The sequence below is a fragment of the Bacillus niameyensis genome (assembly GCF_001375535.1).
GTDB lineage: Bacteria > Bacillota > Bacilli > Bacillales > Bacillaceae_C > Lederbergia > Lederbergia niameyensis.
The window spans coordinates 477,385-535,055 of the sequence record NZ_LN831197.1 but is presented as its reverse complement, the minus strand read 5'-3'; the positions used below and the strand labels follow the sequence as shown (position 1 = coordinate 535,055).

Genomic DNA, 57,671 nt, shown 5'->3' with positions numbered 1-57,671 from the left:
TAAAGGCTAAAAGTTTTCCCGTTTTATGCTGATGTACATATTCTAATTCTTTTAAGCTAAGATCTTTTTTCTCAGCTTGGATATCAGCTACTTGACCAGCAACCATCCCCTCTGGTCCAGCATTCTGTGCAAATTGTTGAATTAACCATATTTTGTCTGAATCACTTAAATTTTTATCTTTTGTGATCATCTCGAAACTGTAGGTTAGTAAACCATCACCAGCTAAAATAGCGATAGCTTCACCATATACCTTATGATTCGTAGGTTTTCCTCTTCTTAAATCATCATCATCCATGCTTGGTAAATCATCGTGGATAAGTGAATATGTATGAACCATTTCTAGAGCGCAGGCCGTAGCTAATCCTAAATCTGGATTCCTCCCAAACGCGTTAATAGTTGCAAATAAAAGCAAGGGGCGAATCCTTTTTCCTCCAGCTGATAGGGAATAATCCATAGCCTCCTTTAAGACTAGCGGAGCATTCAATCTATCTATTGATTGCGCCAACTCATGTTCTAATACTTTTTTATATTTACTCAGAAATTCTTCATAATGATCCTTCAAACTTACTCCTCCTCTTGGAGATGAAAATCCTCCTCCCCATGATCCGTTAATACTTTTGTTAGTTGATTTTCAGCTGTTTTCAACTGATCATGGCAAAATTTGGAATACTCCATTCCTTTTTTATAAATTTCTAAAGCTTCTTCGAGGGGGATATCCCCTTCTTCAAGCCGCCCAACAATCTTTTCTAATTTTTCCATCGCCTGTTCAAATGTTAGTTTTTCCTCCATCTTCTTCCCCTTTTTCAATTTGATTGACTATGCAGTGTAATCGCCCATCTGTAACTTGAACGATCACTTTATCACCAATATTTGTTGTCTCCGTATTTTTCATAAGAGTTCCGTCTTCCATATAAGCTACACTAAAGCCTCGTTGCAATGTATTTAACGGACTATAAGCTTCTAGCTGTGCAACTTTATTTGTGAAATAATTTGTTTTATTTTTTAATACAAATTGCATGTGATGAATCAATTTCTGTTTAAGAAGACGATGTTTTTCCTTACTCAACTTAATTTTCATTAATGGATGGTGGGAATCAAGCGATTTTTGTACCATTTGAAGTTTATCCATTTTTTGTTGCAAATTTCTTTCGAAAGCTCTTCGCAATTTATCAACGTTCTTATCTACAGATTCCCATTTTTGTTCATAAATCTTATGTGGATTACGAAAGATATAAGCCTGTTCCAAATAGTTTAATTTGGATCGCTTCTCCCTTGTTTTTTCTGCCATCCCTCGAAATAATCTATTTTTTAAATTTAGCAGACGTTCCATTAGTTCTTCCAAATGCGGTACTGCAAGTTCTGCGGCTCCAGTCGGAGTAGGAGCACGAAGATCAGCCACAAAATCGGCAATAGTAAAGTCCGTTTCATGACCAACTGCAGAGATAATCGGTATTTGCGAATGAAAAATGGCTCGTGCAACTGGTTCTTCATTAAAAGCCCAAAGTTCTTCAATAGAACCTCCACCTCTTCCAACAATTAACACATCCGCTACAGATTGATCATTTGCTTTCACTATTGCTTCCGCAATTGAATGGGCTGCCTGCTTTCCTTGAACAAGCACAGGAATAATGATCATTTCTCCAATTGGGTACCTTCTCTTTACTGTAGTTATAATATCACGAATAGCGGCACCTGTAGGAGAAGTAATAATTCCAATTCTTTTTGGATATTTCGGGATAGTCTTTTTAATATCTGGTCGAAATAGACCTTCACTTTCAAGTCGCACCTTAAGTTGTTCAAACGCAAGAAATAACTCACCAATCCCATCTGGCAACATTTCTTGGACATAAATTTGATACTGACCACTTTGTTCATAAACAGATATATACCCTTTAATTAAAACCTTCATTCCATTTTCCGGGATAAATTTCATGGAAGCAGCTGCTTTTGAAAACATAACTGACATAATCCGCGCTTTCTCATCTTTTAACGTAAAATATAGATGTCCGCTTGTATGTCTCTTAAAATTTGATATTTCGCCTTTAACAAAAACGTTCATTAAATGTGAGTCAACATCGAACTTTCGTTTAATATATTTTGTTAACGCATGAACAGTTAAATATGACGGATTTGTCATCGCCTCACGTCCTTTAAAAGTAAAACTTACACAATTGGGAAATTCCCAGTTGATGGATCGTCGCACCAAGCGAACTCCCATTACTTTTGATCCCTATTGACAATTCTTGAGATCGAGATTGTACTCTCTGTTATGTAGGATAAAAGAAAAGCTGTATTCCACTTTGAATGACAGCTTCTTCCCTTATTTTACTCTATTTACTCTTAATTACGAAGTACTAATTTATCTCTCGCTGATTTAACCGTATTATGAAGAAGCATAGTAATCGTTGTTGGTCCAACTCCGCCCGGAACAGGTGTAATCCATCCAGCTTTATTCTTTACATCTTCAAAATCAACATCACCGCATAATTTTCCGTCCTCATCACGGTTCATACCGACATCAATAACAACTGCGTCTTCCTTTACATAATTAGCAGTAATCATTTTAGCCTTACCTACTGCAGCAATTAAAATATCAGCCTGCTTTGTATAGGAAGCCAGATCTGTTGTTTTAGAATGACAATATGTAACAGTAGCATTTTCATTCAATAATATTTGACCAGCTGGTTTCCCTACAATATTACTTCTTCCAACGATAACTACATGTTTTCCTTCAATTGGGATTTCTTCATGATGTAACATCTGTAAAATGCCATATGGTGTACAAGGTAAGAATGTATCTTGCCCAGTCATCATTTTTCCAATATTAATGGGATGGAATCCATCTACATCTTTTTCAGGAGAAATAGTCTCAATGACTTTTGTTTCTGAAATATGAGAGGGAAGTGGTAATTGAACTAATATTCCGTGGACAGTCTCATCTTTGTTTAAATCCTTTATTTGTTTTAACAATTGCTTTTCTTCAACATTTTCTGGGAGTTCAATTAAGGTAGATTCTACGCCTATGGCCTGGCAACTTTTTTGCTTGTTTGCCACGTATGTCCTCGAAGCAGGATTATTCCCAACTAAAATAACAGTAAGTCCGGGTTTCATTCCTGCTTCTGTTAATTCCTGTACTTCTTTTTGAAGATTTTTTCGTATATCTGCAGATATTTTCTTTCCATCAATCAACTTGGCTGGCATTTCATATCCTCCCATATGCTAGCTATTCTTTTTTTGTTCTTTCACTTTCGATAGAATTCCATTTACAAACTTACTTGAATGCTCATCACCAAACTTTTTGGCAATTTCAATCGCTTCATTTATCGCAACATTATCTGGTATCTCGTCGTTGTACAGCAGTTCGTTTATTCCTAATCGTAAAATAGTCAAATCTACTTTGGCTAATCTATTAATGGACCAGTTTTCTAGGTTGTTATTAATGATCTGGTCAATTTCCGACATATGTTCTAATGTTCCATCAACCAGCTTTAGTAAAAACTCGTCCATTTCCGCTCCATCTAATACGTTTTCAAGCGCTTCTCTAGGTTCAATATCGTTCACACCGTATTGAAATAACGTTTGTAATGCTTTTTCACGCGCAACTCTTCTTTTCATATTATGAAATTCTCCTTTAAGTAGATCTATACGATGATTGAATCCTCCAAGAAAGATACGAGTGAAAAAGCCAAAGGTCCCCCTCTGGCTTTACTTCTGATCTCACTCTACAAAATCTTCGTCGCCTTCCTTCTGGGTGTCAAATGTAACCCCAACAATATGAATATTTACTTCTTTTGCTTCAAGTGCTGTCATGTTATAAAGGGTTTGGCGAATATTATCTTGCACCTCTTGGGCAATGGTTGGAATGGATATACCAAATTTCATTAAGCAATAAACATCTACTTTGATGCCTTCTTCTGTTAATTCAACTCTAATCCCTTTTCCATGAGTTTTCTTGCCAAGCCTCTCTGCTACTCCAGTCGCAAAGTTTCCACGCATCTGAGCGACACCTTCTACTTCTGATGCAGCGATACCAGCAATAACTTCAATGACTTCTGGTGCAATTTCAATTTTTCCGTGACTTTGACCTTCATCTTGGATCATTTCTAGCATATTTAAACTTTCTTCCAATTGAAACACCTCCGCTTATTTTTGACCCATTACATCGTAGATTTCAAGAAACTTTGTATTAAAGTCTCCATTTACGAATGTTTCATGCTTAAGCAAATTCAAATGGAACGGTATGGTAGTTTTGACCCCTTCAATAACAAATTCTTCAAGAGCCCGTTTCATTTTTGCGATTGCTTCCTCACGTGTCGCCCCATATGAAATTACCTTTGCTACCATTGAATCATAGTATGGCGGGATTGTATAGCCAGGATAAACTCCAGAATCTATCCTTACGCCTAGACCACCTGGTGGTAAATACATGTCGATGCGTCCAGCAGATGGCATAAAATTTTTCTCTGGATTTTCGGCATTAATCCGACATTCTATCGCCCAACCATTGAACTCAACCTGATCTTGAGTGAGGCTTAACTGCTTTCCAGATGCAACGTAAATTTGCTCTTTTATGAGATCCACACCTGTAACCATTTCGGTGACAGGATGCTCAACTTGGATTCTTGTATTCATTTCCATAAAGTAAAACTCTCGACTTTTACGATCATAGATAAATTCTATTGTACCCGCACCTGTGTATTCAACAGCTTTTGCAGCTTGAATAGCGGCATGTCCCATTCTTTCACGGGTTTCTGAATCTATCGCAGGCGATGGAGTTTCCTCAAGTAATTTTTGTAGTCTTCTTTGAATAGAACAATCTCTTTCTCCAAGATGAATGACATTTCCAAATTGATCCGCCATCACTTGAATTTCAACATGGCGGAAGTCCTCAATAAATTTTTCTATGTAGACACCTGAATTGCCAAAAGCTGTCATAGCTTCTTGTCTCGTAATGTTAATCCCTTTGATTAATTCTTCTTCATTTCTAGCTACCCGGATTCCTCGGCCACCACCACCTGCAGTCGCTTTAATAATAACTGGATAACCAATTTCCTTTGCAAGCTCAATCGCTTCCTCAATCTCGTTAATAATTCCGCGCGAACCTGGAACAATAGGGACCCCAGCTGCTTTCATTGTCTCACGTGCTACATCCTTTGTTCCCATTTTTGATATGGCATCAGGGCTTGGGCCAACAAATATTATATTACAGACACGGCAAAGCTCAGCAAAATCAGCGTTTTCTGCTAAAAATCCGTAACCTGGATGTATAGCATCACAACCAGTTAATTTAGCAATGCCGATTACGTTTGCAGTATTTAAGTAACTGTCCTTCGAAGCATTCGGGCCAATACAATAGGCTTCATCTGCTAACTGAACATGCAGTGCTTCCTGATCAGCCTCCGAATAAACTGCAACAGTCTCTATATCTAATTCTTTGCAAGCTCGAATGATTCGAACAGCAATTTCTCCTCGATTTGCAATTAATAGTTTTTTAATCATCAACGACGCTCCTTACTTCTTCGGCTTAACTAAAAATAGTGGCTGTCCATATTCAACCAATTGGCCATTGTTAACGAGAACTTCCACAATTTCTCCTTCAACCTCGGCTTCAATTTCATTAAATAATTTCATTGCCTCTACAATACACACAATTGTATCTGGTTTCACTTTGGAACCAACTTCAACATATGCTGGCACATCTGGAGACGATGCATGATAAAATGTCCCGACCATTGGTGAGGTAATCTTCAAATATTCCTCTGAGGAAGAATCATTTGCTTGAGGCTGCGACATCGTTTCATGATTAGCTGTCACATTTTGCACATGAACTTCCGGTTGTGTAGGCTGTTGCACTACTACAGGTTGGACAGAAACTCCTTGTTGTACATCGTTACTAAATTGAACAGTAGAGCTTTTTTTTAATTTAATTTTGAAACCCTCATGCTCATAAACAAACTCATCGATAGAGGATTTATCAATCATTTTAATAATTTCATGTATATCTTGGATCTTTAACATAATGACACTCCTTAAAATTTATGAGTAGCTGCTAATATCATAATATAATACCTTATAAAAATTCAATGGCTGACTCATTTAGATTTTTTATCTTTTTATTTCATTCTACTAAATAACTGAAAATCTTTACAAAAAAAATGACGGATGGGTGAACCCACCGTCAAATTATTTTTTGTCATCAAACGTAATTTCAGGGATGTATTGAGTGCTTATATCATCTCTTACAGCTTGAATAATTGTAGTTGCTTCTGCCGCAGTATGCTCTTCTTCTTTTTGTTTAACCGTTATATTAACTACATTATCTTCAATTTTAACTAATGCATCACTATACCCCAAACCTTTAATTGTATTTTCAATCGTTCTTTCTTTCATACTAAGTTCATTGATTGTTTGCATCTCATCATAAAGTTTATTTTGTTCATCTGTAGATTCAGTAGCTGCCACTTTAGAAGTAAGTTCTTCTACCATTTTACCGCGTTTTTCTTCAATATCTAAGCGAATTGCTTCATACACTTCATCTCCGGAAGCTTCTGTTATGATTTTCATATCATCATCACTCATTTGCTTACCAGCGCTCTCTGTTTCTTCCTTTCCCCCTGTTGCTAAATCATTACTAGCTGGATCAAATGTAACATAATAAACAGAAAGTACAACAACTAGACTGAGCATCGTTAATAACCAAACTGTTTGCTTTTTTAAGAGCATTTATGAATCCCCCTTAGATTTTTTTGGAATAACGGCAACCCTATGGCTTGGCACATCTAACACCCTTGTGACTGCTTGGATAATCCATTTCTCAACTTGGATATTTTCTGCACCTCCCGCAACGACAAGTACACCTTTAATTTCCGGCTTTTTAGTTTCTAAAATAATAGGTTCTTCTTTATCGCCATTTTGAATAATAACGACTTCGTCTTCTTTCGATTGATCCTCAATTTGTCTTACTCCACCTTCTTGATCTTCTTCACGGGTAGTCTGACTTCTTAAAACTGCATTTTTTTCTAATACCTTTCGCTCTGTCGCTTCTACGTTGACGATCACAGACACGCTATGAACGCCGACTATTTGTTCCAGCGCATCCTTTAGTTGGTTTTCATATTGCTCTTCAAAAATCTTCATTTCACTATTCGTGTCTGTATTTTTTGTTCCAAATGTTTCGGAACTCTCATCAGAAGTGCTTGAAACTACAGTTGCATCTTTAGGTGGTTCCTTCCAAATACTCCCTAATATCATTAAGAATGCTCCTAATACGAGAAGGATTAGGAGGTAACTAGACTTTCCTCCTTTTTTATCGGGTGAAGGACTTGTTTTAAAAGCTGCGATTTTCTCCTTTATCCAATCAAAAGGATTATTTTGGTTCGACATTTTACTTCGGTTCCTCCCCGGAAACTATTTCAATTATTTTTTCAGGAATTTCCCACTGTGCAGACAACCATTTTTTAATTTCACCATATTCATTTTTTTGCTCTTCCAAAGGGAGATCGTCCTTAATGTTAATCGTGACTGGCTGAATTTTTTCTGTCTTTTCATCTGATGAAGAAATATGAACGATTACCTTTTTCAATTGGTCGTATGGTGGTTCAAGATTTGAATCAGCGGATATTTGTATAGTTTTAATCACAGCCTGATGATGGTCGATCAACTCCTTTTCTACTTGCTTTTTCATTTGGACAGCCATCTGCTCTAATGTATATGCATGCTGAGAGGCTTGTATCTCTCTTTTTTTTCTTTCAATTAAAATTCCTGTGGATTGTTCGCTTTTTTCAGCATTTGTCGTAATTGATGTAAGTAGTTTTTCAAAATCAAATGTAAAAATTTTAAATAAAGGTGTAACGATAATTGAGATCAGAAGCAGTCCTGTAACAAGCTTGGCATATTTCCGCATATCGCTTTCTGGTAAAATCATGTCAATAATCATTGCTAGAAGTAAAAAAATAATAATGTTGAAAATCCAGTTTGTAATATAATCCAAGTTTGCCCCTCCTCATCTAATCATCATCGTAATGTTTCCTGACGTGATGATAATCGTCAAACTAATAAAAAACATAAAAGAGACGATGGCGAGAGAGGCGAATATATAGATCATGCTGTTACTTATAATATTTAAACATGAAATTACAGGTCCATCGCCAAGCGGTTGCAAAAGTGCCGCTGATAACTTGTAAATAAATGAAATAACTAAAATTTTGATAGCTGGAAAAGCCGCAAGTAATAGGACAATAACTACTCCTGCAATCCCTAACGTGTTTTTCAATAGGACAGATGCTGATAAAACAGTATCTGCTGCATCTGTAAACATTTTCCCGACAACTGGTACAAAGTTACCTGTTACAAATTTTGCCGTTTTAATAGCCACACCATCTGCAACAGCTGTGGCTGTCCCTTGAACGGAGATAACCCCAAGCAAAATTGTTATAAACACGCCCAAAATGCCGATACTTGTTTTTTTCAATAATCCTGCTAGCTGAGAAACTTTTAATTCTGTATTTAGAGTATTAGCGACACTTAACAATGTGGATAGAAATAAAAAAGGGAGTACCGCATTTTTAATAATTAGGCTACTAATATTAACTAGGAATACAAGGACAGGATGAAAAAAGCCCGCAGATGTAATCCCTCCCGATGAAGCGATTAATGCAAGTAAAAGCGGGAGCAAAGCAAGTATAAATTGACTCATAGAATTAATTGCTTCAATCGCGTATTCACTTGCTACTCTAAAGCTATTAAGCGCAATGATTATTATAACCATGAAAATGATAGAATAGGCGACCTTGCTTACTGCCCCCTTTTCAAATGCATTGTGAAGGGTTTGAAGAAACATACTAAAGATCGTCAGCAACATTAAGGAGCCTAATAACTTCACATTCAAGGAAATTTCTTGCACGATAAAGGCAATGATTCCATTCAACCAACCTGTAATCGAAAACGACTTGTCCCCATTCATAAAATCAATGAGACTGCCCCGTTTACTTTCCGGTAAATAATTCCCATACTTGTCCATAATCATTTCCCAATGATCCGATAGTTCGTCCAACCCTAAATCATTCATGTAGCGACCTAATGTTCCCTCTAACTCATCACCCTCGGGCGATTGTTCCATTGCTTCAGCCTGTACCGTTGCAAACAAAAACAGGAAACATAATATTAGGATCCGATGCAAAATTTGCATGTACGCCACTCCGTTTCCTTTTATTGATCTAATTTCGACGTACAGACTTCGCGATTCCAGCCTGTATGGCGTTTACGCTTTTCTTTGTCCAGTTTCAACGCCCAACGACTAGCAAACTTTCAGCTTCTTCCTACGATAAGTCAACATCAGCTCGTCCCTCGCTGTGTTTCCTTTATCTCGGGCCAACACGACGTTGGTCAGAACGGCGTTGCGCCAGGACGGCGCGACTTTAGCCGTTCATCCTTATTATTAAAGTTTGTACGTCGCTAAACGGGCGTTTACGCTTTTCTTTGTCCAGCTTCAACGCCCAACGACTAGCAAACTTTCAGCTTCTTCCTACGATAAGTCAACATCAGCTCGTCCCTCGCTGTGTTTCCTTTATCTCGGGCCAACACGACGTTGGTCAGAACGGCGTTGCGCCAGGACGGCGCGACTTTAGCCGTTCATCCTTATTATTAAAGTTTGTACGTCGCTAAACGGGCGTTTACGCTTTTCTTTGTCCAGCTTCAACGCCCAACGACTAGCAAACTTTCAGCTTCTTCCTACGATAAGTCAACATCAGCTCGTCCCTCGCTGTGTTTCCTTTATCTCGGGCCAACACGACGTTGGTCAGAACGGCGTTGCGCCAGGACGGCGCGACTTTAGCCGTTCATCCTTATTATTAAAGTTTGTACGTCGCTAAACGGGCGTTTACGCTTTTCTTTGTCCAGCTTCAACGCCCAACGACTAGCAAACTTTCAGCTTCTTCCTACGATAAGTCAACATCAGCTCGTCCCTCGCTGTGTTTCCTTTATCTCGGGCCAACACGACGTTGGTCAGAACGGCGTTGCGCCAGGACGGCGCGACTTTAGCCGTTCATCCTTATTATTAAAGTTTGTACGTCGCTAAACGGGCGTTTACGCTTTTCTTTGTCCAGCTTCAACGCCCAACGACTAGCAAACTTTCAGCTTCTTCCTACGATAAGTCAACATCAGCTCGTCCCTCGCTGTGTTTCCTTTATCTCGGGCCAACACGACGTTGGTCAGAACGGCGTTGCGCCAGGACGGCGCGACTTTAGCCGTTCATCCTTATTATTAAAGTTTGTACGTCGCTAAACGGGCGTTTACGCTTTTCTTTGTCCAGCTTCAACGCCCAACGACTAGCAAACTTTCAGCTTCTTCCTACGATAAGTCAACATCAGCTCGTCCCTCGCTGTGTTTCCTTTATCTCGGGCCAACACGACGTTGGTCAGAACGGCGTTGCGCCAGGACGGCGCGACTTTAGCCGTTCATCCTTATTATTAAAGTTTGTACGTCGCTAAACGGGCGTTTACGCTTTTCTTTGTCCAGCTTCAACGCCCAACGACTAGCAAACTTTCAGCTTCTTCCTACGATAAGTCAACATCAGCTCGTCCCTCGCTGTGTTTCCTTTATCTCGGGCCAACACGACGTTGGTCAGAACGGCGTTGCGCCAGGACGGCGCGACTTTAGCCGTTCATCCTTATTATTAAAGTTTGTACGTCGCTAAACGGGCGTTTACGCTTTTCTTTGTCCAGCTTCAACGCCCAACGACTAGCAAACTTTCAGCTTCTTCCTACGATAAGTCAACATCAGCTCGTCCCTCGCTGTGTTTCCTTTATCTCGGGCCAACACGACGTTGGTCAGAACGGCGTTGCGCCAGGACGGCGCGACTTTAGCCGTTCATCCTTATTATTAAAGTTTGTACGTCGCTAAACGGGCGTTTACGCTTTTCTTTGTCCAGCTTCAACGCCCAACGACTAGCAAACTTTCAGCTTCTTCCTACGATAAGTCAACATCAGCTCGTCCCTCGCTGTGTTTCCTTTATCTCGGGCCAACACGACGTTGGTCAGAACGGCGTTGCGCCAGGACGGCGCGACTTTAGCCGTTCATCCTTATTATTAAAGTTTGTACGTCGCTAAACGGGCGTTTACGCTTTTCTTTGTCCAGCTTCAACGCCCAACGACTAGCAAACTTTCAGCTTCTTCCTACGATAAGTCAACATCAGCTCGTCCCTCGCTGTGTTTCCTTTATCTCGGGCCAACACGACGTTGGTCAGAACGGCGTTGCGCCAGGACGGCGCGACTTTAGCCGTTCATCCTTATTATTAAAGTTTGTACGTCGCTAAACGGGCGTTTACGCTTTTCTTTGTCCAGCTTCAACGCCCAGCGACTAGCAAACTTTCAGCTTCTTCCTACGATAAGTCAACATCAGCTCGTCCCTCGCTGTGTTTCCTTTATCTCGTCAGAAGCTTAAAAAGTTTGTACGTCGCTAAACGGGCGTTTACGCTTTTCTTTCTACACAGGCATCATTGCTAGAATTGTTTCAATTAATACGGTTAAAATTGGGACAGCCATTGCCAGTATTAATATTTTGCCGGCTAGTTCTACTTTTGCTGCAAGCGAACTCTGTCCCGCATCCTTGCTAATATGTGAAGTAAATTCTGCGATATATGCAATTCCAATGATCTTCAAGATCGTTCTGACATAGAGAGAATTTACATTTGCGCTTGCTGCAAGGTTTTCTATCATCTGAATTATTTTTTGAATTTGATCAACTAGAAAAAGAAAAATGCCTGTCCCAGTAAATAAAATCAATAAGAATGCAAATCCAGGTTTCTGCTCTTTAATCACTACAGCTAAAAAAGTTGTTATTAGGGCAATCCCTGCAATTTGTAAAATAACAATGATGGATTCCCCCTATCATTGAAATAAGAAGACAGATTTAATTTTTTGAAATAGGCCATCTACGATGGACACTACCATAAATAAAATATAAATGAAGCCGAAAAGCGTAACCCATTGGGCATATTCTTTCTTTCCTACCTGATCAAGGATTGTGTGTAAAAAAGCCACAACGATCCCAACACCAGCTATTTTAAAAATAACGTCGACTTCTATGCCCATACCAACAACCTCCTAATTAGAAAAGCGTAAGTGCCTGTTTAGCGCTGTACAAACTTCCTAGCTTCTGACGAGATAAAAGAAACACTGTGTGGAATGAGCAGTTGCTGACTTTCTGCAGATTGAATGCTGATTAGCTGCCAACCGACTGGTGCCTGAAGCTATACTCAGACTAGCGCATCGCTTACCCACACTTCGTAATTTTTATAAATATTTAGAGCAACAAGATAATGATTAGTAGCCCTGATAAAACACCGAAACTTTGCATCATTTTTTCATACCTTTTTTGTACTTCTCTCGCTTCTTCTTCTTCTCTTTCCAAATGAGTTAAAGTCAAAATGATCTGCTTTTGTTGTGAATCTCGGTCATGTTTCCCTAAATTAGCACCAAATTGTAAAAGTATTTCATACTCATTTTGTTTTAGAGCTGTATGTCTCCAAGTTTCTTTTAAGGCTTCTTCCCAAGCAATAATAACTGTCGTTTCATCTTTTTTAAGATAGTTAGCAAAGATTCGATAATGACTTGAAACTGGTTCAGGGAGCTGTTCAGAAATTTTAATCGCCGCTTCCCCAAGAGGTGTATGACCATACATAATCTCAGCTTCTAACGTTTCTAAAGAATTTTGAAATAATTTGAGATGCTTCGGTCTTCTACTCAAACGTTTAGCTGCTTCAAAGCCAATCATTGTAGTCGCTATCAATATGAATAGAGCACCAAAAAGTTTAAACATGAGCATGTAATCCTTTATAATAGATTGATTTCCCCTCAGAGTCTTTTATAGCTGCGACCGTGCCGGGGCCATTACTTCTTGATAATTCTATATATCGATCAAAAACCTGTTCATTCATAATTTGATTCAGCATCGGCCGTTTTCTTACCTCATCATATGAATAACCATGTGTTGTCATCATTAATGTAATTCCTGCATTCACTGCTTCCATAATAGCGATCCGGTCTTCTTCCCTGCCAATCTCATCCACAATCAGCACATCAGGACTCATTGATCGAATGAGCATCATCATGCCTTCCGCCTTTGGACAGGCATCCAGTACATCTACTCTTTGACCAAACTGTAATTGCGGAGTGCCATGAACACATCCTGCGATTTCTGAACGTTCATCAACGATTCCAACTTTAAGAGCAGGAATGCTATGTTCTTTAGATCCGCTCGATACTATTCTAGCTATATCCCTTAATAATGTTGTCTTCCCTGTTTGTGGAGGTCCGATAATCATTGTGTTTTTCCAATAATCTTTAAATAGTTGTGGAATAAACGTTTCAGCCACACCTATTTTTTCCCTTGCAACCCTGATATTGAAGGAAGCTAAATGGCGAATTGCCTTGACAGAGCCATTATCAAGAATAACTTTCCCTGCCAATCCAATACGATGTCCTCCTTCAATCGTGACGTATCCTTTCTTTAATTCTTCATCCAGTGTATAGAAAGAATGATTGGCGAGTTTCCCAATAAATTGTTCCACATCTTGATTCGTAAAAATATAAGGTAGAAAGCGGGGAATACCGTTAGAAGCTATTTCAATTTGACGGCCAACCCGTAATCTAATTTCCTCAATCTCTGTCAGCAGGGTGGAAGGAAGACGTTTAATTAAATCACTGATACGACTGGGCAACATTCGTAATATAACTTCCAAAATTATCCTCCCCTTCTATCATTCTCTATCTAATATGTATTCAGCTTGTCTTTAAATATGAAATTTCTAATAGAAAAAAGAAATAAAAAAAACGAGGATAAATTCCTCGCTTTAAAAGGTGTGCTTCTTTTTAATTAGAATGCATACATGTTATGCTCTTGACACATAAGTACTATCGCCTGTATTAATGATTAAGCGATCACCAGTATTAACAAAAAACGGAACTTGAACGGTTAGGCCTGTTTCCAGTTTAGCTGGTTTTGATCCACCTGAAGCTGTATCTCCTTTAATACCAGGTTCAGTTTCAACAACTTCCAATTCAACTGTATTTGGCAAATCTACACCAAGAGTTTCCCCTTGATACATAATTATATGAACTTCCATATTTTCTTTTAAGAATTGTAATTCATATTCAATTTGAGCACTAGGTAACTCAATTTGTTCGTAAGTCGCGTTATCCATAAATACATGCATATCTCCATTTGCATAAAGATATTGCATTGTTTTATTATCGATTTGTGCTCTTTCAACCTTTTCACCGGCTCTAAATGTTTTTTCTTGAACGGCTCCGGTACGAAGATTACGCAGTTTAGAGCGAACAAAAGCTGCGCCCTTTCCTGGCTTAACGTGTTGGAAATCCATTACACGCCAAATCCCTCCATCTGTTTCAATCGTTAAACCTGTTCGAAATTCGTTTACTGAAATCATTTGTGTTCCTCCAATTATAGTATGATTAAATCTTTAGTCGAATGCGTAAGTGCTTCATTACCAGTTTCGGTAATAAGTATGTCATCTTCGATCCGAACTCCCCCAAGTTTGGGTACATATATACCAGGTTCAACGGTGACAACCATCCCTGGCTCAAGCTTTTGTTCTGATCGGATCGAAAGTCCGGGACCTTCATGAACTTCCAAGCCAATTCCATGCCCTAATGAATGGCCAAAATTATCCCCGTATCCTTTGGCTGTTATATAGTCTCTAGCAATAGCATCTGCCTCAATGCCTGTCATTCCTGACTTAATCTGTTCCATTGCTCGAAGTTGAGCTTCCAGAGTGATATCATAAATTTCCTTCAATTGCTCAGATGGCTCTCCGACAGCGATTGTCCGCGTAATATCAGACACATACCCTTTATAAAGGGCACCATAATCTAAGGTCACAAAATCCCCTTTTTCAATGACTTTTTCACTGGCTACCCCGTGTGGAAGTGCAGATCTCCATCCTGAAGCTACAATAGTGTCAAATGAAGAAGAAGTTGCTCCGCATTTTCTCATAAAAAATTCAAGTTCATTAGCAACTTCTAATTCTGTTAACCCTGGCTTTATATAGTCAAGAATATGTTTGAAAGCTAAATCTGCAATATCAGCTGCTTCTTTAATAATGGCAACTTCCTGAGAAGTTTTTATGAGACGCATTTTTTCAACAAGATTTGAAACAGGAACTAATTCTGCAGCGATTGCTCCTTCATACGCTTTCCACGTGGAGTAAGAAAGGTGATCCTGTTCAAAACCTATTTTTTTGACTCCAAGCGCTTTTACTTGATCGGCTACTTCAGCAATCATTCCCTGGCTGTATTGAATAATTTCATATCCTTCAACCTGTTTCGCTGCTTGCTCAGTATAGCGAAAGTCAGTAATGAAAAAAGCCTTATTCTGAGTAATCAAGGCGATACCAGCTGTTCCCGTGAAATTTGTTAAATATCGCCGATTATAAGGGCTTGTAATGAGCAATCCGTCGATCCCAAATGCTCCAAATTCTTCTCTAATTTTTTGTAACTTGTCCATTCCCTTCTCTCCCCTCTATGTATTTCTTCATTGCATTCAAAGCCATTTCATAGCCATACATTCCAAATCCAGTTATTTGACCGATAGAAACCGGTGCAGTAACCGATATTTTTCTGAACTCTTCCCTGCTATGAACATTTGAAATATGTACTTCAATAACAGGCAAGTTTATGGAAGAAATTCCATCTCTTAGAGCGATGCTATAATGGGTAAACGCACCTGGGTTCATAATTATTCCCGAAAAACCATTAAACTCTGCATCGTGGATTTGGTCCAATAAAGCTCCTTCGTGATTAGATTGATAGCAAACAACTTCCATTTCTAGACTTTTACCAACAATTAGTAATTTTTTTTCTAATTGTTCAAGCGTTTCACTTCCGTAAATATCTGGCTCGCGAATTCCTAACCTGTTTAAATTTGGCCCATTTAACACAAGTACTTTCATACTATTTCACACCCTACACATGAATGTTTGCCAAGAACATTCTACCATAAAAAGCCAAAACAGGCCTACTGAAACTATTTTATCTAGATGAATTAATTTTCTTCCAATATTGCTGTTCATTATATTCATATGATATGGAAAAACCAATAAAAATACCGTACAAAATAAAACAGCAAATTTCAGTAATTATAGTTGTGAAATTATAAGCATCTATACGATCAAGGCGCGGGAAAATCGGATATAAAACTAAGAAAACTAATGCGAAAATAAGTAAACCATATACGGCTCCCCATACGATTGATTTTTTTTTCTTGAGTAATCCTAAATAAATGACGGCCGCTCCCATTGATATGAGACCGTATAATAAGCAAGCAATAAAGCCCCCTAGCCATCCATCTTTCCAGTTGCCCCTAAAAATATCTAAAATGAGAGATGGATTAACTTCCGTAAAATTTAAGTAATGGGCCGCATATCCTAATAAAGCCCCGAACAGACCAGCAACAAATCCTGTAACCATCGCTAACTTGGGCAAGGACATATAATATTGGCCACCATGTTTTTCTTTATCCACTACTTTTCACCTCTTTAAATTTATCATGCCCAGACGACCGTACTATTTTGCATGAAAATTAAAGTCTGGTGAAAAAAGCCATTTTTTAGTATGATTGATATAATAAGAAATTAGAAACCCATACAACAAAATAATGTCCAAGCGTTCGAGTGACTATGAATTAATAAAAACTCTTATTTTGTATAAAGAATCATTTTATGGTAATAATGTTGATTATTCCCAAGGAGGTGGCATTCTTGAATTTTCGGAATTGGCTAGTTGGTGGAATTATCGTTACATCTATAATCGGACTTGGATCTTTGCTATTTCGTAATCCATCAAGACTCCTCATGCAACTTCTGTTCATGGGATTGATTGCAGTTTTTATTTATCTTGTCTTTCGATTTACTATCGGAAAGAGGCAGAATCATAGTGAAAATCGTTCGTACATTAAAGCAGCAAAGTTTTCCCAAAAACGCTACCGACAATCCCCAAAGAGTGTCAGCACCAATAAAGCTGCTCTTAAAAAACCGCTAAGGAAAAGATCTACTGCCCATTTAACTGTTATTGAAGGCAAAAAAAACAAGAAAAAGGATCGTGCTATTTTTTAAAGGTGTTTCACTAGTACGTCCACTGTTTTAAAAATTGCTTTGCCCTTACACGTCCTTTTTCTATTAGGGCGTCCTTTTTTTCTTTAGGTAATGAAAACTCGGAAGTTAACCCTTCTTCCATAGGAATAAAAATTATATTTTTTTCATGTTTTCTTGAGACATATCTTGCATCATGCACATCTTTCATCGTTGCGAATAGGGCCTCGAATAAAGATAGTGCATTTTTTATTTCTCTTTTTGGTTGTTCCTCTAGGCTATGACTTAGTTTCACGCCGATAATTGGCCGCAACTTTTTATGATGCTCCGGGTCAAATAACCAAATAGGAAAATTACTTAAAACTCCACCGTCAATAATAATATTTTTTCCAGATAATGACTTTAATTTTACTGGTTCAAAGAAAAAAGGCAGACCAGCGCTCATCCTAATCGCCTTTGACACTGGGAAGGTTTCTTTGGGAATTCCATATTTATCTAAATCATCTGGTAAAACTAATAATCTTCCAGTTGTAAGATCAGATGCTATTAAGCGTAATTTATCTTTAGGAAGATCCGAAAACGTATATATCCCTCTTTGAGCTAACTTTTTTGCGACCCATTCTTCAAACACATGACCTTGATATAAACCCATTCTCCAATATAAAAGTAACCATTTCGATAAAGGAAATGGCAAAAAAGTCTTCCTCCTATCTAAGAATTCGGTCAGCTCTGTTTCTTCAAACAACCTTAAAATGTCTCGACTTGAATAGCCAGCAGCAATAAAAGCAGCCATTAGAGCACCAGCACTAGTTCCGGCTAATCGTTTAAAACTATACCCCTTCTCCTCTAGGGTTTCATAGACACCAATAAAGGCAAATCCCTTCATGCCTCCTCCAGAAAACACACCATCAATTTCCATATGCGACCCTCCCAAGAAGTCCTGTTATTATTGTAGAGGAAGTAATCATAATTAGAACATAATGCCACCTTTTTATCATGGGCATATTAAAAAACCCGAATGGATGACCATTCGGGTTGAATTAAGATGTTCTGATTAAATTATAGACCGCATTTTAACTGAGCGTTACAGTTGTCGCATGTATTACATCCACCAATTTCTTTAACCGTCCCTTTTCTACAAACTGGACAAGTATTGCCGATCTCAGAACCGACGGTGACACTAGTAGAACGGAGATCTTGAATAGTCTCAATTAGAACGACAGGTTCACTAAATTCCAATTGTTCACTCGTCTCCATTTTGTTATCTTCTGCTTTTAATGTTAGAACTTGAGAATCACGGCTTCCATCCACATAAACCGTTCCTCCTTTTGCTCCACCTCTGTATAGACGTTCATATACTTTCTCGACTTGTTCCACTGCATACCCTTTTGGTGCATTCACAGTTTTTGAAATCGAACTGTCAATCCAACGTTGAATCACACATTGAACATCAGCATGTGCTTCTGGAGAAAGCGTCATTGCTGTAACGAACCAATCTGGAAGGTCATCTGGGTTCGCATTTGGATTTTGATCGAGATATTCTTGGACAATATCAGCTTTCACCTCAATAAATTTACCAAGGCGACCGCTGCGATAGTATGTGAATGAGAAATAAGGTTCTAAACCTGTTGAAACGCCAACCATGGTTCCAGTGCTCCCCGTTGGAGCCACAGTTAAAAGATGTGAATTCCGAATTCCGAATTCCAAAATGGATTTTCGAACATCTTCTGGCATTTTCTTCATATAACCTGTGTTAATAAATGCTTCCCTTAACCGATTTGTTTCCTCTTCTGTATTACCTACGAGGAATGGGAAGCTTCCCTTTTCTTTAGAAATTTCTACTGATTCTTTATAAGCCGTAATAGCAATTGTTTCGAAAACTTGATCAACAAGTTCATTTCCTTCAGGTGATCCATATTCTTTCTCACAATAAATGAGTAAATCGGCTAGTCCCATAACTCCAAGCCCCACACGTCTTTCACCAAGAGCCTGTTTTTTATTATCTTCTAAGAAATATGGAGTCGCATTTATGACATTATCTTGCATTCTCACGCCAATTTTCACTGTTTGTTTTAGCTTATCAAAATCGACTGTTTTCTTTGTTTTGTCAGCCATATTGCCCAAATTGACAGCTGCTAAATTACATACTGAATATGGAGCGAGCGGCTGCTCCCCACATGGATTAGTCGCAACTACCTTTTGTCCATAGGCTTTTGCATTTGTCATGTCATTCGCATTATCAATAAAGAAAATACCTGGTTCAGCTGAATATGTCGCACAAATATTGATCAAATTCCAGAGTTCCTTCGCCTTGATCTTCCTGTATGTGCGAACCTTGTGTCCAAGCTTTTCCCATTCGCGAACATCACCAACTGTATGCCATTCTTCATTATATATTTTCATCGCTTCCTGATCATAATTCTCAACATCAGGAAAACGAAGTTCATAATCATCGTCACGATCAACTGCATCCATAAATTCTTTCGTCAAGCAGACCGAGATGTTAGCTCCAGTCAAAAATTCCGAATTATGGACGGAATAAGTTCCACCCTCAGATAATTTTTCTTCAGCCTCACGGAAGATCGTTTCATCAAACCCGCCATGACCAGGCATATTTCTATAATTAAGTACTCCTTGGTACATTGCTTCTTCTGTTGGATTGAGCGGGGTAAATTTCAATTTATCCTTCGCGTGTTTCTTAATGACAGGATCGGATGTATTTTCAATTAAAAATCTTAAAATCCTTGGATTTTGCATTTTTGAAATGATGAATTCTGCAATATCAGGATGCCAATCCGATAACATAATCATTTGCGCACCACGTCTTGAGCCACCTTGCTCCACGAGATGAGTTAGTTTCGCAATATCATCTAACCAAGATACAGACCCAGACGATTTTCCATTCACTCCACGTGCTAGCGTATTTCGTGGTCTTAACGTCGATCCGTTTGTCCCTACTCCACCACCGCGGCTCATGATTTCCATAACTTGTTTACGGTGTTCAGAAATCCCTTCCCGTGAATCAGGTACAAATGGCATGACGTAACAATTAAAATACGTTACATCTGTACCAGATCCAGCTCCATATAGAACACGACCAGCTGGAATAAAGTTAAGGCTTGATAGTTCCTGATAAAACTTTTCAAACCATTCTTGACGCTTTTCTTCTGTTGTCTCAACAGCAGCAAGCCCTGTCGCGTTTCGCTTGGCGATTTGCTCATAAAATACTTCCAATGGTTTTTCGATAATATCAAGCGGACGAACAATCAAGCCTGTTTTTCTTTCTTCCGCATCATCTAAAGCATTTCGATATTCTTCTTCTACTAATACTTCCGCAGTGTTAGCTTCCCAATCGATCGATTGAATAAAGCCTAGCCCTCTTGCCGGAAATTTCGGATCCTCTTTGATCGTAAGAACGACAAAATCACCAGCAGTCAAAGTAATCTTTTCTGTATCCTTGAAAGCATAGCGATCAATCATTACTAATCGGGAAACCCCTTTATGGGTAATTTTCATCTCAGATGTAATTGGATGTACTTGCGAAAATTGTCGAATATCTTTATTTAACCTTTCGACATTTAGCTTCGAATTCTCAGTAAAAACTGTAGCCATTGCCACAACTCCTCTCTACTCTCACAAATAAAGGTAACACATGTCCGTAGCTGAAATCAATCTTTAAACACAATATATTGTACTTGAATTGAACAACATCATACAACATCTTGTTTAACGAATTAACAAAAGATAGATTTGTCAAATTTGAAAATGGGAGAATACACGAGAAAAATATAATTTTCATATGAAAAAACAGCAGAATCCCCTGATTTTGGACAAAGTTTGCGCTTGCCTTTTTAATTTTTAAGATAATATGCCAAAAACTAGCTATCTTTTCTTTTTTAACCGTTTTGCAAATAAAAATTTTGATTCGGGCCACTTTGAATAATATAATAAAAAATAGGTTCAATTACCAGAAGGGGGAAGAAAAAAATTGCTAGCTTTGTACATCATACTTATTATCTTGGGAATCATTATTGTATTTTCCCTATATAATTACTTTCACCAAAAGAAAATCTTAAAAACTCTGACAGAAGACGAATTCAGAGTTGGTTACCGAAAAGCACAACTTATCGATGTTCGAGAGCCTAATGAGTTTGACGGCGGACATATTTTAGGAGCACGAAACATCCCGATGTCTCAGTTAAAAAATCGAATGAAGGAAATCCGTACAGATAAACCTGTATACCTTTACTGCCAAAGTGGAATGCGTAGCGGAAGAGCAGCACAAATGCTTTATAAAAAGGGCTGTCGTGAACTTTATCAGTTACAAGGTGGATTTAAAAAATGGACTGGGAAAATAAAATCTAAAAAGTAATAAGAGAAGTGGAAGACGCATGCTTATCAATGACAAAGAAAGGCGCAAATCCTTCTTTAAATTTCCACATGAATTTTATTACAGTCATTACTTTTAATTAACCCACAGAACTGATCTGTGGGTTATTTTCAAACTTGGGAGTGAGTCGACATTATTTTAACTTCTTTAACTTTCGATCAGCGGAATCTAAAAAGAGAGGCTTTTCCATTTATTCTTCCGGTTTTACAAACAATGGAATCAATTGAATTTAACAAACCTGTCACAATTTTCGTTGGCGAAAATGGAACTGGAAAATCAACGATTCTCGAAGGAATTGCAGCTTCTGCAAATCTACCGACTGCTGGGGCGATGGAAATTGCTAATGATCAAGACTTGATGCATGCACAAACATTATCAGGAATGATGAGACTCAATTGGAGAAAACGCCAATCACGTGGATTTTTTTTAAGAGCGGAAGATTTCATTTCTTTTGTGAAAAGAATTAAACAGATGAAACAAGATGCAGAAAAAGAGCTCAATTTAATTGAAATAGAGTATAAAAACAAATCATCCTATGCCAAAGGTCTAGCTTCTATGCCTCATTTAAGAACACTGGAAGATTTAAAACATTTTTATAACGAGGGCCTTGAAACTAGATCGCACGGGGAAAGTTTCTTAGATTTCTTTAAAATGAGAATACAGCCGAATGGACTTTATCTTATAGACGAGCCTGAAACTCCCTTATCTCCGATGCGACAATTAAGTTTAATAAGTATCATCATGGATGCAATTAAAGAAGGATGTCAATTTATTATTATTACTCATTCACCGATGATTATGGCCATCCCAGAAGCTGAAATTTTTAGTTTCGATCATCATCCGCCTGTATTAATTGATTATGAAGATATTGAACATGTCCAAGTAATGGAAAGCTTTTTAGCATCTCCCCAATCTTTTTTAAGACACTTTACATAAAAGTTGCTCCAAAAGGATGAAATATTCCCCTTTGGAGCAACTTTTATCCTGTAGCCAGAAGCGTTGATAGGTAATACGCTTGCTATTATTCTTAATCTGCTTCCTGATAACGCAATATTGGTTTTCGAGCAGCCAATGTTTCATCCAAACGTTTTACAAGCGTAGTATGTGGGGCTTCTTGAACAATCTCTGGGTTCTCCTCTACTTCTTGCGCAATTTGAATCATCGTGTCGATAAAGGCATCCAGCGTTTCTTTCGACTCTGTTTCAGTCGGTTCTAACATCATACACTCTTCAACAATGAGTGGAAAATAAACAGTCGGTGGATGAAAGCCAAAATCTAATAGTCGCTTTGCAATGTCTAAAGTACGGACACCTAGTGTCTTTTGTCGCTTGCCGCTCAAAACAAATTCATGTTTACAGTGGCGATCATAGGGAAGATCGAAATATGGAGCAAGCCTTCTCATCATATAATTGGCATTTAACACAGCATATTCAGTTACAGCCTTCAAACCATCTGGGCCCATTGAGCGAATATACGTGTAGGCCCTCACATTAATGCCAAAGTTTCCGTAAAATGGTTTCACGCGACCGATAGCTTGTGGACGGTCATAATCGATCAGATAGTTGTCACCATTCTTCGTGATCACGGGTTTCGGTAAAAATGGAACTAAATCTGCTTTTACCCCGACTGGTCCCGATCCAGGTCCGCCACCACCATGTGGACCAGTGAACGTTTTATGAAGATTTAAGTGGACGACGTCAAATCCCATATCACCAGGACGCGCCTTGGACATAACGGCATTTAGATTCGCCCCATCATAATAAAGCTTTCCACCAACCCCATGGACAATCTCAGCCAATTCCAAAATTCCCTCTTCAAATAAGCCAAGGGTATTAGGGTTTGTTAACATAAGGGCTGCTGTATCGGGACCAACGATTTCCTTCAAATGCTCAATATCGACAAGTCCATCTGGGCCTGATTTAACTGTGACTGTTTCAAACCCAGCAACAGAAGCAGAAGCTGGGTTCGTACCATGGGCAGAATCGGGAATAATTACCTTTGTCCTTGCTGTGTCCCCATTTGCCTCATGATATGCTCGAATTAGCATCAATCCGGCCCATTCACCATGGGCTCCCGCTGCTGGTTGTAGGGTAACTTCATCCATACCCGTTATCTCTTTCAAATGTTCTTGAAGATCATACATTAATTCAAGTGCACCTTGTACAGAGGATTCTGGTTGATAAGGGTGAATATGAGCAAAGCCCGGGAATCGAGCCACTTGTTCGTTGATCTTTGGATTATATTTCATCGTACAAGATCCAAGTGGATAAAAACCTGAATCTACACCATGGTTATGGGTAGATAGTTCGGTAAAATGACGCATTATGTCTAGTTCAGATACTTCTGGAAGATCTGGTTCTTCTTTTCGAATGTATTCTTCAGGTATACACTCACTTAAATCAGTTTCTGGAACATCCAGTTCAGGTAAACTATATCCAATTCGTCCCGGCTTAGATAGTTCAAAAATAAGCTTTAAGTTACTCATCGTTTTCCCCCATTTCCTGCACTAATGCATTTATTTCGTCTTTCGTTCTTAATTCAGTAACACAAATAAGTATGTGCCCTTCAAGTTCAGGGTAATCACGCCCAAGATCGTAACCACCAATAATTCCCTTATTTAAAAGTTTTTTATTTAAACCCTGTATTGATGTATTTAATCGTATAACAAATTCATTAAAATGGTGCCCAGTAAACGGGATGTCAAAGCCTTTTTCTTTAAAAAGTTTCATTGCATAATGAGTCTTCTGCATATTTTGAATAGCCATTTGACGAACCCCTTTTTTTCCAAGAGCTGTCATTGCTACTGAAGCAGCCAGAGCATTTAGTGCCTGATTGGAGCAAATGTTAGATGTTGCTTTATCGCGACGGATATGCTGTTCACGTGCTTGTAAAGTTAAAACAAACCCTCTTTTTCCATTCTCATCAACGGTTTGACCGACAAGGCGCCCAGGAACCTTTCTCATTAATTTTTCTGTAACAGCAAAATAACCGCAATGTGGTCCTCCAAAAGAAGCAGGAATGCCAAATACTTGTGCATCACCGACAACTATATCAGCCCCTAAGTCCCCAGGAGGAGTTAAAATCCCTAATGAAAGCGGATTACTAGAAACGATCATCAATCCTTTTTGTTCATGGATTAATCGTTCTATTTCCTTTAATGGCTCAATTTGACCAAAAAAATTCGGATATTGAACAATTAATCCAGCTACATCCTGACTAAGTTCATCTACAAGTGAATCTACATCCGTTACACCATTTTTATAAGGAATTTCTACAATTTCAATATTTTGGCCCATTGCATATGTTTTTAACACTTCTCTGGATTCGGGATGGACTGTTTTAGAAACTAAGATTTTTTTCCGTCTAGTTTGAGCAGCGCTTAGCATAGCTGCTTCTGCAAGCGCTGTGCCTCCGTCATACATCGATGAATTTGCCACAGCCATACCCGTAAGCTCACAAATCATTGTTTGAAATTGAAAGATTGCCTGAAGCTCTCCTTGGGAAATTTCTGGTTGATAAGGTGTATACGCTGTATAAAATTCTGACCTCGAAATTACATGATCAACAATTGTTGGGATGTAATGGTCATAAACACCCGCACCTAAAAACGATACATATTGTTTCATATCCGCATTTTTGGCTGCTAATCTAGTCAATTCTCTGAGCAATTCCGGTTCAGACTTTGCTTTTTTAATTTTATATTCGCCTTTAAATCTAACTTTTTCAGGTATATCGGAAAAAAGCTCATCAATCGTGTTGACACCAATTGCTTCGAGCATTTCTTTTTTATCTTGCTCAGTCATCGGCAGATAACGATGTTCTCCCATACTCTTAGCCCCCTATTTATTTTTTTGTCTTGCATAAAAAGGTTTGGATATAATTTTCGCTTTCAATCGTTTCCCACGGATATCCACAAAGACTTCACGACCAATTTCACACTGCTCTATATCAATTAATGCTAATCCAACATTCTTTTTCAATGTTGGTGATTGAGTTCCAGACGTTACTTCACCAATTTCATTATGATCGTCGTAAACTTTGTATCCTTGTCTTGGAATTCCCCGATCAATCATCTCAATCCCAACATTTTTTCGGGAGATCCCATCTTCTTTTTGCTTTTGGAGGGATTTTTGACCAATAAAACTGACGCTTTTATTTAATTTAACAGCAAAACCAATCCCAGCTTCTAGAGGAGTAATATTTTTACTTAGTTCTTGGCCATATAATGGTAAACATGCCTCAAAACGAAGAGTATCTCTTGCACCTAAACCACATGGAAGAAGACCTTGCTTTTCGCCAGTTTCTAGGAGGAGCTTCCAAAGCATTGTAGCGTCTTTTGGATTACAATAAATTTCAAAACCATCTTCACCCGTATATCCTGTCCGTGATAACAATGTATTCGCACCATTGATTTGTACATTTTGCCAAAAATTAAAAAATTTAAGCCCTTGCATATCTACATTTACAACACTTTGAAGAATATCGCAGGAGGCTGGTCCTTGGATGGCTAGTAAGGCATATTCATTCGAAACGTTCTCGATCGTGACTTCTCCCTCGATATGTTCCGTTAGCCACTCAAAATCCTTTTCTGTATTGGCTGCATTCACAACTAACAAGTATTCCATTTCTGCCAATTGATAAACTAGTAGGTCATCTACTGTACCACCGTCGTCATAACACATAGCCGTATAAAGAACTTCACCTGCTTTTAGTTTTGCTAGATCATTGGTTAGCATCTTTTGTAAAAATTTTAAGCTGTCTTTGCCCTTGACAATCACTTCTCCCATATGAGATACATCAAACAATCCAGCTTTAGTTCTAACCGCATGATGTTCGTCTTTAATACTGGAAAATTGGACGGGAAGCGCCCACCCCCCAAAATCAATCGTTTTTGCTCCCATCTCTTCATAAAGCGGATCCAACGGCGTTCTTTTTAAAGTTGTCATCACGCGCACTCCTTTCAACTCATTAATTCTAAATCAAAACTATTCCGTGGAACGAAAAAAGGACAGAAAAATCCCTTCATACGGATTTCCCTGTCCTTTCACCTGAGAGTTTGACCTTCACGGCTTACCCCTTTGGTGGTCCTTAATTAGTTTAGGTCCAGCTACAGTGCCCAGCGACTAGGAAACTTCTACGTCGCTAAACGGGGCGCTTTCGCTTTTCTTTGTCTAGCTCCAGCGCCCAGCGACTAGGAATCTTCTACGCTTCTTCCTACGATAAGTCAACATCGATTCGTCCTGTCGGACTTATCGTGTTTCCTTTATCTCGTCAGAAGCTAGGAAGTTTCTACGTCGCTAAACGGGGCGCTTTCGCTTTTCTAATTAGAACACTCTCCAGAGTTGCGTCAAACAAGGGTCTTTTTGCCTGAGAGATTCACAATCTCATTGCTTGCTCCTTCGGCGCCGCGATTTGCGGTCTCTCCCCTTGCTCTCATTCGCCAATATTTATTAAATTTTTTGGACATACTATAATTACTTTAAATAATTGTTACGGTTTCCAAATCAACATCATCGTACCATCAATTGATGGTTTCATCAATCTTTTTCCTTATTATTAGGAGGCGTGTTATGTCTATAAGGATTCAATTCGACCAAACATGGAAAAGTGACTTTATGGATCGGCTTGAAAAAGATGGTCCGTGGGCTAACTATGAACTATTTAAATTAGCATTTGAGTCAGAAAAACATCTAACGGTTCCTTCATTTGAAGGATTAGTTGCCCCAAAATATTTACCTAATTTAACTCCTCTGCCGCATCAGCTAGAAACGGCTCAACAAGTCGTAGAAAATATGAACGGTAAAGCGATTTTAGCTGACGAAGTGGGACTTGGAAAAACGATTGAAGCTGGACTCATATTAAAAGAATATATGATTCGCGGACTAGTCAATAAAGTGCTAATTCTTGTGCCCGCATCCCTTGTATCACAATGGGTACAAGAATTAAACTCAAAATTTCACATTCCTGCGGTAGCCCAGCGAAAAAGCTATGTCTGGGAACAATATTCTTGTGTTGTTTCTTCAATTGACACGGCTAAACGGAGCCCACATAAAGAAATTATTGCAGAACAGGACTATGATCTAATTATTATTGATGAGGCACACAAACTAAAAAACCCAAAAACACAAAACTATCAATTTGTTCAATCGCTCAAAAAGAAATTTTGTTTACTATTAACAGCAACACCTATCCAAAATAAAATTGAGGAAATTTTCCATCTTGTCTCCCTGCTTAAGCCTGGACATTTAGGCAGTGAAAGTGGGTTTTTGGACAAATATAAAAATAGCAATAAAGCATCAATGAAAGAGGATGCATTTTTAAAAGAGCTAGTTAATAAAGTGATGATTCGAAACAGAAGAAACGATACAGGTGTAGAGTGGCCTGAACGTGAAATTGAAAGTGTCTATATCTCTTTTTCTGAAGATGAGAAGGAGTTATATCAAGCCATTGATGTATTAAAGGAGAAGGATTCTGGATATTCTGCTCATGGGTTTTCGTTAATGACTTTAAAAAGGGAAGCCTGTAGTAGCCGAGAAGCCGTATTTCTAACTTTAAAAAATATGTTAAGTAAAATGGAAAATCCAACAAAAGCTTTTATGGAAAAATGTCAATGGATTAAAACTAAGATTGATGCCGTTAGCCATAATTCCAAAGCTGAGAAAGCATTAGAGCTAATTCAAACTATTAATGATAAGGTTATTATCTTTACCGAATATCGAGCAACACAAATGTATTTACAATGGTTCCTCCAACAAAATGGGATTCGTTCTGTACCTTTCAGGGGCGGATTTAAGAGAAGTAAAAAAGACTGGATGCGTGAACTTTTCAAAAATCACGCTCAAGTTTTAATTGCAACAGAAGCTGGTGGTGAGGGAATAAACCTCCAATTTTGTTCCCATATCATTAATTTTGATCTACCTTGGAATCCGATGCGCTTGGAACAAAGAATCGGAAGAATTCATCGACTTGGACAAGAGAACAATGTGAAAATATATAATTTTACTGTAAAAAATACGATTGAAGAACATATCTTGAAGCTTCTATACGAAAAAATTGATTTATTTGAAAGAGTAGTTGGAGAATTAGACGAAATTTTAACAAGATTTGACGGTACGAATATGGAGGAATATTTGAATGATATTTTCCATCAATCCAAATCCGAAGGAGAAATGAAAATAAAAATGGAAAATTTATCATCATTAATCCAATTTGCTGACTCTATGAGAAAGGAGGATGTATCTATTGCTGCAAACAGAAATACATCAATTTCTTAAAACTTTTTTTACTGAAAATAACTGTGACATCGAAGAAGATAAAAATGGATACATGACCATTCAACTTACGGTTGATATGGATAAAGCTTTGATGAATCGACCCTTTTATTGGACGTATCTCGAAAAAACTGGCGGTACTCCAAATCCAATGAAAATAACCTTTATTACAGATCAAAAACAAGTGCCAGAAGATCTTAAAGGAGAAGCGATTCATTTTGGTGCGCCACGTCTTCACCAATTATTTGCGACGACAAAAGAGCTTGCTAAATATATTCGCCTGTTTGAAGTGCCAAATGTAGTTGAAAATCACCAGCAAACTGCCTTACATCCGTGGTTAATGCTAAACGTTAAAACCTCTTATCAATGTGATCGAAAGAAAGATGTTATACGGTCTTTAGGATTAAATTTAATTAACGGAACGTTAGTAGATCAATTTTTTCATGAAATCCAAAACAGACGATTGCAACCGAAAATTCCTGACTATTGTTTTACCGTTTCACCCATAATTAAACCTCAAAGCGGTTTAAGTAGAATTGAATCCTACTTAACAAATACAATTACCGCGGAGAACCATAGTTGGGCTGAAGAGGCACGAGCAAGGTGGCAAAGAGATTTACAACTTTTAGATCACTTTTATGAGGAACATGATGAGAAGCCCGAAACATATGGAATTGAGAAACAAGCTTTGCAAGATCAATATGAACCGATTGTAAACATCGAGATTATTAATGGTGGTATTTTTTATTTAAAAGCTTTATAAGAAAAGCGGAACTCCTGTCTAGTTACCGAGCAGAAAAAGCAAACTATGTTGCCATATCCTAGCGCAAAATACTGAAGCTTACAAAGAAAAGAGGCTGATCTCCTTATACTCATGCAGAGTTTGGAGTCAGCCATTTTTCTTAAATAGCATTCGGATGGAAAAGGGCAAAAGTCCAAACCATTGATAAATCATCGGTGGCTTTGCTTCCTTTCGTTCTTGTTTTAATTGAATTCGTTCAGACTTTGGCAATTCAAAGTGCTTAACAAATGATTCTGTCATAAATTTCACATAATCATTAAAGGACAGTTGACTCACCCCTTTTTAACATGTATCTAACATATTAAAAAGTATAGCCAATCTATAAATTAAAGATTCATTTCTTTTTGAATTTCCTTGGCTATTTCATCAATGGAGAGATGAGTCGTGTCAATTGATAATGCCGCACATTCCATATAATAAGGAAGCCTCTCTTTATACATCTCACCGATTTCTTTTGCTGTTTTATTTTTTATAAGTGGTCTTAGAGGGTCATCTCCAATTCTCGAAAAAGTCACCTCTGGATCGCACTTCAGAAATATGACACGCTTCGTCTTTTGAAGAAATTCACGATTCTCTCTGTTCAGAACAACTCCGCCTCCAGTTGTAATGATCGCTTTCTTATGAATTGAATCTCGTAATATTTTTGATTCCAACTCTCTGAAATAGCTTTCACCATATTGTTCGAAGATATCTCGAATACTCATATTCGCTTCTTCTTCTACTCGATCATCAAGATCCATAACTGGATTACCGGTTTTTAACGCTAATGCTCGTCCAACAGAAGTTTTTCCAGCCCCCATAAAGCCAATCAAGTATAATGACTCATTTATTGGCATTTGCCTCATCTCCTCCCCAATGACACACTCTATTATCTTATCATTTTTTATCCTTATTGGATCAACCGTTCTCTAATTTCATTTAAATAAAATTCCTTCATCTCCCTAACAAACCCTAATTCTGAAAGATAAATAAGTGTAGCTTCAAAGAGAATGATTAACGCAATAGAACAAATTAATAATACAATTGGATAAACTGCCCCACTTTCTTTATTAATGGCTCTACTCCTCCCTGCTCAAAGGTAATAAAAATGAAGCCTCATCCTCAACGCCACTTAAAAATTCAGTTTGAACATGCAAATGATTATCTTCTTTTAAAAATTGTAGACTTTTAATGTTTTGTAAAACAATTTCATGACCTGACCCATCAACTTGCCTTCTTACTACTAAGCCATACTGTACATACTGAATTTTCAATGCCCCTTTCTCAATAAAAAGATATGGTTTTACAACCGCAACATGATCAGCCTCTTTTAATTCATTTCGAAGACCAATAAGAAATAAATTCCATTCAAAGTCATCTTCTACTTCCATTACTTTATCGATCGCATTTACAGACTGAAAAATTAAAGGCAGAAACAGCATGATAAGCGACAGGATGAATATGTTCATGATCGCTTCAAGTAATGTAAAACCAGATTGCTTATTCAACACATTTTTGATTTCTTTCATATTCAATACAGGCTCTCCCGTTTTCAATTAATATTTCATATTCAATTCCTCGATTTATTCTTTTAGTCTTAAAGGGTAATTCCATATCGGGATATCCCTCGACATATTCAAACAAAATTCGATAACTAGTCATTTCTTTTTTTTCGTCTTTTAATTTATTCATCATCCCAAACATGATCGGAAATAGCGTTCCACACAACAGAAGAATGAAAGAAAGAGAAAGCAAACTTTCCAAAAAAGTAAACCCATGCTCATTTTTCAATTGAAAAGCGCCCCCTTCCAATATAGACCGTCATTTTAAAAGTTTTCTGATTGTGTCGAAAGTTAACAGTGCCAAAATTAGATACAGTCCCTCGCGGAGTAATTGAAAAAGAATGGAGATTCGTTTTTTCAATATAAATTGAGTGAGGGAGCTTTCTTACAAAAATTACCTCCCCAGTCGCAGTGACCGCATTATATTCATTTGATAAAATTGAAAAACTGAATACGACTGTCTCTCTTCTATTTAAGGCATATGAGTGAGCGTAATATAAATCAGATTCTAGTTGTGTAACGAACATTTTTTTTTGGATCATTTCTGAAAAAGATTTTAGTGTCAGTATACTAAAGGACAAAATAATAGAAATAACAGCGAGCACAATCATCATCTCAATGAGTGTAAACCCTTTTTCTGACTGATTAGCTCTCATGGCGTTTCTTGTTTAGACGCCTCTTTCACAACCCCATTAGCTATAACTAGGTTAGACCCATCTGGACACTGTAAATCAGCAGATTTTATATAACCAGCATCCTCTAGATCGCGAAAATTCGTTGGATATTCTTGCTTTTCCATATGATAAGCTTGAACTTGTCCCTGAACCATTTGGATCAATGCTTCACAACCTTTTTTATTTATTGTTTCACTATGCTTTGTAACATTTGGTAGAGCAACTAACAAAATTACGGAAATGATTAACAATACGATTAACATTTCGATTAATGTAAAGGCTTTTTGATTTTGAATATATTTTTTCATTATTTCCTCTCCTTAAAAAGAATCAATCATTTGAAACATCGGGAAGAAGATAGAGATATAAATGATTGCAACTATTAGTCCAATCACTGAAAAAATAATTGGTTGAATAATCATCATAAATCTCATCATCATTTCTTCTAACTTCTGTGCACAAATACGACTATAATAAAGAAGTTCCTTATCCAAACGCCCATTTTTTTCCCCATGAGCTACCATTAAGACCATTTCGCTTTCTATAAAACTTATATTGGTGATGGCCTCCGAAAACGAATAGCCTATTAAAAGTTCTCTTTTTATGACCTTACCTGTCTCTCTCATTAGCGGAAGAAACGCTTGGGTTTCCATAATGTGAATAATATCGTTTAATGAAAAGCCGCTCTTCAACAGAAAACTCCACTCTCTTGACAGAAATATTGTTTGATATAACTTGTAAAAGGTTTTGAAAAAGGGAATGGAGGCCAAAAAATCGGCTCTTTGAAGTACTGTTTTTTTATTCAGAGTCCTTCTGAAGAATAGAATGACTATGGTGAGAAGGATGAAGGAAAAAAATAATAGATAAGGGAAATTTTCGAGAACATAAAGTATGAATTGGGTTATTCCACTAGGCTGGTAGCCCATTGTTCCATACAATACTTGAAAACGTGGCAGTAATAAGGTGTGAAGGAGAATGGAAACGAATACGAGGACACAAAACAAAACAGTTGGATACTGTAATAATTTGAACCATTTCTTTTGGTCCTGATCCTTTTGCAGTAAATACTTTCCACATTCTTTGAACGAAGTTGCTAAAAAACCATGCCTTTCAGCGAAATAAATAGTCGCACATGCGTGACGATCAAAATCATGTTTAAGTAACACTTCATGGATTGGAGCTCCGGCTTGAAGCTCTTGGATGATGGATTGAAATCGTTGATGCTGGTCTACTTGTAAATTGGCAAGAAATTGTAATACTTCCAACAGCGTAAAACCATTTTCCAGTAGGTCACTTCCTCTAATAAAAAATTGACTTTGTTCTTTCAATTTCATTTTCTTCATGAACGATCCATCTTCGATACTCTTCTTGAGAGATGTATCCAAGTGCAACCCCCTTTGCAATTAATTTTTGTAACTTGTTATATGCGAACGGATCACCCCCTTTCCGAAGGTCGTTCATTGCTTGAGTAAGAACATAACCGTGTAACATTTCATAAATACCTGTTCTTTTTAAATGATTGGGTCTTATACAATACTTTGAGCAGTTGAAACCGCAGAAAGGGCATTTTATTGAAACTAATCTCTGACCAGTAACAGCTAGCAATGTTTGTTCAATTTCATATTCTTTAATCCCAAATTCAAGTAATCGATAGAGCGCACCTACGGCATTCCTTGTATGTATACTTGATAAAACAAGATGACCCGTCATTGCTGCTCGCACAGCGATCATCGCGGTTTCAGCATCACGAATTTCACCAATCATAATTACATCAGGATCGTGGCGCAATATCGCCTTTAGCCCACTTTGAAAACCAATACCAGCCTTTTCATTTACTTGTACTTGCAAAAAATAATCATTTTGTTTTTCTACAGGGTCTTCAAGGGTAATGACACGACGATGTAGATGAATGGAACAATATTCAGCTAGCGAAAACATAGTTGTAGATTTTCCACTACCGGTTGGCCCCGTGAACAAAATAAGTCCATGTGCTTGAAACATAAATGATTGCAAGATTTTTATACTCGATGGGAATAAAGATAATTTTTCAAGGGATAGGGATTGATGCTGGTGGAGTATGCGAATAACAATACTTTCTTGTGACTTGGCGGTTGGTAAAGTGGAAATTCTTAGTGAAGTAAAGGTTCCGAAGAAATGGGACTGCAGTGAGCCGCTTTGCGGTTTTCGTTTTTCACCAATGTCCATGGAGGCCATAAACTTAAAATGAGAAATAAGTCTCTCCCCCAATTGATGTGAAATTTTTTTGTGCGATGATAAGCTGCCGTTAATTCGAAATTCGATGAGATAGGTTTTAGATCGAGGAGCTATGTGCACGTCTGTAGCATCATAGTATAAAGCTTGAGAAATGAGGGCATTTGCAATTTTTTCAATGCTCATTGCTCATGAAACACCACCTTTTTTTATTTTCTTGTTAAATTCATTATTCGACAAGCTTTTCAATATTCCTGCTAATAAATAAAAAATTTTAAAAAATAATTTTCCGGATTATGAGGTATACTTATATAATAAAATATACATGAGAATAGTATCACGCAAATGTCACAAAGTTACTCGCTCTTGTATTTACTTTTTCAATACTATTCCTTTATAATAAGGTATTGATGGATTACTCGCTGCAAAGGAGGGGATACATATGGATCGTATGTATAGAGTATTGGGTTTTTGGACAGGTATTTTTGCTATTATGTTGTATCTTGGCGGCATGGATAAAACAGCCTTATTATTTTTAGGGCAAACTGGATTCTTTGTTCTTCTTAGTTATTTAAGATTATCCGAGCGGATGTATATGTATGTGTTCGCTGCCTATTGTACTGTATTTATGGCTGGATTTACATACTATACATTGTTCTTAATGCCTCCAGGTGGCGGATTAGGTTAAAAAAGACTGCGCATGCAGTCTTTTTTACATTTTTTATTATTTGAGAAACGGATTTTCATTTTTCTCTTTTATAACGGTCGTCATAGGACCATGCCCTGACAATACGTGTGTATGATCAGGCAATACTAACAATTTTGTATGAATACTTTCCATTAATTCGCTATAACTTCCCCCAGTTAAATCCGTTCGCCCAATACTTGATGCAAATAAAGTATCACCCGCAAATACAATCGCTGATTCTTTTACATAATAAGAAATACTTCCTGGAGAATGTCCAGGTGTATGGAAAAGTTCAAATGAAAAATTACCGATTTTTAATTCACCTTCTTCATGAATTAGCTGATCAGCAGGTTTAATAGTTATTTCCGTGCCGAATCGCTTTGATCCATTCAATAAAGGATTTGTTAACCATTCTGCTTCCATTTCATGTACGTACACAGGAATATTCCACTGCTCTCTAACTACATCTATTGCACCAATATGGTCAAAATGTGCATGCGTAAGTAAAATAGCTAACGGTTGATACCCTTCTTTTTTTAAGTAAGTGTTTAATTCCTGACCTTGCTCACCTGGATCAAATACGATACATTCTTTTTTAGAATTAAATAATAAATAACAATTAGTTTGCATCGGACCAAGCGGGATTTGTAGCCATTTCATATTTTTCCCTCCCTTTATGATTTAATATTATCATTCCCTATTAGAAAATTGAACGAATGACAATTTTATATAGCCATATACTAAGTAAAAGATCCGCCTGTTTATATGTAAACGTCTATTTTTCACTAGCTTTCAAAGAAGTGTCACTTTTACAACTCGACAAACTGAAGAAAAAGCATTAAAATATGAAGGAGTATAAAGGTAAATTATATACATAGTTGTACGATTGATTATATTGTGAAAGGAGCATTTTCATAATGGGTATCTCTATTATTTTTCTTTTAGTTGCATTACTTGCTGTTTTTGGTACTTTTAGTGCTTTAAAAAACAAAAATATCCTTGGGATTTTATTTGGCGGAGGAACTATGCTTGTATTCGGCTTTTTTGCGATTGCAACACTAATCCATCTTCCCGATTCTCTACCTAAATAAAAATGAGCAAGCATTGCGCATGAAGCTAGACAAAGCTAAGGAAGAGGCAGTTAACAGAGCTGCCTCTTTTTTATTTTATTATAAGATTAAAGATTTTAGCTGAATCTAGATCTAACAACTGTTCAAATAGGTGACCATACAAACAGTATTTTCCATTCGGTGCACACGAAATTGGTTTATTGTCTAATTGATCAATTATGACCTTTTTTGTGTTTTCCTGTAAGTTAAAACTTATCAATTGGAATCCTTCTTTATAACTATCTGCGCTTTCATGTTTTTTAGGCACAAAAGATAAAAAAACATGATTACTGTCCATATAATCATAAAATGGAATTAGCCAATCTGTATATTGAGTTAAATTAGGCGTAACAATCGTTGAGTATTGTTCTAAATTTTGATCATAAAAATGGTACTCCATTATGTCTGGACGGTTTGTAGGAACGTTTATAGTCATGAGCTTGTTTCCAAGTACATCAAATCGATATACCTGCTCTATGAGGCGTTGCCCTGCCTCCATATTATCGAGCGATTTCTTAATAATAGGTGCAAAAAATTCCTGTTCTTCCCTATTCCACTCTTGCTCAAGAATCCCATTCTCTCCAATCCACTTCATAAAAGGTTGTAATCCTTCAACTTTATTGATAGTTCGGTCTTCTACATGGATATACATTGTCTCATAGGACCAATCTTCATAAAAAGCCGTTACTAACATTAAATTTGGATCTTGCTCATTCCATTTATAAGTTAATTCGTGCGACTCAATTTCAGTTGAGTAAAAAGTGTTTCCTCGGGGATCTATAAAATAAACTGTAGCAGCATAAGAGCTTTTGGAAGTGTGAACAAAAAGCATTTGGCCACTTTGGTGAATCTTAACGTTATTAATCGGATGTTCTGAAGTGAAAATAATGCGTGAACTACCATTAAAAAGTTCATAAGAAGCTATTATATAACTGCCTTCTTGAACATAGGAGTATAAAATTGTTTGATCATCAAGCCAACCGTATATCTTATCCACATTTGCTTGTTTAATCTCAACAGGGACCAAATCTGGCTTTTGTTCAGGTTTTGCAGTTTCTTGTTTACCTTCTCCAACCGGCTCATCTAAGTTTGGCTTTTCTTTGTCTATACTTACACAACTAGCAAGCAGAAATAAGCTGCTCACAATTACTATTATCCATGAATTTATTTTCCCCCCCATTATAATCATCCCCATATTAAAAATAACGCTCCTGTAAAAAAACTCCCGCAACATATGTTGGGGAGTCAATTATTTAAATTTCTTCAGTCTTCATAAAACCTTAATAAGTCACCATTAATAATTTTGTCTGAGTAACCCAGTTCTTTTTGTACTTTTTCTTTATACGGCTCACAATAGGAGTCCTCAATCGGTTCTTCAGTTTCCTTAGAGTAACAAGTATCTCTAGTATAAACATATTCACGAGTAATAAAGCTTCCATCACGAAATACAATGAATTCGCGATGATCCGGCGAGAACAAATCCTCGCCAAATTGAATATCGTTTTTCGTATTGACACCCATTAAATGCAAGAGTGTAGGTTTCAAATCGATTTGTCCACCGACTTTAGATATGACCTCTCCTCTACCATTATTAGTTACACCTGGAATATGAACAAATAATGGGACTCGCTGTAATTGCGCACTAACAAATGGAGTTACTTCTTTGCCTAAATATTGCTCCATTGCCTCATTATGGTTTTCGGATATTCCGTAATGATCTCCATACATGACAATTATAGAGTTCTCATATAAACCTTCATCTTTTAATTTTTGGAAGAACTCTTTCAAAGCTTCGTCCATGTACCGTACTGTTTGAAAATATCGATTTAAAGTCCCGCTTTTCGAATCATATTCATCAATATATTTATCTTCTTCGTCTAGTCGGAAAGGATGGTGATTCGTCAACGTAATCATTTTTGTATAAAATGGTTTCTCCATCGATTTCATAAGTTCAACAGATTGGTCAAAGAAAGGACTGTCTTTCATTCCCCAACCTACCGATATTTCTGGAGTTATGTTGTAATCAGTTGCAGAGTAAAAGTAATCATAACCGATCGCTTGATACATAATATCCCGGTTCCAGAAACTTTTATTGTTTGCATGCATCGTTGATGTAAAATAACCCTTTTCACCAAGTTTCTCTGCCATTGCATCAAGTTCATTACCTGCATGAGTAAAGAAAACCGCACCCCGACTTAATGGGTATAATGAATTTTCGAGCAAGAATTCCGAATCAGATGTTTTCCCTTGCCCTGTCTGGTGATAAAAGTTCTCAAAATAGTAACTGTCATTGATTAACTCATTTAAAAAAGGAGTTACTTCTTCACCATAAACATCATTATTAATGACAAAGCTTTGTAAAGATTCCAAGCTAACAACAATCAAGTTTTTTCCTTCTGCTACGCCAAACATATTTGGATCCGGCTTAACAAATTTAGCTCTTACATAGTTATCAATATCAACAAGCTCACTGCCATCAGCCATAGCACGCTGTGCAGAAGACTTTGATTGTAGGAAAATATCATACAAGTGATAGTTATAGGTTCCAAGATTCTTAACTAGTATTTCTCTGTCAAAAGTTCTAGTTAATAGTTGAGGGCGTTCAGCTTCTGCTAAACCAGTATTGAAAAACAACATGGCAGCCGCCAACAGAAAGTACGCTCTGCGCTGAACCTTCTTAATTGGTACAAACTCAACATTCTTACGAAAAAAGCGAATAACGAAATAAAGGATCGCTACATCAACAAAGTAAAGGAAATCATACCAATGAATCTCTGTTAGGGCACTGTCGCCTAAATCGCCGAAATTCGTAGTTTGAAATAAAACTGGCAATGTTAAGAAATCAGTAAAAAAGCGATAGAAGACAATGTTTCCGTAAAGAATTAAACTTAATAACAAGCTAGTTCCGAATATATACCTCATTTTAGATTTCTCTGTTTTTAAGAAAAGCGAAATACCAAAAATAAATAACAAAAAGCTTATCGGGTTTATAAATAAAATAAGCTCCTGCATGAAATTTTCAATGGTGATGGTAAAACTTGTTTTGTAGACAATATACGTTTTGATCCAGAGCAGAAAAACAGCGATTACCGGAAGAACGATATTGGCTCTTTTTAGTTTACCCACTACAGTTTACCTCCCTGAGCTATTAAAACTTAAATAAATACCAATATTTATGAAGTGTTTTTTACATTATCGAATATGATAATATCTTTCTTGTTTAAAATCAATTGAAAGAATATTCACCAACTTCCTTTTTCATCCCAAACAATTGTATTCTCTATTCCCTATCTATAGACGCATAAACATCAAAAAAGTTTCACTATTTGTCCACCTTTTTTGTTTTTCATACTTTAGACACAATTATATATATACATAGAAGGGAAAAATGAAAGGGCAAGAATGGATTTTTCTCGCCCTTTCATTTACTTTTAATAATAGTCATGAAATTGTCATAATAGATTAATACTTTTTTAGAATTATTTACATAAAAGAATTTTACTCTTATATTTTATTTGCTGCAAGCCACCCAGCACCAACGATTCCAGCATCATTACCTAGTTTAGCCAAAACGATTTCTGTCGATTCCGCTACTGCTTTAAAGGAATACTGGTCAAACGCTTGTCTGATCTTGTCGAGTAAGAAGTCGCCAGCCTTCGACACGCCGCCACCTACTACGATTCTTTCAGGATTAAAGACACTTCCAATGTTGGCCAGCGCAAGTCCTAAATGATCAGCAAGCGACAATACTGTTTCCAAAGCAAGTTGATCGCCAGATTTTGCAGCGTCAAAGATATCTTTTGCAGAGATTTTACCATTTTGCTGCAAGAGATCCTTTAAAACGGAGTTTCCTTCAAAAGTAGCTAATTTGTCAGTAGCAGTGCGAACGATTCCTGTAGCAGACGCAACGGTTTCTAAACAGCCTCTCTTTCCACAATTACACAAATACCCGTCACGCGGTACAGACGTAAGGTGTCCAATCTCACCTGCAGCACCATTGCTTCCGTGGACAATGTCACCATTTACGATAACGCCACCGCCAACTCCAGTACCGAGAGTAATACAGATTAAATCTTTTGCACCTGAACCAGCACCCTTCCACATTTCACCGAGAGCTGCAGCGTTTGCATCATTTTCAATGGCAACAGGAACATTTAAAGCTGATTGCATTAAATCGCGAAGCGGGAAATTATCTTTCCAACCAATATTAACAGCTCCTTGAAGAATACCGTTCTCAGTATCAACTGGACCAGGAGCACCGACCCCTGCAGCTTTCAAAGATTCATATGGGATGTTTAATTCTGCAAGCTTATTTGTTACCGCAACTTTAACATCTTCCATAATTTTTTTTCCGTAGTCTGTTTTATCAGTTGGAATTTCCCATTTTGCGAGAATTTCTCCTTTTACTGTAAAAAGAGCCAGTTTTACAGTAGTCCCTCCTATATCAATACCAGCTAACACCTTTTGATTACTCATTTTTATCCCCTTTTCTCTTTTTATTTTCATTTTCCATTTCTTTTTTTAAAATAGTTAAAGCTCGCTGCATTTCTTCTTTACTAATTAGATTAGAGAAAAATAATTCCTTTACTTCCATTTCCATTAATTCGATATCTAGCAATCTTTCACCCATATAGGTGAAAATTCCGAATCTCTTTAGCATTTGCTGAACATCATAAACAAACTTCACGTTTTTCACCACAGTTTTAATTGTCTAAATTTAATTTCATTAAGCTAATCATACTATATCAAATAATTAGCAAGAGATTCAATTTTTTTCACTAATATAGCTGGCAAAAAAATGCCAGCTATCACTTTAATTATTTGAACCGAAAGCACTTTTTAAAAATCGATCTTCCATACCTGGAATTCGCATAATTGTATTGATCCCGAAACTTCTGATCTGTTTGTTGCCGAGAAGAAGATTTAACAATCTGTACCTAAAACGAAAGACTAGGGATAAAGCGGTCAATGCCATGACCCATTTTATTATTGTTTTCATAACTAATCCCTCCTAGTCTTAGAATGACAATTAAAGCTAAAAATTATGTATTCTTCTTGCAATTAATAATTCCCTGTTCGGTAATGATTTGGGTAATTGGAAGATCATATTGTTCGATAGGTAGTTCCTCTTTAATTTGTTCTGAAAATGCTAGCGAAAGCTTGGTACCTTGAAAACGCATTAAATAGCGATCATAATAGCCACCGCCAAAGCCAATTCTATAACCTTCTTTTGTAAAAGCGAGACCTGGAACAATGAGTAAATCGATATCGCCACTTTTTACCTCTGTTGCATGATCTTCCTTTGGCTCAAATAATTCATAATAGACACTTTCCATTTGATTAAATTCATGAATTTGAAAAAACTTCATATTTTTCGTTGAAGGATAACATTTAGGAATAACTATCGCTTTTCCTTCAGCCCATCCCTCACGAATCACTTGCCACGTGTCCACTTCTGGAAACCGTGATACAGTAATTCCGATGACAGAAGCATTTTTCCATTCATTAGTATGAAAGAGCTGCTTAGCTATATGATAAGATTGATGTTCATATGTAATTTTATCTATCGCATTTAATTTAATCTTCATTTCGTTTCTAATAGAGGTTTTATCCATTATTGTCTCCTTATCGATATACTAAAAAACGCCAGGAACACTGGATAACCAATGGTTCTGACGTTTTTGCGATCGATTACTTCGTTTCTTTGTGTAAAGTAACACGTTTCTCTCGGGGGCAATATTTTTTCAACTCAAGACGATCTGGATTTGTACGTTTGTTTTTTGTTGAAATATAGTTACGTTCATTGCATTCTGTACAAGCTAATGTAATATTAACGCGCATGTCTTTCCCTCCAAACTTCAATACATTCTTAACAATCTATGCGACTTTTCTATAATAGCACTATTCCAAAGGAAATTCCAGTTCATTTTTTTCGAATATCGTATAAACGTGAACATAGAGGAATGTGTCGAATTATGATATAAATAGAAGGAATATTCCTTAAGAGGTGAACTATGAGTACGTTAATTATCATTTTATTATCTTTATCAATTCTCTTATTTATTCTCTCTTTTTTTCAACCTGACAAAACAAAAACAATTGAAAAGGATATGGAACAATTATCAATGAAAATTCTTCAAGAAAATTATCTTTTGAAAAAGAGAGTAAAAGTTCTTGAAGAGGAATTACTTTTGGAAGAAAGTGCTTTAAATAATATTTCAAAACCTCAAGCAACTTCTGAACCAAATGAAATTTTAAAAAATCATGTCATTGCCCTGTATAATCAAGGTCTCGATTTAAAGCAAATTTCTAAACAATCTTCCTTACCGATCCAAACGATCCGATCGATTGTGAATAACCAAAAACGAGTGAGGGGGTAATAACATTATGGACAAAAGAACAACGAGAGCATTCGCTTCAGGTCTACTACTCGCTTCTTTATTTTTAATTGGCCATAATTCTCTGTCTAAGCCCTCCAGTACTGAAAAATCTGAGCCATCAAGAGTCGGATATGTAGAAATAACAAAAAAAGAATATGAGCAAATAAAAAGCGAAACTAAAGAATGGCAGACTAAGTACGAAAAGTTGGCTAGTGAAAAAAAGACAGCGAAAAAAGCAGATAGTGCATCAGATGAAAAAACAATACAGGAATCATTTCAATTAACTATTTCCGAAGGGATGACGTCAAAGGAAATAAGTAATGAATTGGAAGAAGCTGGTTTGATTGAAGATGCTGAAAATTTTAATGACTATTTAGCAGATCAAGATTTGCAGAGATATTTACAAATAGGCAGTTTTGAATTAAAGACAGGCATGACATATAAGGAAATTGCAGAAATTATCGCAAAGGAAAAATAAAAAAGCAGGCGCACCTGCTTTTTTATTTTTCCTCATTATTCTTATTCCCGATATTTGCACGTTCCGCTTTGAGATCGAAATAGGCTTTCAATACGCGTGTACCAATATCCGAGTTAATACTATTAGAATAGTTATTCTTGTTCAAATAAGCTGACGGAACAAGCACAGCCATTGCTATTTCTGGATTTTCATATGGGGCATAAGCTACGAGTGACAAATTCCAGACACTTTGTCCTTGATCAAAAGTTTCAGCAGTACCAGTTTTTCCAGCTGCATCAAACTTTTCAAATGCTGTCCCTGTAGCATTAGATTGGTGAAACACTTTCCAAAAACCGCTCTGGATTTTTCCAATTTCATAATCTGATGCATCAATCCGATTTAATGCCTTAGGTTGAATTTCTTGAGCTATAGGTCCTAAATTGCCTTTTCCATCGCCTGGATTGCGAATTTCCTTGACAATATGGGGCTGCATTCGATAGCCGCCATTGGCAATCGTTGAAACGTACTGAGCGAGTTGCAGCGGGGTAAACGTATCATACTGACCAATCGCAAAGTCAAGTGCTTTACCTGCTTGGTCATTTTTATAATCTCCCTTATATCCGCTCATCTCTCCAGGCAAATCGATTCCCGTCATTGTCCCAAGTCCAAATTGACTAAAATAATAGCGCATATCTGTAAATGCCTTATCCTTATCAATACTCAAATAGCCACCCTGGGTAAAATTATTTAGGCCACCAATTTTCATAGCTGTTCGAAACATATACACGTTAGAGGAGCGTGCTAAAGCTTGTTGTTCATCCATAAATCCTCCTCTGCCAAACCAGGAACTTTTTGGCCGAGTAGTTCCTTTAAAGTACAACGGTTCATCTAAAAGGTGATCCCCCGGTTTGTTAACCCCAGTCATAAAGCCAGTCAAAACCGTCGCACCTTTTACAGCAGACCCAGGTACATACGCAGTTGTAAAATTACCGGCGGCGAAGTCTTTAAAGGTGTACTTTCCTTCTTCCTCATCATAGGTATATTGCTTACCTGACATTGCTAATATTTCACCTGTATGTGGATCCATTAACGTAACAAAGGCCCGATCTAATAAACCGGTTCCCGCTTTTCTTTTTGTTTTTATAATTTCCTCTTCAATAATTTTATCTACGATTTGTTGCAATTCCATGTCGACTGTCAAAATTAAGTCTTTCCCACGTTCACCTTCATGAACAATTTCTGTTTCAAGTATATTACCGGATTTTGTAACATTTTTGATTTTTTCCTTTTGACCTCTAAGCACATCTTCGTATTGAAGCTCAAGATAGCTTTTTCCCACACGGTCGTTTCGGCTATATCCTTTGGACAAATAATAGTCTAATTTCTCAGCAGGAAGTCCCTGATTCACATTCCCTAATATCGAGCGTAAAGTATCTCCATAAGGATATGTTCTCTCCCAGTCTGTTGTAGTGTCTACACCCGGAAGATCTGATAGGTTTTCACTTACTATCGCCATTTCATCAAGTGTTACATTTTTGTTTTTTACATATTGCGGGTCGAGAGCGTAGCCACTAATAAACTCACGATACACAGCCAAAACTTCTAAATCTTCTTCTGTTAGTGAAGCTAAGTCTTCATCTGTTATTCGCTCTCTTTGCAGTTTATAGGCTTCAGAATCTTTCCCTTGATATTTTTCCCACTCTTTTTCAGTCAATTTAGCCTTTGCTTTTTCCGGATTCTTCAAAATCCAAAAATCAACTTTATCTCGTTGAGTAATTTTATCGGTATTTTGATCGATAATTTCCGCTAATTTCTCCGCAGTTTCAAGCGTCTCTTTTTGGTTCGGCGACTTAGGTGCTGTATAAATAATCGCCCGTTCCGCTTCATTTTCAACGACAGGATTGAAGTTGCGGTCATAAATTAAACCTCTTGGCACGGTTGTTCTGACGGTGACATCTTCCGTTCTGTCTAATTCCCTCTTCGCGTCTTCCCCGTGAACAATTTGAACATAGCCTAAGCGCAAAATTAACACGGAAAAGAGAGCAAAAACAACGAAAAACAATATATTCATTCGCAATGGAACATGCGTTTTTTTCTTCTTTTTATTATTCTTTCTCAACTGATCCAGCCCTTTCTTCTCTACTCCTATCTTCTATTGTAGAAGAAAACATAGCTCAAGACCAGTGAAAAATTTCTTAGTTAGAAATTGCCTTATTCAACTTTAAGTTTTAATAGTAATAAGGAGGCAAGAAAATGACCTAGCCCAAAAATTACTAATAAAATGGGGATCACAATGGACGGATTATAAATTTTAATTGCTGCAATAAAAACTATAATCGAAAAAATCCTACCCGCATTTAAAAATAACTCCTTAACAACAATATACTCAATCCGCATTTCTCCAGCTTTCCAACTTTTCCCGATCACATCCAAAGTCATAGAAGAATATGGGACGAGCATGAGTGGATAAGCGATTCCAATAATGACACCGTATGTAAGCAAAAGAGGAAATGTTGGTTTAAATATGATCAGGAAAATAGCAGCAAAGAGGATCGTTCCTCCAATAATCATTGCTTTTTTCCTTTTTTCTTTCTTGATTAATTTAGTCGCAAGCGTGTAAATGATAAAAGCTGTTCCCGCATGCACAAGCCCGTATGTACCTAAAGATAGTTCATTTTCTGTTGTAATAAAGATGTACACGGAAATGACAAAAACGAATATTCCTTCACGGGTTCCTTGTAGAAAATGAGCATTTGTCACGTAACGCCAATTTGCATTAGACTTTCTTTCTTGATAGATACGCGGAAATAAATATCGACCATTAGAGGGGCGTCTGCGGAGAAAAAAACTTGTAATAACCGCAGTGGCAAACAAGGCAAGTGAAATACCAAAAATGACAGAATAGCCAATATTAGATTCAAATCTTGTAATAATGAAACCGGCTGTGATGGGACCAATTAAGCCACCAGATGAAGACAATGCTCCCATAAAGCCATTAAAAAAATCTCTCGTTTCCGGTTCGGTAATTTCAAATGTTAGAACATTAAACGCCAGCCAATAAAATCCATAGCCAATTCCAAGTAAAGCTCCTAAAACTACCAAATAATGTGAAGACTTCTCTCCAAAATAGAGTACTGCTATGAAAAATAAAGCTAAAGTTATAACACCGATTCTTAAAACAATAACACGATCAATTTTTTTCGCCCATCTTCCCGCTAAAATAAATGTAAGTGGCTGTAAGATCACAATTGCGAGGTTAAAAATGGCAAGGTCAGTAAAACTTTGTGATTGTTTCCAAAGATATACATTTACAAACGTATTGGATAATGAAATGCTAAGTGAGTAAAGCCCACCTATAGACAATAAAAGGACAAGATCCTTTGTAACATCAATTCCATCGTAAAGTTTTTTAAATTTAAGCATATACAAACTCCCCTTTTCCTTCTCTTTATCTTTAGTGAAGAAGGGAGAATTATACGAATAAAAAATAAAACGAACTGCGATCAACGCAATTCGTTTTATTTTTTAATGTATCTTATTTTGCAGCATCATATTGCTTTTGAACTTCATCCCAATTAACTACGTTCCAGAATGCTGCCATATAGTCTGGACGACGGTTTTGGTAGTTCAAATAGTAAGCGTGCTCCCATACATCAAGGCCAAGAATAGGAGTCTTACCTTCCATTAAAGGACTATCTTGGTTAGGAGTGCTTGTAATTTCTAGCTCTCCATTATCAACTACTAGCCAAGCCCAACCAGAACCGAAGCGCCCTGCTCCAGCAGCTTGAAATTCCTCTTTGAATTTATCGAAGCTGCCAAATTTATTATCGATCGCTTCTTTAACAGATCCTGTTGGTTCGCCGCCCCCGTTAGGAGACAATAATGTCCAGAACAATGAATGGTTTGCATGTCCCCCACCATTGTTTCTTACAGCGGTACGAATAGACTCAGGAACAGCATCTAGATTCGCAATCAAATCTTCTACTGATTTGCTAGCCAATTCCTCATGTCCATTAAGAGCATTATTTAAATTAGTCACATAAGTGTTATGATGCTTTGTGTGATGGATGTTCATTGTTTCCTTGTCAATATGAGGTTCTAATGCCTCATATGCATAAGGTAATTTTGGTAATTCGTAAGCCATTGGTATTTCCTCCCTATGTAATTATTTTGAATCGTTCAACGATTCAACCGTTTACAATTTAAGATTACCAAAATTAGCTATTGGATTCAATTTATTTGCTTTACTCGGCGATTAAAAGAAAACTTTCATTTTTACCTATCATTTTACTTGATAATAGTTACCTGCCCCACCTAAACTAAAGTGGATAAGTATTTTGAAATGGAAGTGGAAAGATGAGAAGTCTATCAATATTTACTCTATTATATAAAAGTTGCTATTCTTTTAAAGATATTGCCAAATTTAGGTTTATGGATATTGGAAAAACTTTCAAGTATGTATTTTTTCTAATACTTATTTATTTTCTGCCAACTGTCATAAAGATGTTAGTAATGGATAAAAAGTATTCCGACTTAACATCAACATTTGATGGAGGAAGCCTTGTTATTATTTTACCTTTCTATATAATAGGCATGTATATTTTGTATGCGGGTATTATTTTTATAAAAATTTCATTTTTAGCATGGCTTGCCCAACTAATTGCAAAAAGTACTAATCAGTCTCTACCATATCGAAATAGTTGGCGATTAGTTGCTTTTAGTATAACCTTACCCACAATTCTATTCGGGTTAATACCGTTATTGAACGTGACTATCCCATACGCAGCTTTGTTAGATGTGTTCATTGCGCTAATATATATTTTCTTCGGAATCAAAAAAATGCCTGTTCAAAAAAGAAAACAATTATCATAATTACTCCCTTTCTATCATATTGATGAATTAACATGATAGAAAGGGTTTTTTATTATGAAAAGATTAATCATTTCAATTGTTAGTTTAGTTGTTATATATAGCGTATATCACGATTTAACAGCAGGGACAATTCCGGCAAGTTCAGCCATTGTTCAAACCAATTTGGAGGAGCAAAAAACAGCTCTAGATCCCTTTATTGAGTTAGAAATAGCTAGTGGCGATACAGTCATTTCAATTATGGAAGAAAGACTAGCAGGTCCCTTACCGATCCCAATTAGTCAATTAGTCAAAGACTTTGAAAGATTAAATAACGGTACAAAACCTGAACAAATTCAGATAGGAAAAAGCTATAAATTTCCAATCTATCAATAAGACAATCACTAAATATATCCAATCTGTTGTAAAACCACCTAAAAGATTGATACAATATGAATGTGGAATAAAAAAGCGAAAGCGTCTCGTATTGCGACGTACAAACTTTTTTAAATAAGGATGACGGCTAAAGAAAAGACGGTCTGTCGCATGCAATTGAGATGAAATGAGAATAATTTTATTGTTATAAAAAGGAGAGACATGTCCTTGGGTGAAATTACACATCGTACGAAAACACGCCCTGTTAAAGTCGGAAATTTAACAATTGGTGGAGCTGACCAAGTTATCATACAGAGTATGACAACAACTAAAACACATGATGTCGAAGCTACTGTTCAACAAATTCAGCGTTTGGAAGAAGCAGGATGTCAAATCGTAAGGGTTGCCTGTCCAGATGAACGAGCAGCCAATGCTATTGCTGATATAAAAAAGAGAATTAACATTCCATTAGTTGTCGATATTCATTTCGACTATCGACTTGCGCTAAAAGCTATCGAAGGCGGAGCAGATAAAATAAGGATCAATCCTGGTAATATTGGAAAGCGAGAAAGAGTCGAAGAAGTCGTTAAAGCGGCTAAGGCAAAAGGGATCCCGATTCGAATTGGTGTTAATGCTGGTAGCCTTGAAAGAAACATTCTAAATAAATATGGTTATCCAACAGCCGACGGGATGGTCGAAAGTGCTCTACATCATATTAAAATCTTAGAAGATTTGGATTTTCACGATATAATCGTTTCCATGAAAGCATCCGATGTTCCACTTGCTATTGAAGCTTATGAAAAAGCCGCAAAGGCATTTGATTACCCTCTTCATCTTGGAATTACCGAGAGCGGAACTCTCTTTGCAGGAACAGTTAAAAGTGCAGCTGGCTTAGGGGCGATCCTTAGTAAAGGAATAGGCAATACAATGAGAATTTCTTTAAGTGCCGATCCCGTAGAGGAAATAAAGGTTGCAAGAGAGTTATTAAAGTCATATGGACTACTTTCCAATGCCGCAACTCTGGTCTCCTGCCCTACCTGTGGAAGAATTGAAATCGATCTAATCAAAATTGCCAATGAAGTGGAAGAGTATCTCCAAACGATTAAAGCACCAATTAAAGTGTCTGTGTTAGGCTGTGCCGTAAATGGCCCTGGTGAAGCTAAAGAGGCAGATATCGGGATTGCAGGTGCTCGTGGCGAAGGACTTCTTTTTAAAAAGGGAAAAACTGTTAGAAAGGTTCCGGAAGCCACTATGGTCGAGGAATTAAAGAAGGAAATTGATAAAATGGCTGAGGAATATTATCAAAAACAAGAAGAAGAAAGAATTGCAGCTGAGGTAAATGAGGGTGTCTAACGGCAGCCTTTTTCCGTTATACCCCCGCCCATCATGAGCTAACTTATAAAGGGAGGAAATTATTATTATTAAAAAATTTGGCATCGATATCGATGGGACCGTAACTTGTCCAACATCGTTAGTTCCCCACATTAATAAAGCTTTCGATTTAAATATAACACTGGATGATTTAACCGAATATGAAATAACGGATTGTTTAAATATCTCTGAAGAATCCTTCTATAGATGGTTTAAACAAGCTGAACCCACTATTTATGCGGAATCTCCGCTGGCAAGGGATGCAAAATCTATCCTAGCACAATGGTTTAATAACCATGAACTCTTTTTTATCAGCGCAAGAGAACATACACTTATGGATGTCACTAAAACTTGGTTTACCAACCATCAAATTAACTATCACCATATCGAGTTAGTTGGCAGTCATGATAAAGTAAGTACAGCTAAAAAAATGGGTATTGACATATTTTTTGAGGATAAACATGATAATGCTGTTAGCTTATCTGAAGAATTGCAGATTCCTGTTATCCTTTTTGACACTCCCTACAATCGAAAACCTGCACCTTTAAATGTTATTCGGGTCCATAATTGGCTTGAAGCAAGAGACTGGGTAGACCAATGGTTAAAAACAGAAGCAAATGAATTACAACTAAGGTAAAAGAAATGGCTGTCCTAATGGACAGCCATTTTCTTTTATTTCTTTCAACAGTAGTTTCCCTAAGGAATATTGTTTAACCTTTTATTATTTACTACATGCAGGACATTTTCCATAAATTTCAAATTTATGGTCTGCTACAAAATACCCTTTCAAGTCTCCAGTAACTAATTCCATAGGACACATCTCAATTGCCTTCGTACTACCACATGTTAAACAAATAAAATGGTGGTGATGATGATCAACAGCTGTACAAACATACCGGAAATGTTTTTCACCAGCCAATTCTGTTGATTCCAAAATTTCAAGGTCATTAAATAATGATAGATTCCGATAAATCGTATCGAAACTTAAGTTTGGGTAATTTACTTGCATGTGCTCAAGTACTTCTCTCGCTGTAAGATATTTATTACTTTGAGCAAAGATTTCCAACATCTGTTCTCGTTTATCCGTCACCTTATAACCCTTGCTCTTCACAGTTTCGATAGCTTCATTTATATTCACGAGTTTTCACCTCGCTGTATTTTGATTGGTCGTTTTCCATGCATATGCTTCCAGAATATAACAATAAGCAAAATAGCAATTGAAATGAGTACAATAGTACCACCAGGAGCCAAATCTAAATAATACGCACTTATTAAACCGCCGACTACGGCTATTTCTCCAAAAAGTATAGATAGGCCTATTGTCTGTTTGAAGCCGTGTGCTATTCGCATACTGCTAGCTACTGGAAGTGTCATCAATGCTGATACGAGCAGAATACCGACAATTTGCATAGATGCAGCAATGACAAGTGCAATCATTATCATAAAAATAAAGTGGATACTCTTAGCGGGAATACCAGAAACTTTAGCATGTTCTTCGTCAAAAGATAGTACAAATAGTTCTTTATATAGAATTACTATCATAATAGATACAAATACCGTAATCCCTAGTATAACATATAGATCCGTTCTTGAAACAGCACTAACGCTTCCAAACAAATAGCTAAATAAATCCGTGTTGAATCCTTCAGCAAGTGAAATAAAAATAACACTCACTCCAATCCCACCGGATAAAATGATTGGAATCGCGAGTTCTTGATAATGTTTATAGACCATTCTCAACCTTTCAATTAATACTGAGCCAAGAACAGAAAAGCCCATGCCCATATAAAGCGGGCTTAAACCAGAAAATAAAATGAACTTTTTACTTATAAATAGACTTGCTGCAATACCAGCAAGAGTCACATGACTTAAGGCATCTGCAATGAGGGACAGTCTGCGAACAACGATAAATGTACCTAACAAAGGGGCAATTAGCCCAATCAAGATTCCAGTTAAGAATGTATTTTGTAAAAACTCATATTGAAAAATTGCCGTTATCACAACTGCTCACCTTCTCCCCTTGAACTATGCTCATGAGATAGCAGATGAACATCGTGATTATACATCCCTGATAAATCATCGGTATCCAATTTTTCAAATTCTTCCACTTCTCCATGGAAGTGTAATGTTTTGTTTAAACAAGCTACATGAGACACTTTATTCGTAATCGTTCCAATATCATGCGTAACCAATAATAAAGTAATTCCTCGATCTTTATTCAATTTTTCTAGCATATCGTAAAAGGATTGAACATTCATTTCATCTACACCGACTGTCGGTTCATCAAGAATTAAAATATCAGGGTTGGAAACAATTGCTCTAGCGATGAAGACACGTTGTTGTTGTCCTCCCGATAATTCACCGATATTTCTTTTCGTAAAGTTCTCCATACCTACGGATTTTATCGCCTTCATTACCTCTTGTTTATGATGATTTTTCATAAAATGGAATAATCCTAATTTCCCGACCAAACCACTCTGTACAACCTCAAATACCGTTGCTGGGAAACCACTATTAAATGAATTAGCTTTTTGCGATACAAATCCAATTCGGTCCCATTCCTTAAATTTAGTTTGACCAAATAAAGAAACAGTTCCTTTTTGTGGTTTTAACAATCCTAAAATAAGTTTGATTAATGTCGATTTTCCCGACCCATTAGGACCTACCACTCCTATAAAAGCTCCTTTTTGAACCTCCATATTAATATTCTCTAAAACGTTTTCCCGATCATAGCGGTAACTAACCGCTTTTATCTCAATAATGGGCTCACCCATTAAAAACACCTCACTATCTAGCTTTACCTCTCAAAAACATTAAGTTGCTTCTTACTATGTTTACTTGTTGTATACGATACCTCATTAGATCCCTAACCTGTATCAATAGATTCCACATTAATAAGAATGATTACGATTTACCAACTACAAAATTATATAACATTCAATAGCTTTTGTAAAACATCTAGTTTGTCCATTTTCTTTGAACAGAAAATATTTATCACGTTTTCAACTTCTTGGGCATACATTTTTATTGGGAGTGATAATCGTGAAAATGATTAAAAATATGGTGAATTTTAAAGTGAATATGATTACGGGAGACGAGTTATTGAAGTATGCAAAACAATTTAACTTCCAAATAACGAAGGACGAAGCAGAAAAAGTCGCAGCATTTTTAAGGGGGAAAAATATGGATATTTTTGATGACGCAACTCGTTCGCGTATCATTAGAGAAGTTGCCAAAATCTCAGGTCCAAAAACAGCAAAGGAATTAAACAAGTTATTCATCCAATTTACTAAATAGCCTACAGAAGAACACCTTTTTTCTAAAACGAGGCTTTCCCATACTATGGAGTGGGAAAGCCTCGTTTTTAGATCTTCTTATTTCAATTACAAGACCAATTCTCCCGTGATCATTTCCACTAAATGCTCATTAAAATGTCCACTTTTAATCATTTCGATTTCGTGCTTATATGGTGCTTTTTTATTCTTTTTATCAGTACCAACGAAAGGAGTTTCGAGAATCTTTGGTATATCAGTTAATTGTGGATGATGAATTATATAATGAAGCGCGTCAAATCCTATGTGACCAAACCCTATGTTTTCATGACGGTCTTTTCTTGCACCACGTTCATTTTTACTATCATTAATATGAAGTACTTTAATACGATCGACTCCTATTAATCGATCGAATTCATCAAGGACTCCATCGAAATTTTGGACAATATCGTACCCAGCATCATGTGTATGACATGTATCAAAACAAACAGATAATTTCTCATTATACTTTACTCCATTAATGATCTCTGCAAGTTCCTCAAAATTCCGACCACATTCAGAACCTTTACCTGCCATTGTCTCAAGTGCAATTTGTACTTCTTGATCAGCAGTCAAAACCTCATTAAGTCCTTCGATAATTTTGGATATTCCTTTTTCCGCACCTTCTCCGACATGTGCTCCAGGATGAAGAACAATTTGTCTTGCACCAATAGCTTGTGTTCTTTCTATTTCCTTTCGAAGAAAATCAACACCTAACTCAAATGTGGCAGGATTTACACTATTGCCGATATTAATAATATAAGGAGCATGCACAACGATTTCCTCAATACCATTCTCCTTCATGTGGAGAGCACCTGCTTCGATATTAAGTTCCTCTATTTTTTTCCTTCTTGTATTTTGCGGAGCGCCTGTATAAATCATAAAAGTATTAGCACCATAGGAAACTGCCTCTTCACTTGAAGCAAGCAACATTTTTTTACCACTCATGGACACGTGGGATCCAATTTTTAACACCCTTTTACTATTCTCTGATGGTTGGGATCGATTTTCTATCATTTCCTTTGCTCCTCCCCCATAGTTTTTAGGAATTTTTATTCCTTAGTACTTTTCTTTCTCTTTTAATGATTTGATCTTTTTGCTTTTGCATTTTCTTTTTATAACCAGGTTTTACCTTTTTCGGCTTTTGGACTATTTTATTTGCTTTTACTTGTTCTTCAGAAATAGTTTTCTTTCGATTCTTACGTCGATTTCGTTCCGCAGATTCAACCCATTCACCATGTTTAAGATCGAAATATCGAAATGGTATACCCATCTTTTCTAATTGTACAAGCGAATCTTCATCGGAAGGTTGGTAAATCGTAGTAGCAATTCCTTTATTCCCTGCTCGTGCTGTACGTCCTGCCCGATGAATATAAAAGTCAAGATCTTTCGGCAACTCAAAATTAATTATGTGACTAACACCCTCAATATCAATACCTCTAGCAGCTAAGTCAGTAGCCACTATATATTGAAAATCAAGATTACGGATTTGTTTCATAACTCTCTTTCGTTCCCGCGGACTAATATCTCCATGGATCCTTCCAACCTTTAACCCAAGTTCGATCAATTTGTCCGCAACCTCATCTGCCATTTGTTTTGTGTTGACAAAAACGATTGCTAAGTATGGATTATAGGAAAGAAGTATTTCATTTAATAGTTCAAGTTTATTCCTGCTTTTAAGCGGAATCAAAATATGTTCAATATTTTTTGCAGCAAGCTGGTCAGGATCAACGTGTTCATACTTTGGATTTTCCATATATTTCTTTAAAAAGGGTTTTAATTTTTCTGGAATTGTAGCAGAAAATACGAATATTTCTAATTCCTTAGGCATTCTTCCTGCTATTTGATCAACATCATGAAGAAAGCCCATATCGAGCATTAGATCGGCTTCATCAACTACCAAAGTTTTAGTTTTATAAAGAGACAATACTTGTTCCTCAATCATATTATTGATCCGACCTGGAGTACCAACAACAATATGAGGCTGTTCCCTTAATTTATCAATATCTCTTTGCTTATCCGTTCCACCTATTAAACGTTTAGCGGTAATCTGGCGGTTTTCATCAAACCGCACTATCTTCTGAATCTCTTGATAGATCTGATCGGCCAATTCCCTAGTGGGAACCGTTATCACTGCTTGTACCTGTTTTATTTCAGGATTAATTAGATTCACAATAGGTAATAAATAGGCATGGGTCTTACCAGTACCTGTTTGGGATTGTCCGATCGCACTTTCCCCATTCAAAATTAATGGAATCATTTTACTTTGAATTTCAGTTGGTTGATGAAACCCAGATTCCTCTATTGCTTTATAAATAAACGACTTAAACTGAAATTGTCTGAAGTTGTCCGACATTCATTTCACTCCTTTAAAAAGGATCACTTCAAAGTGTTTATTATAAACTATTAATGCATCAATCACAATAATTTACGTCTATGTGACGGCATATATCCAAACTTTTTTGCAACTACAGCATAAATTGATTATAGACGAAAAAAAAGATGTTGTTTAATCAAGAAGTTAAAAAAATTTCCTAGCTTATCGAAAGGAGGTTCATCCATGGCAATGCGACCGCCTACTCCACCGAGAATGGGGTTCTTTCCTCGAAACGTTGGAAATCCAGGTTTATTCGGTCAAGGAGCAAGAGGAGTATCACCATTTGCCGGTCCACCAAGAGTACCAGCTAGCAGAGGCTTATTGTCTCAATTATTTCAACGCTCTGGAGCGACACAGGGAGCAGCATCGATGTTTTCGCGTGCAGCTGGAGCCGGAACCGAAACTTCTCTTTTACAAGGATTAACGAATCCACAAACGATTACTAGTTTTTTAGGAAAGACACAAAACTTTCTAAACACGGCGCAACAAATTGGTCCATTGATTCAACAGTATGGACCATTAGTAAGAAATTTACCCGCAATGTGGCGAATTTATCAAGGATTACAATCAAGTCCGGATAATGAGGAACAAGATAACGAACCAAAGGTTGAAGAGACTTCAATGAAAGAGGAAACGAGTTCTGAAGAGGAAAGTAAAAATAACAATTCGTCACCGAGGGTAGAAAAAAAGAAAAGTACGCAATCTAAACAAGTGAGATCTTCAAAAAAGAAGAAGACTGGTGAATCCGTTCCTAAATTGTATATTAATTAATCTTCTCCTGCATTAACTAAGTGTAACACCTACTGATTAAAGTATCACTTTGTCACTCTGTTAAGAACAAGATGCGTTGGCATTTGTGAATTGGGGTTATATGGTGAATTATTAACTCATATTACACTCCCTTCCTCCGTTTGCGTATTGTCAAAACATCTATAGTAAAAGGTTAATAATTCCTTGATTTAAAAGGGTTTATAGACAAAAAACTTGCCACCCCCTAAAATCTTTGGATAATTGAGGTTACCAGACCACCAACAACCAAGATTAGGAAGTGACAAGTTGTACCCTCAATTATTAACCTATTTACTTCAATTTATCAAGTACCAAGATCAAATGATCCGTACTTTACAAACTCTTCTCATTGGTAAAAACATGTTTGAGAAACCTTTAGAAGAGCCAGTTAATAAGCCTTATCGAAAACTGCAGGTAGATGACCTTCCGATCATCGAAACCGTAAAAAAATTTGATTACAAATTACTTTTAAACGAGTATCTTGAGGAACATGGAAAGGTCCTCAAACCTGTTCAAAGACGTTCTAACGCAAAGGCCACTGTACCAAAAACAATGAACTGTCCACAGTGTGGAGCTCCATCAGATTATCTGTACGCCAATAATGGTGATAAAGGGCAGTTTCAATGCAAGGTTTGTTCTTGCCTTTTCAGTGATAAGAATCGCTTTTCTAAAGAGGCCATTCTTAAGTGCCCTCACTGTGCAAAGACCCTTGATAAGATTAAAGAAAGAAAAGATTTCTCTGTCTACAAATGTAGAAATAATGACTGTTCTTATTATCGAAAGAAACTGAAGACCATGTCTAAAAAAGAGAAAAAGCGGTTTAAGAAAGATCCTCAAGCATTTAAATTGAGGTATATCTTTCGTCAGTTTCACATTGATTTTAGACCTTTATCTAAGAGATCATTCGAGTTACCAAAAGTCGATTTATCTAGGATTTATGCTTCGCCACACGTTTTGGGTCTGATCTTAACCTATCATGTGAATTATGGGCTTTCAGCCCGTAAGACAGCAGCCATTATGCAAGATGTCCATGGTGTTGCAATTTCCCACCAAACCATTTTGAATTACGAAAACAGTGTGGCTCTATTGCTTAAACCGTATGTGGATCATTATCCCTATGAGCTTTCTGATCAATTCTGTGGCGATGAAACCTATATCCGAGTCAATGGAAAGTGGCACTATTTATTTTTCTTTTTTGATGCAGTAAAGAAGATCATTCTCTCTTATCCAGTGTCTCCAAATCGCGACACGGTAACGGCTATTCGTGCCATTGATGAAGTGTTAGTTAAAATGCAAGATATCCCTAAAGATCTTACCTTCGTAGTGGATGGAAATCCCATCTATCTTTTAGCTCAACACTTTTTTGCCCAGAACGACATCAAATTTGATGTGAAACAAGTGATTGGGCTTACCAATGAGGATCCTATTTCAACTGAATACAGACCGCTAAAACAAATCATCGAGAGATTGAATCGTACTTTCAAGGGGAACTATCGTTCCACGCATGGCTTTGGTTCAGAACATGGTTCTGTTTCCTATGTCACTTTGTTTGTCGCTTATTTTAATTTTCTGCGGCCACATGCCTCTTTAGAAGGAAAGGTACCTGTTGTGAACACAGCGTTATCGGGTCTTCCTACCATGCCAGCACGGTGGACAAAATTGATCGATTTAGCTCAGCATTGGATTGTTCAACAGCGGTTAGCCTAACTTTTTGTTTAGCTGAGCCCTTGTGTTTTTGGATCTGTTCAGCAATCGGCGTAGCGAACTCTTGACAAACCGAACTTGCCAATGGTTTAAAATTGGAAAAACCAAGGGCTTATTTGGCCTGCCTTCTTTTGTCCCCTTCGCCCTTGTTACTCTGAATTCAAACCATTGGCGTGTTTGTCAAGAGCGATTGCGACGGGTTTCCACTCCGTTTCGGGATGAATCACTAAAATTAGGCTTTAGTTTTCATAGAACTTTTTACAATACCT

65 protein-coding genes and 1 riboswitch (1 of these 66 running past the window's edge) are annotated in these 57,671 nt (G+C 37.0%); of the genes, 16 read left to right on the top strand and 49 right to left on the bottom strand.

Going from position 1 to position 57,671, the window contains the following annotated elements:
• From BN1243_RS02630 to BN1243_RS02535, 20 genes are all read right to left on the bottom strand, one after another.
• Positions 1–562: the 5' portion of a polyprenyl synthetase family protein gene (locus BN1243_RS02630; RefSeq protein WP_230200085.1), read on the bottom strand. The gene continues 323 nt to the left of window position 1, outside the view; the window shows 562 of its 885 coding nt (coding positions 1–562); it begins with the start codon at positions 560–562; the stop codon falls past the left edge of the window.
• A gap of 2 nt (positions 563–564) precedes the next feature.
• Positions 565–789 carry an exodeoxyribonuclease VII small subunit gene (xseB, locus tag BN1243_RS02625; protein WP_062104722.1) on the bottom strand — a complete coding sequence of 75 codons (225 nt, stop codon included), beginning with the start codon at positions 787–789 and terminating at the stop codon, positions 565–567.
• Positions 767–2,137 carry an exodeoxyribonuclease VII large subunit gene (xseA, locus tag BN1243_RS02620; RefSeq protein WP_062110323.1) on the bottom strand — a complete coding sequence of 457 codons (1,371 nt, stop codon included), beginning with the start codon at positions 2,135–2,137 and terminating at the stop codon, positions 767–769. Before xseA ends, xseB begins: the two co-directional genes overlap by 23 nt.
• A gap of 203 nt (positions 2,138–2,340) precedes the next feature.
• Positions 2,341–3,201: a bifunctional methylenetetrahydrofolate dehydrogenase/methenyltetrahydrofolate cyclohydrolase FolD gene (gene folD / locus BN1243_RS02615; RefSeq protein WP_062104721.1), complete on the bottom strand. Its 861-nt coding sequence runs from the start codon at positions 3,199–3,201 to the stop codon at positions 2,341–2,343.
• 18 nt (positions 3,202–3,219) lie between these two features.
• Positions 3,220–3,615 (bottom strand): transcription antitermination factor NusB, encoded by a 396-nt coding sequence (nusB, locus tag BN1243_RS02610; RefSeq protein WP_062104720.1) that lies wholly within the window; start codon positions 3,613–3,615, stop codon positions 3,220–3,222.
• A gap of 102 nt (positions 3,616–3,717) precedes the next feature.
• Complete coding sequence (locus BN1243_RS02605) at positions 3,718–4,110, bottom strand: Asp23/Gls24 family envelope stress response protein (RefSeq protein WP_154669929.1); 393 nt, start codon at positions 4,108–4,110, stop codon at positions 3,718–3,720.
• 33 nt (positions 4,111–4,143) lie between these two features.
• A complete protein-coding gene (accC, locus tag BN1243_RS02600; RefSeq protein ID WP_062104718.1) occupies positions 4,144–5,499 on the bottom strand; it encodes an acetyl-CoA carboxylase biotin carboxylase subunit in 1,356 nt (451 codons plus the stop codon).
• A gap of 12 nt (positions 5,500–5,511) precedes the next feature.
• A complete protein-coding gene (gene accB, locus BN1243_RS02595; protein ID WP_062104717.1) occupies positions 5,512–6,018 on the bottom strand; it encodes an acetyl-CoA carboxylase biotin carboxyl carrier protein in 507 nt (168 codons plus the stop codon).
• 165 nt (positions 6,019–6,183) lie between these two features.
• Complete coding sequence (locus BN1243_RS02590) at positions 6,184–6,723, bottom strand: SpoIIIAH-like family protein (protein ID WP_062104716.1); 540 nt, start codon at positions 6,721–6,723, stop codon at positions 6,184–6,186.
• Positions 6,724–7,383 (bottom strand): stage III sporulation protein AG, encoded by a 660-nt coding sequence (gene spoIIIAG / locus BN1243_RS02585; protein WP_062104715.1) that lies wholly within the window; start codon positions 7,381–7,383, stop codon positions 6,724–6,726.
• Position 7,384: 1 nt separating this feature from the next.
• Entirely contained in the window at positions 7,385–7,990 is a 606-nt protein-coding gene (gene spoIIIAF / locus BN1243_RS02580; protein WP_062104714.1) for a stage III sporulation protein AF, read from the bottom strand.
• 12 nt (positions 7,991–8,002) lie between these two features.
• The gene (spoIIIAE, locus tag BN1243_RS02575) at positions 8,003–9,187 is read right to left on the bottom strand and encodes a stage III sporulation protein AE (RefSeq protein WP_062104713.1); all 1,185 of its coding nucleotides are present in this window, start codon (positions 9,185–9,187) and stop codon (positions 8,003–8,005) included.
• Between the two features lie 2,293 nt (positions 9,188–11,480).
• Positions 11,481–11,870, bottom strand: a complete 390-nt coding sequence (gene spoIIIAD, locus BN1243_RS02570; protein ID WP_062104712.1) for a stage III sporulation protein AD — start codon at positions 11,868–11,870, stop codon at positions 11,481–11,483.
• A 15-nt stretch (positions 11,871–11,885) separates the two neighbouring features.
• Positions 11,886–12,089, bottom strand: coding sequence for a stage III sporulation protein AC (gene spoIIIAC / locus BN1243_RS02565; RefSeq protein WP_062104711.1), 204 nt, complete (start codon positions 12,087–12,089; stop codon positions 11,886–11,888).
• 211 nt (positions 12,090–12,300) lie between these two features.
• Positions 12,301–12,816, bottom strand: a complete 516-nt coding sequence (spoIIIAB, locus tag BN1243_RS02560) for a stage III sporulation protein SpoIIIAB (RefSeq protein WP_062104710.1) — start codon at positions 12,814–12,816, stop codon at positions 12,301–12,303.
• A complete protein-coding gene (gene spoIIIAA, locus BN1243_RS02555; protein WP_062104709.1) occupies positions 12,809–13,738 on the bottom strand; it encodes a stage III sporulation protein AA in 930 nt (309 codons plus the stop codon). Before spoIIIAA ends, spoIIIAB begins: the two co-directional genes overlap by 8 nt.
• 150 nt (positions 13,739–13,888) lie before the next feature.
• Positions 13,889–14,446 (bottom strand): elongation factor P, encoded by a 558-nt coding sequence (efp, locus tag BN1243_RS02550; protein ID WP_062104708.1) that lies wholly within the window; start codon positions 14,444–14,446, stop codon positions 13,889–13,891.
• 14 nt (positions 14,447–14,460) lie between these two features.
• Positions 14,461–15,522: a M24 family metallopeptidase gene (locus tag BN1243_RS02545; protein WP_062104707.1), complete on the bottom strand. Its 1,062-nt coding sequence runs from the start codon at positions 15,520–15,522 to the stop codon at positions 14,461–14,463.
• The gene (aroQ, locus tag BN1243_RS02540) at positions 15,500–15,967 is read right to left on the bottom strand and encodes a type II 3-dehydroquinate dehydratase (RefSeq protein WP_062104706.1); all 468 of its coding nucleotides are present in this window, start codon (positions 15,965–15,967) and stop codon (positions 15,500–15,502) included. The genes BN1243_RS02545 and aroQ overlap by 23 nt, the downstream gene beginning before the upstream one ends.
• 79 nt (positions 15,968–16,046) lie before the next feature.
• Positions 16,047–16,538 (bottom strand): YqhR family membrane protein, encoded by a 492-nt coding sequence (locus BN1243_RS02535; RefSeq protein WP_230200084.1) that lies wholly within the window; start codon positions 16,536–16,538, stop codon positions 16,047–16,049.
• 236 nt (positions 16,539–16,774) lie between these two features.
• Between BN1243_RS02535 and BN1243_RS02530 the strand changes: the two genes are divergently transcribed.
• The gene (locus BN1243_RS02530; RefSeq protein ID WP_062104705.1) at positions 16,775–17,128 is read left to right on the top strand and encodes an SA1362 family protein; all 354 of its coding nucleotides are present in this window, start codon (positions 16,775–16,777) and stop codon (positions 17,126–17,128) included.
• 10 nt (positions 17,129–17,138) lie between these two features.
• Here BN1243_RS02530 and BN1243_RS02525 read toward each other — a convergent pair whose 3' ends face one another.
• Both BN1243_RS02525 and BN1243_RS02520 read right to left on the bottom strand, forming a co-directional pair.
• Positions 17,139–18,023, bottom strand: coding sequence for a patatin-like phospholipase family protein (locus BN1243_RS02525; RefSeq protein ID WP_062104704.1), 885 nt, complete (start codon positions 18,021–18,023; stop codon positions 17,139–17,141).
• Between the two features lie 140 nt (positions 18,024–18,163).
• Entirely contained in the window at positions 18,164–20,716 is a 2,553-nt protein-coding gene (locus BN1243_RS02520) for a vitamin B12-dependent ribonucleotide reductase (RefSeq protein ID WP_062104703.1), read from the bottom strand.
• A 385-nt stretch (positions 20,717–21,101) separates the two neighbouring features.
• Here BN1243_RS02520 and BN1243_RS02515 point away from each other — a divergent pair, with 385 nt between their 5' ends.
• Together BN1243_RS02515 and BN1243_RS02510 are read left to right on the top strand one after the other, a co-directional pair.
• Positions 21,102–21,476 (top strand): rhodanese-like domain-containing protein, encoded by a 375-nt coding sequence (locus BN1243_RS02515; protein ID WP_407638877.1) that lies wholly within the window; start codon positions 21,102–21,104, stop codon positions 21,474–21,476.
• Between the two features lie 231 nt (positions 21,477–21,707).
• Positions 21,708–22,430: an AAA family ATPase gene (locus BN1243_RS02510; RefSeq protein WP_062104701.1), complete on the top strand. Its 723-nt coding sequence runs from the start codon at positions 21,708–21,710 to the stop codon at positions 22,428–22,430.
• Between the two features lie 91 nt (positions 22,431–22,521).
• Here BN1243_RS02510 and gcvPB read toward each other — a convergent pair whose 3' ends face one another.
• From gcvPB to gcvT, 3 genes are read right to left on the bottom strand one after another with little or no spacing between them, the layout of a single operon-like run.
• Entirely contained in the window at positions 22,522–23,979 is a 1,458-nt protein-coding gene (gcvPB, locus tag BN1243_RS02505; protein ID WP_062104700.1) for an aminomethyl-transferring glycine dehydrogenase subunit GcvPB, read from the bottom strand.
• On the bottom strand, positions 23,972–25,321 hold the full coding sequence (gcvPA, locus tag BN1243_RS02500) for an aminomethyl-transferring glycine dehydrogenase subunit GcvPA (RefSeq protein ID WP_062104699.1): 1,350 nt from the start codon (positions 25,319–25,321) through the stop codon (positions 23,972–23,974). The genes gcvPB and gcvPA overlap by 8 nt, the downstream gene beginning before the upstream one ends.
• 12 nt (positions 25,322–25,333) lie before the next feature.
• Positions 25,334–26,440, bottom strand: a complete 1,107-nt coding sequence (gene gcvT / locus BN1243_RS02495; protein ID WP_062104698.1) for a glycine cleavage system aminomethyltransferase GcvT — start codon at positions 26,438–26,440, stop codon at positions 25,334–25,336.
• 399 nt (positions 26,441–26,839) lie between these two features.
• Positions 26,840–26,931: riboswitch (glycine riboswitch) on the bottom strand.
• Between the two features lie 133 nt (positions 26,932–27,064).
• Here gcvT and BN1243_RS02490 point away from each other — a divergent pair.
• The gene (locus BN1243_RS02490) at positions 27,065–28,768 is read left to right on the top strand and encodes a DEAD/DEAH box helicase (protein WP_062104697.1); all 1,704 of its coding nucleotides are present in this window, start codon (positions 27,065–27,067) and stop codon (positions 28,766–28,768) included.
• Positions 28,737–29,528 (top strand): YqhG family protein, encoded by a 792-nt coding sequence (locus tag BN1243_RS02485; RefSeq protein WP_062104696.1) that lies wholly within the window; start codon positions 28,737–28,739, stop codon positions 29,526–29,528. The genes BN1243_RS02490 and BN1243_RS02485 overlap by 32 nt, the downstream gene beginning before the upstream one ends.
• 126 nt (positions 29,529–29,654) lie before the next feature.
• On the opposite strand, the gene BN1243_RS21500 is transcribed toward BN1243_RS02485, so the two are convergent.
• From BN1243_RS21500 to comGA, 8 genes are all read right to left on the bottom strand, one after another.
• Positions 29,655–29,843 (bottom strand): YqzE family protein, encoded by a 189-nt coding sequence (locus BN1243_RS21500; protein WP_230200083.1) that lies wholly within the window; start codon positions 29,841–29,843, stop codon positions 29,655–29,657.
• Positions 29,844–29,893: 50 nt separating this feature from the next.
• Positions 29,894–30,403, bottom strand: a complete 510-nt coding sequence (locus BN1243_RS02480) for a shikimate kinase (protein ID WP_062104695.1) — start codon at positions 30,401–30,403, stop codon at positions 29,894–29,896.
• Between the two features lie 222 nt (positions 30,404–30,625).
• Positions 30,626–31,075 (bottom strand): competence type IV pilus minor pilin ComGF, encoded by a 450-nt coding sequence (gene comGF / locus BN1243_RS02475; RefSeq protein WP_230200291.1) that lies wholly within the window; start codon positions 31,073–31,075, stop codon positions 30,626–30,628.
• Positions 31,047–31,337 (bottom strand): hypothetical protein, encoded by a 291-nt coding sequence (locus tag BN1243_RS02470; RefSeq protein ID WP_062104693.1) that lies wholly within the window; start codon positions 31,335–31,337, stop codon positions 31,047–31,049. The genes comGF and BN1243_RS02470 overlap by 29 nt, the downstream gene beginning before the upstream one ends.
• Positions 31,327–31,764, bottom strand: coding sequence for a competence type IV pilus minor pilin ComGD (gene comGD, locus BN1243_RS02465; protein ID WP_062104692.1), 438 nt, complete (start codon positions 31,762–31,764; stop codon positions 31,327–31,329). The genes BN1243_RS02470 and comGD overlap by 11 nt, the downstream gene beginning before the upstream one ends.
• Complete coding sequence (gene comGC, locus BN1243_RS02460) at positions 31,761–32,090, bottom strand: competence type IV pilus major pilin ComGC (RefSeq protein ID WP_195892065.1); 330 nt, start codon at positions 32,088–32,090, stop codon at positions 31,761–31,763. The genes comGD and comGC overlap by 4 nt, the downstream gene beginning before the upstream one ends.
• A gap of 12 nt (positions 32,091–32,102) precedes the next feature.
• On the bottom strand, positions 32,103–33,125 hold the full coding sequence (comGB, locus tag BN1243_RS02455; RefSeq protein WP_062104691.1) for a competence type IV pilus assembly protein ComGB: 1,023 nt from the start codon (positions 33,123–33,125) through the stop codon (positions 32,103–32,105).
• The gene (gene comGA / locus BN1243_RS02450; RefSeq protein WP_062104690.1) at positions 33,082–34,179 is read right to left on the bottom strand and encodes a competence type IV pilus ATPase ComGA; all 1,098 of its coding nucleotides are present in this window, start codon (positions 34,177–34,179) and stop codon (positions 33,082–33,084) included. The genes comGB and comGA overlap by 44 nt, the downstream gene beginning before the upstream one ends.
• 256 nt (positions 34,180–34,435) lie before the next feature.
• Here comGA and BN1243_RS02445 point away from each other — a divergent pair, with 256 nt between their 5' ends.
• Positions 34,436–34,681: a DUF2626 domain-containing protein gene (locus BN1243_RS02445; RefSeq protein WP_062104689.1), complete on the top strand. Its 246-nt coding sequence runs from the start codon at positions 34,436–34,438 to the stop codon at positions 34,679–34,681.
• 36 nt (positions 34,682–34,717) lie between these two features.
• On the opposite strand, the gene BN1243_RS02440 is transcribed toward BN1243_RS02445, so the two are convergent.
• A complete protein-coding gene (locus BN1243_RS02440; RefSeq protein WP_062104688.1) occupies positions 34,718–35,341 on the bottom strand; it encodes an MBL fold metallo-hydrolase in 624 nt (207 codons plus the stop codon).
• Positions 35,342–35,598: 257 nt separating this feature from the next.
• Here BN1243_RS02440 and BN1243_RS21320 point away from each other — a divergent pair, with 257 nt between their 5' ends.
• Positions 35,599–35,772, top strand: a complete 174-nt coding sequence (locus BN1243_RS21320; protein WP_069201752.1) for a DUF2759 domain-containing protein — start codon at positions 35,599–35,601, stop codon at positions 35,770–35,772.
• A 70-nt stretch (positions 35,773–35,842) separates the two neighbouring features.
• On the opposite strand, the gene BN1243_RS02435 is transcribed toward BN1243_RS21320, so the two are convergent.
• From BN1243_RS02435 to rpmG, 7 genes are all read right to left on the bottom strand, one after another.
• The gene (locus tag BN1243_RS02435; protein WP_062104687.1) at positions 35,843–36,970 is read right to left on the bottom strand and encodes a YqgU-like beta propeller domain-containing protein; all 1,128 of its coding nucleotides are present in this window, start codon (positions 36,968–36,970) and stop codon (positions 35,843–35,845) included.
• 83 nt (positions 36,971–37,053) lie between these two features.
• Positions 37,054–38,916 carry an LTA synthase family protein gene (locus tag BN1243_RS02430; protein ID WP_062104686.1) on the bottom strand — a complete coding sequence of 621 codons (1,863 nt, stop codon included), beginning with the start codon at positions 38,914–38,916 and terminating at the stop codon, positions 37,054–37,056.
• Positions 38,917–39,294: 378 nt separating this feature from the next.
• On the bottom strand, positions 39,295–40,266 hold the full coding sequence (locus BN1243_RS02425; protein ID WP_062104685.1) for an ROK family glucokinase: 972 nt from the start codon (positions 40,264–40,266) through the stop codon (positions 39,295–39,297).
• The gene (locus tag BN1243_RS02420; protein WP_062104684.1) at positions 40,259–40,477 is read right to left on the bottom strand and encodes a YqgQ family protein; all 219 of its coding nucleotides are present in this window, start codon (positions 40,475–40,477) and stop codon (positions 40,259–40,261) included. Before BN1243_RS02420 ends, BN1243_RS02425 begins: the two co-directional genes overlap by 8 nt.
• A 126-nt stretch (positions 40,478–40,603) precedes the next feature.
• Positions 40,604–40,789, bottom strand: coding sequence for a hypothetical protein (locus tag BN1243_RS02415; protein WP_062104683.1), 186 nt, complete (start codon positions 40,787–40,789; stop codon positions 40,604–40,606).
• A gap of 43 nt (positions 40,790–40,832) precedes the next feature.
• Positions 40,833–41,405, bottom strand: a complete 573-nt coding sequence (locus BN1243_RS02410; protein ID WP_069201751.1) for a 5-formyltetrahydrofolate cyclo-ligase — start codon at positions 41,403–41,405, stop codon at positions 40,833–40,835.
• 76 nt (positions 41,406–41,481) lie between these two features.
• Entirely contained in the window at positions 41,482–41,631 is a 150-nt protein-coding gene (rpmG, locus tag BN1243_RS02405; protein WP_062104682.1) for a 50S ribosomal protein L33, read from the bottom strand.
• 173 nt (positions 41,632–41,804) lie between these two features.
• On the opposite strand from rpmG, the gene BN1243_RS02400 reads away from it, so the two are divergent.
• Both BN1243_RS02400 and BN1243_RS02395 read left to right on the top strand, forming a co-directional pair.
• A complete protein-coding gene (locus BN1243_RS02400) occupies positions 41,805–42,170 on the top strand; it encodes a hypothetical protein (protein ID WP_062104681.1) in 366 nt (121 codons plus the stop codon).
• 7 nt (positions 42,171–42,177) lie between these two features.
• On the top strand, positions 42,178–42,648 hold the full coding sequence (locus BN1243_RS02395; protein WP_062104680.1) for an MltG/YceG/YrrL family protein: 471 nt from the start codon (positions 42,178–42,180) through the stop codon (positions 42,646–42,648).
• A 22-nt stretch (positions 42,649–42,670) separates the two neighbouring features.
• On the opposite strand, the gene BN1243_RS02390 is transcribed toward BN1243_RS02395, so the two are convergent.
• The 3 genes from BN1243_RS02390 to sodA all read right to left on the bottom strand — a co-directional run bounded on the left by BN1243_RS02390 (position 42,671) and on the right by sodA (position 46,771).
• Positions 42,671–44,698 (bottom strand): peptidoglycan D,D-transpeptidase FtsI family protein, encoded by a 2,028-nt coding sequence (locus BN1243_RS02390; protein ID WP_084782241.1) that lies wholly within the window; start codon positions 44,696–44,698, stop codon positions 42,671–42,673.
• Positions 44,699–44,838: 140 nt separating this feature from the next.
• Positions 44,839–46,050, bottom strand: coding sequence for an MFS transporter (locus tag BN1243_RS02385; protein WP_062104678.1), 1,212 nt, complete (start codon positions 46,048–46,050; stop codon positions 44,839–44,841).
• A 112-nt stretch (positions 46,051–46,162) separates the two neighbouring features.
• A complete protein-coding gene (sodA, locus tag BN1243_RS02380) occupies positions 46,163–46,771 on the bottom strand; it encodes a superoxide dismutase SodA (RefSeq protein WP_062104677.1) in 609 nt (202 codons plus the stop codon).
• Between the two features lie 212 nt (positions 46,772–46,983).
• Between sodA and BN1243_RS02375 the strand changes: the two genes are divergently transcribed.
• From BN1243_RS02375 to BN1243_RS02360, 4 genes are all read left to right on the top strand, one after another.
• Positions 46,984–47,499 (top strand): DUF1189 family protein, encoded by a 516-nt coding sequence (locus BN1243_RS02375; protein ID WP_062104676.1) that lies wholly within the window; start codon positions 46,984–46,986, stop codon positions 47,497–47,499.
• A gap of 54 nt (positions 47,500–47,553) precedes the next feature.
• Positions 47,554–47,871, top strand: a complete 318-nt coding sequence (locus BN1243_RS02370) for a hypothetical protein (RefSeq protein WP_062104675.1) — start codon at positions 47,554–47,556, stop codon at positions 47,869–47,871.
• A 201-nt stretch (positions 47,872–48,072) separates the two neighbouring features.
• A complete protein-coding gene (ispG, locus tag BN1243_RS02365) occupies positions 48,073–49,203 on the top strand; it encodes a flavodoxin-dependent (E)-4-hydroxy-3-methylbut-2-enyl-diphosphate synthase (RefSeq protein ID WP_154669788.1) in 1,131 nt (376 codons plus the stop codon).
• A 64-nt stretch (positions 49,204–49,267) separates the two neighbouring features.
• Complete coding sequence (locus BN1243_RS02360; protein ID WP_062104673.1) at positions 49,268–49,858, top strand: hypothetical protein; 591 nt, start codon at positions 49,268–49,270, stop codon at positions 49,856–49,858.
• Between the two features lie 84 nt (positions 49,859–49,942).
• On the opposite strand, the gene BN1243_RS02355 is transcribed toward BN1243_RS02360, so the two are convergent.
• The 3 genes from BN1243_RS02355 to BN1243_RS02345 are packed head-to-tail and all read right to left on the bottom strand — an operon-like array spanning position 49,943 to position 51,995.
• The gene (locus tag BN1243_RS02355) at positions 49,943–50,359 is read right to left on the bottom strand and encodes a Fur family transcriptional regulator (protein WP_062104672.1); all 417 of its coding nucleotides are present in this window, start codon (positions 50,357–50,359) and stop codon (positions 49,943–49,945) included.
• The gene (locus BN1243_RS02350; RefSeq protein ID WP_062104671.1) at positions 50,356–51,222 is read right to left on the bottom strand and encodes a metal ABC transporter permease; all 867 of its coding nucleotides are present in this window, start codon (positions 51,220–51,222) and stop codon (positions 50,356–50,358) included. Before BN1243_RS02350 ends, BN1243_RS02355 begins: the two co-directional genes overlap by 4 nt.
• Complete coding sequence (locus BN1243_RS02345) at positions 51,219–51,995, bottom strand: metal ABC transporter ATP-binding protein (RefSeq protein WP_062104670.1); 777 nt, start codon at positions 51,993–51,995, stop codon at positions 51,219–51,221. The genes BN1243_RS02350 and BN1243_RS02345 overlap by 4 nt, the downstream gene beginning before the upstream one ends.
• A 202-nt stretch (positions 51,996–52,197) precedes the next feature.
• Between BN1243_RS02345 and BN1243_RS02340 the strand changes: the two genes are divergently transcribed.
• Positions 52,198–52,518 (top strand): DUF2624 domain-containing protein, encoded by a 321-nt coding sequence (locus BN1243_RS02340; protein ID WP_326569827.1) that lies wholly within the window; start codon positions 52,198–52,200, stop codon positions 52,516–52,518.
• Positions 52,519–52,604: 86 nt separating this feature from the next.
• On the opposite strand, the gene BN1243_RS02335 is transcribed toward BN1243_RS02340, so the two are convergent.
• Together BN1243_RS02335 and BN1243_RS02330 are read right to left on the bottom strand one after the other, a co-directional pair.
• On the bottom strand, positions 52,605–53,507 hold the full coding sequence (locus tag BN1243_RS02335) for a deoxyribonuclease IV (RefSeq protein ID WP_062110316.1): 903 nt from the start codon (positions 53,505–53,507) through the stop codon (positions 52,605–52,607).
• Positions 53,508–53,574: 67 nt separating this feature from the next.
• Positions 53,575–54,888 (bottom strand): DEAD/DEAH box helicase, encoded by a 1,314-nt coding sequence (locus BN1243_RS02330; RefSeq protein WP_062104668.1) that lies wholly within the window; start codon positions 54,886–54,888, stop codon positions 53,575–53,577.
• A 204-nt stretch (positions 54,889–55,092) separates the two neighbouring features.
• On the opposite strand from BN1243_RS02330, the gene vrrA reads away from it, so the two are divergent.
• Together vrrA and BN1243_RS02320 are read left to right on the top strand one after the other, a co-directional pair.
• Positions 55,093–55,680: a VrrA/YqfQ family protein gene (gene vrrA / locus BN1243_RS02325; RefSeq protein WP_062104667.1), complete on the top strand. Its 588-nt coding sequence runs from the start codon at positions 55,093–55,095 to the stop codon at positions 55,678–55,680.
• 285 nt (positions 55,681–55,965) lie between these two features.
• Positions 55,966–57,405 (top strand): DDE-type integrase/transposase/recombinase, encoded by a 1,440-nt coding sequence (locus tag BN1243_RS02320; protein ID WP_062104485.1) that lies wholly within the window; start codon positions 55,966–55,968, stop codon positions 57,403–57,405.
• The last annotated feature ends 266 nt before the right edge of the window (positions 57,406–57,671 follow it).

Excerpts from the sequence above, each read along its gene's own strand:
- xseB (WP_062104722.1), bottom strand. The coding sequence starts at position 789 with ATGGAGGAAAAACTAACATTTGAACAGGCGATGGAAAAATTAGAAAAG.
- xseA (WP_062110323.1), bottom strand. The coding sequence starts at position 2,137 with ATGACAAATCCGTCATATTTAACTGTTCATGCGTTAACAAAATATATT.
- folD (WP_062104721.1), bottom strand. The coding sequence starts at position 3,201 with ATGCCAGCCAAGTTGATTGATGGAAAGAAAATATCTGCAGATATACGA.
- nusB (WP_062104720.1), bottom strand. The coding sequence starts at position 3,615 with ATGAAAAGAAGAGTTGCGCGTGAAAAAGCATTACAAACGTTATTTCAA.
- BN1243_RS02605 (WP_154669929.1), bottom strand. The coding sequence starts at position 4,110 with ATGCTAGAAATGATCCAAGATGAAGGTCAAAGTCACGGAAAAATTGAA.
- accC (WP_062104718.1), bottom strand. The coding sequence starts at position 5,499 with ATGATTAAAAAACTATTAATTGCAAATCGAGGAGAAATTGCTGTTCGA.
- accB (WP_062104717.1), bottom strand. The coding sequence starts at position 6,018 with ATGTTAAAGATCCAAGATATACATGAAATTATTAAAATGATTGATAAA.
- BN1243_RS02590 (WP_062104716.1), bottom strand. The coding sequence starts at position 6,723 with ATGCTCTTAAAAAAGCAAACAGTTTGGTTATTAACGATGCTCAGTCTA.
- spoIIIAG (WP_062104715.1), bottom strand. The coding sequence starts at position 7,383 with ATGTCGAACCAAAATAATCCTTTTGATTGGATAAAGGAGAAAATCGCA.
- spoIIIAE (WP_062104713.1), bottom strand. The coding sequence starts at position 9,187 with ATGCAAATTTTGCATCGGATCCTAATATTATGTTTCCTGTTTTTGTTT.
- spoIIIAC (WP_062104711.1), bottom strand. The coding sequence starts at position 12,089 with ATGGGCATAGAAGTCGACGTTATTTTTAAAATAGCTGGTGTTGGGATC.
- spoIIIAB (WP_062104710.1), bottom strand. The coding sequence starts at position 12,816 with ATGTTTAAACTTTTTGGTGCTCTATTCATATTGATAGCGACTACAATG.
- efp (WP_062104708.1), bottom strand. The coding sequence starts at position 14,446 with ATGATTTCAGTAAACGAATTTCGAACAGGTTTAACGATTGAAACAGAT.
- BN1243_RS02545 (WP_062104707.1), bottom strand. The coding sequence starts at position 15,522 with ATGGACAAGTTACAAAAAATTAGAGAAGAATTTGGAGCATTTGGGATC.
- aroQ (WP_062104706.1), bottom strand. The coding sequence starts at position 15,967 with ATGAAAGTACTTGTGTTAAATGGGCCAAATTTAAACAGGTTAGGAATT.
- BN1243_RS02525 (WP_062104704.1), bottom strand. The coding sequence starts at position 18,023 with ATGGAAATTGATGGTGTGTTTTCTGGAGGAGGCATGAAGGGATTTGCC.
- BN1243_RS02520 (WP_062104703.1), bottom strand. The coding sequence starts at position 20,716 with ATGGCTACAGTTTTTACTGAGAATTCGAAGCTAAATGTCGAAAGGTTA.
- BN1243_RS02510 (WP_062104701.1), top strand. The coding sequence starts at position 21,708 with ATGGAATCAATTGAATTTAACAAACCTGTCACAATTTTCGTTGGCGAA.
- gcvPB (WP_062104700.1), bottom strand. The coding sequence starts at position 23,979 with ATGAGTAACTTAAAGCTTATTTTTGAACTATCTAAGCCGGGACGAATT.
- gcvPA (WP_062104699.1), bottom strand. The coding sequence starts at position 25,321 with ATGGGAGAACATCGTTATCTGCCGATGACTGAGCAAGATAAAAAAGAA.
- gcvT (WP_062104698.1), bottom strand. The coding sequence starts at position 26,440 with ATGACAACTTTAAAAAGAACGCCGTTGGATCCGCTTTATGAAGAGATG.
- BN1243_RS02490 (WP_062104697.1), top strand. The coding sequence starts at position 27,065 with ATGTCTATAAGGATTCAATTCGACCAAACATGGAAAAGTGACTTTATG.
- BN1243_RS02480 (WP_062104695.1), bottom strand. The coding sequence starts at position 30,403 with ATGCCAATAAATGAGTCATTATACTTGATTGGCTTTATGGGGGCTGGA.
- comGF (WP_230200291.1), bottom strand. The coding sequence starts at position 31,075 with ATGAAAGAAATCAAAAATGTGTTGAATAAGCAATCTGGTTTTACATTA.
- comGD (WP_062104692.1), bottom strand. The coding sequence starts at position 31,764 with ATGAGAGCTAATCAGTCAGAAAAAGGGTTTACACTCATTGAGATGATG.
- comGC (WP_195892065.1), bottom strand. The coding sequence starts at position 32,090 with ATGAAAAAATATATTCAAAATCAAAAAGCCTTTACATTAATCGAAATG.
- comGB (WP_062104691.1), bottom strand. The coding sequence starts at position 33,125 with ATGAAGAAAATGAAATTGAAAGAACAAAGTCAATTTTTTATTAGAGGA.
- comGA (WP_062104690.1), bottom strand. The coding sequence starts at position 34,179 with ATGAGCATTGAAAAAATTGCAAATGCCCTCATTTCTCAAGCTTTATAC.
- BN1243_RS02445 (WP_062104689.1), top strand. The coding sequence starts at position 34,436 with ATGGATCGTATGTATAGAGTATTGGGTTTTTGGACAGGTATTTTTGCT.
- BN1243_RS02440 (WP_062104688.1), bottom strand. The coding sequence starts at position 35,341 with ATGAAATGGCTACAAATCCCGCTTGGTCCGATGCAAACTAATTGTTAT.
- BN1243_RS21320 (WP_069201752.1), top strand. The coding sequence starts at position 35,599 with ATGGGTATCTCTATTATTTTTCTTTTAGTTGCATTACTTGCTGTTTTT.
- BN1243_RS02435 (WP_062104687.1), bottom strand. The coding sequence starts at position 36,970 with ATGGGGGGGAAAATAAATTCATGGATAATAGTAATTGTGAGCAGCTTA.
- BN1243_RS02425 (WP_062104685.1), bottom strand. The coding sequence starts at position 40,266 with ATGAGTAATCAAAAGGTGTTAGCTGGTATTGATATAGGAGGGACTACT.
- BN1243_RS02415 (WP_062104683.1), bottom strand. The coding sequence starts at position 40,789 with ATGAAAACAATAATAAAATGGGTCATGGCATTGACCGCTTTATCCCTA.
- BN1243_RS02410 (WP_069201751.1), bottom strand. The coding sequence starts at position 41,405 with ATGGATAAAACCTCTATTAGAAACGAAATGAAGATTAAATTAAATGCG.
- rpmG (WP_062104682.1), bottom strand. The coding sequence starts at position 41,631 with ATGCGCGTTAATATTACATTAGCTTGTACAGAATGCAATGAACGTAAC.
- BN1243_RS02400 (WP_062104681.1), top strand. The coding sequence starts at position 41,805 with ATGAGTACGTTAATTATCATTTTATTATCTTTATCAATTCTCTTATTT.
- BN1243_RS02395 (WP_062104680.1), top strand. The coding sequence starts at position 42,178 with ATGGACAAAAGAACAACGAGAGCATTCGCTTCAGGTCTACTACTCGCT.
- BN1243_RS02390 (WP_084782241.1), bottom strand. The coding sequence starts at position 44,698 with ATGAATATATTGTTTTTCGTTGTTTTTGCTCTCTTTTCCGTGTTAATT.
- BN1243_RS02385 (WP_062104678.1), bottom strand. The coding sequence starts at position 46,050 with ATGCTTAAATTTAAAAAACTTTACGATGGAATTGATGTTACAAAGGAT.
- sodA (WP_062104677.1), bottom strand. The coding sequence starts at position 46,771 with ATGGCTTACGAATTACCAAAATTACCTTATGCATATGAGGCATTAGAA.
- BN1243_RS02375 (WP_062104676.1), top strand. The coding sequence starts at position 46,984 with ATGAGAAGTCTATCAATATTTACTCTATTATATAAAAGTTGCTATTCT.
- BN1243_RS02370 (WP_062104675.1), top strand. The coding sequence starts at position 47,554 with ATGAAAAGATTAATCATTTCAATTGTTAGTTTAGTTGTTATATATAGC.
- ispG (WP_154669788.1), top strand. The coding sequence starts at position 48,073 with ATGTCCTTGGGTGAAATTACACATCGTACGAAAACACGCCCTGTTAAA.
- BN1243_RS02345 (WP_062104670.1), bottom strand. The coding sequence starts at position 51,995 with ATGGGTGAGCCCATTATTGAGATAAAAGCGGTTAGTTACCGCTATGAT.
- BN1243_RS02330 (WP_062104668.1), bottom strand. The coding sequence starts at position 54,888 with ATGTCGGACAACTTCAGACAATTTCAGTTTAAGTCGTTTATTTATAAA.
- vrrA (WP_062104667.1), top strand. The coding sequence starts at position 55,093 with ATGGCAATGCGACCGCCTACTCCACCGAGAATGGGGTTCTTTCCTCGA.